Origin of the sequence: Saccharopolyspora sp. ID03-671, from assembly GCF_045278815.1 — a bacterium.
Classification (GTDB): domain Bacteria; phylum Actinomycetota; class Actinomycetes; order Mycobacteriales; family Pseudonocardiaceae; genus Saccharopolyspora; species Saccharopolyspora ipomoeae.
In genome coordinates this window covers 55,597-112,271 of the sequence record NZ_CP134054.1, presented here as the reverse complement: position 1 = coordinate 112,271, position 56,675 = coordinate 55,597, and the positions used below count along the sequence as shown (strand labels likewise).

The 56,675-nt window shown below is 70.7% G+C and carries 54 protein-coding genes and 1 pseudogene (2 of these 55 only partly in view); 33 read left to right on the top strand and 22 right to left on the bottom strand.

Annotated features, from left to right (window positions below; all coding sequences use genetic code 11):
• A protein-coding gene (locus REH65_RS00580; RefSeq protein WP_406690766.1) for an RNA polymerase sigma factor crosses the window boundary here: on the top strand, positions 1-216 show its 3' portion. Its footprint begins 345 nt before the window's first position; 216 of the gene's 561 nt are visible here — the last part of the coding sequence; its start codon lies beyond the left edge, outside the window; it ends in the stop codon at positions 214-216.
• A gap of 1 nt (position 217) precedes the next feature.
• On the opposite strand, the gene REH65_RS00575 is transcribed toward REH65_RS00580, so the two are convergent.
• The 4 genes from REH65_RS00575 to REH65_RS00560 all read right to left on the bottom strand — a co-directional run bounded on the left by REH65_RS00575 (position 218) and on the right by REH65_RS00560 (position 2,593).
• Entirely contained in the window at positions 218-1,138 is a 921-nt protein-coding gene (locus tag REH65_RS00575; protein WP_406690765.1) for a S1C family serine protease, read from the bottom strand.
• Between the two features lie 282 nt (positions 1,139-1,420).
• Positions 1,421-1,888, bottom strand: a complete 468-nt coding sequence (locus REH65_RS00570) for a carboxymuconolactone decarboxylase family protein (protein WP_406690764.1) — start codon at positions 1,886-1,888, stop codon at positions 1,421-1,423.
• 64 nt (positions 1,889-1,952) lie between these two features.
• Entirely contained in the window at positions 1,953-2,267 is a 315-nt protein-coding gene (locus REH65_RS00565; RefSeq protein ID WP_406690763.1) for a hypothetical protein, read from the bottom strand.
• The gene (locus REH65_RS00560; protein WP_406690762.1) at positions 2,264-2,593 is read right to left on the bottom strand and encodes a TetR/AcrR family transcriptional regulator; all 330 of its coding nucleotides are present in this window, start codon (positions 2,591-2,593) and stop codon (positions 2,264-2,266) included. Before REH65_RS00560 ends, REH65_RS00565 begins: the two co-directional genes overlap by 4 nt.
• Positions 2,594-2,696: 103 nt before the next feature.
• Between REH65_RS00560 and REH65_RS00555 the strand changes: the two genes are divergently transcribed.
• Positions 2,697-3,275 carry a VOC family protein gene (locus REH65_RS00555; protein ID WP_406690761.1) on the top strand — a complete coding sequence of 193 codons (579 nt, stop codon included), beginning with the start codon at positions 2,697-2,699 and terminating at the stop codon, positions 3,273-3,275.
• A complete protein-coding gene (locus REH65_RS00550) occupies positions 3,259-3,897 on the top strand; it encodes a carboxymuconolactone decarboxylase family protein (protein WP_406690760.1) in 639 nt (212 codons plus the stop codon). The genes REH65_RS00555 and REH65_RS00550 overlap by 17 nt, the downstream gene beginning before the upstream one ends.
• On the opposite strand, the gene REH65_RS00545 is transcribed toward REH65_RS00550, so the two are convergent.
• The gene (locus tag REH65_RS00545) at positions 3,884-5,209 is read right to left on the bottom strand and encodes a hypothetical protein (protein ID WP_406690759.1); all 1,326 of its coding nucleotides are present in this window, start codon (positions 5,207-5,209) and stop codon (positions 3,884-3,886) included. The two genes, REH65_RS00550 and REH65_RS00545, sit on opposite strands and share 14 nt — an antisense overlap.
• Before the next feature lie 64 nt (positions 5,210-5,273).
• Between REH65_RS00545 and REH65_RS00540 the strand changes: the two genes are divergently transcribed.
• Positions 5,274-5,867: a TetR/AcrR family transcriptional regulator gene (locus REH65_RS00540; protein ID WP_281454057.1), complete on the top strand. Its 594-nt coding sequence runs from the start codon at positions 5,274-5,276 to the stop codon at positions 5,865-5,867.
• 37 nt (positions 5,868-5,904) lie between these two features.
• On the opposite strand, the gene REH65_RS00535 is transcribed toward REH65_RS00540, so the two are convergent.
• Both REH65_RS00535 and REH65_RS00530 read right to left on the bottom strand, forming a co-directional pair.
• A complete protein-coding gene (locus REH65_RS00535; protein WP_406690758.1) occupies positions 5,905-7,158 on the bottom strand; it encodes an SLC13 family permease in 1,254 nt (417 codons plus the stop codon).
• Between the two features lie 30 nt (positions 7,159-7,188).
• Entirely contained in the window at positions 7,189-8,292 is a 1,104-nt protein-coding gene (locus REH65_RS00530; protein ID WP_406690757.1) for a PrpF domain-containing protein, read from the bottom strand.
• 119 nt (positions 8,293-8,411) lie between these two features.
• Here REH65_RS00530 and REH65_RS00525 point away from each other — a divergent pair, with 119 nt between their 5' ends.
• On the top strand, positions 8,412-9,365 hold the full coding sequence (locus REH65_RS00525; RefSeq protein WP_406690756.1) for a LysR family transcriptional regulator: 954 nt from the start codon (positions 8,412-8,414) through the stop codon (positions 9,363-9,365).
• Between the two features lie 5 nt (positions 9,366-9,370).
• Here the strand turns inward: REH65_RS00525 and REH65_RS00520 are convergent, their stop codons facing one another.
• The 4 genes from REH65_RS00520 to REH65_RS00505 form a co-directional block, all read right to left on the bottom strand.
• The gene (locus tag REH65_RS00520) at positions 9,371-10,153 is read right to left on the bottom strand and encodes a sulfite exporter TauE/SafE family protein (RefSeq protein ID WP_406690755.1); all 783 of its coding nucleotides are present in this window, start codon (positions 10,151-10,153) and stop codon (positions 9,371-9,373) included.
• Positions 10,154-10,164: 11 nt separating this feature from the next.
• Positions 10,165-10,737 (bottom strand): rhodanese-like domain-containing protein, encoded by a 573-nt coding sequence (locus REH65_RS00515; RefSeq protein ID WP_406690754.1) that lies wholly within the window; start codon positions 10,735-10,737, stop codon positions 10,165-10,167.
• 26 nt (positions 10,738-10,763) lie between these two features.
• Positions 10,764-12,173: a rhodanese-like domain-containing protein gene (locus REH65_RS00510; RefSeq protein ID WP_406690753.1), complete on the bottom strand. Its 1,410-nt coding sequence runs from the start codon at positions 12,171-12,173 to the stop codon at positions 10,764-10,766.
• Positions 12,174-12,247: 74 nt separating this feature from the next.
• Complete coding sequence (locus REH65_RS00505; RefSeq protein WP_343231358.1) at positions 12,248-12,511, bottom strand: metal-sensitive transcriptional regulator; 264 nt, start codon at positions 12,509-12,511, stop codon at positions 12,248-12,250.
• Between the two features lie 114 nt (positions 12,512-12,625).
• Between REH65_RS00505 and REH65_RS00500 the strand changes: the two genes are divergently transcribed.
• Together REH65_RS00500 and REH65_RS00495 are read left to right on the top strand one after the other, a co-directional pair.
• Complete coding sequence (locus REH65_RS00500) at positions 12,626-13,141, top strand: isochorismatase family protein (protein WP_406690752.1); 516 nt, start codon at positions 12,626-12,628, stop codon at positions 13,139-13,141.
• Positions 13,142-13,157: 16 nt separating this feature from the next.
• Positions 13,158-13,901, top strand: a complete 744-nt coding sequence (locus REH65_RS00495) for an enoyl-CoA hydratase-related protein (protein WP_406693293.1) — start codon at positions 13,158-13,160, stop codon at positions 13,899-13,901.
• 63 nt (positions 13,902-13,964) lie between these two features.
• Here the strand turns inward: REH65_RS00495 and REH65_RS00490 are convergent, their stop codons facing one another.
• On the bottom strand, positions 13,965-15,473 hold the full coding sequence (locus tag REH65_RS00490; protein WP_406690751.1) for an MFS transporter: 1,509 nt from the start codon (positions 15,471-15,473) through the stop codon (positions 13,965-13,967).
• A gap of 305 nt (positions 15,474-15,778) precedes the next feature.
• Between REH65_RS00490 and dapA the strand changes: the two genes are divergently transcribed.
• Positions 15,779-18,172 (top strand): 4-hydroxy-tetrahydrodipicolinate synthase, encoded by a 2,394-nt coding sequence (gene dapA, locus REH65_RS00485; RefSeq protein ID WP_406690750.1) that lies wholly within the window; start codon positions 15,779-15,781, stop codon positions 18,170-18,172.
• Between the two features lie 52 nt (positions 18,173-18,224).
• Here the strand turns inward: dapA and REH65_RS00480 are convergent, their stop codons facing one another.
• Genes REH65_RS00480 through ribA form a run of 4 tightly spaced genes read right to left on the bottom strand, consistent with a single transcriptional unit; the run spans position 18,225 to position 22,791 of the window.
• On the bottom strand, positions 18,225-19,346 hold the full coding sequence (locus tag REH65_RS00480) for a mandelate racemase/muconate lactonizing enzyme family protein (RefSeq protein ID WP_406690749.1): 1,122 nt from the start codon (positions 19,344-19,346) through the stop codon (positions 18,225-18,227).
• A 14-nt stretch (positions 19,347-19,360) separates the two neighbouring features.
• Positions 19,361-20,464 carry a mandelate racemase/muconate lactonizing enzyme family protein gene (locus REH65_RS00475; RefSeq protein ID WP_406690748.1) on the bottom strand — a complete coding sequence of 368 codons (1,104 nt, stop codon included), beginning with the start codon at positions 20,462-20,464 and terminating at the stop codon, positions 19,361-19,363.
• Positions 20,461-21,564 carry an alcohol dehydrogenase family protein gene (locus REH65_RS00470; RefSeq protein WP_406690747.1) on the bottom strand — a complete coding sequence of 368 codons (1,104 nt, stop codon included), beginning with the start codon at positions 21,562-21,564 and terminating at the stop codon, positions 20,461-20,463. The genes REH65_RS00475 and REH65_RS00470 overlap by 4 nt, the downstream gene beginning before the upstream one ends.
• 21 nt (positions 21,565-21,585) lie before the next feature.
• Positions 21,586-22,791: a GTP cyclohydrolase II gene (ribA, locus tag REH65_RS00465; RefSeq protein ID WP_281454043.1), complete on the bottom strand. Its 1,206-nt coding sequence runs from the start codon at positions 22,789-22,791 to the stop codon at positions 21,586-21,588.
• A 128-nt stretch (positions 22,792-22,919) separates the two neighbouring features.
• On the opposite strand from ribA, the gene REH65_RS00460 reads away from it, so the two are divergent.
• The 7 genes from REH65_RS00460 (at position 22,920) to REH65_RS00430 (ending at position 31,594) form a co-directional block, all read left to right on the top strand.
• Positions 22,920-24,443 carry an FAD-dependent oxidoreductase gene (locus tag REH65_RS00460; RefSeq protein ID WP_406690746.1) on the top strand — a complete coding sequence of 508 codons (1,524 nt, stop codon included), beginning with the start codon at positions 22,920-22,922 and terminating at the stop codon, positions 24,441-24,443.
• Between the two features lie 40 nt (positions 24,444-24,483).
• Entirely contained in the window at positions 24,484-24,987 is a 504-nt protein-coding gene (locus tag REH65_RS00455) for a flavin reductase family protein (RefSeq protein WP_406690745.1), read from the top strand.
• A 38-nt stretch (positions 24,988-25,025) separates the two neighbouring features.
• A complete protein-coding gene (locus REH65_RS00450) occupies positions 25,026-26,549 on the top strand; it encodes an aldehyde dehydrogenase (NADP(+)) (RefSeq protein ID WP_406690744.1) in 1,524 nt (507 codons plus the stop codon).
• 35 nt (positions 26,550-26,584) lie between these two features.
• Positions 26,585-27,976: an LLM class flavin-dependent oxidoreductase gene (locus tag REH65_RS00445; RefSeq protein WP_406690743.1), complete on the top strand. Its 1,392-nt coding sequence runs from the start codon at positions 26,585-26,587 to the stop codon at positions 27,974-27,976.
• A 25-nt stretch (positions 27,977-28,001) separates the two neighbouring features.
• A complete protein-coding gene (locus tag REH65_RS00440; protein WP_406690742.1) occupies positions 28,002-28,790 on the top strand; it encodes a 2-keto-4-pentenoate hydratase in 789 nt (262 codons plus the stop codon).
• Between the two features lie 290 nt (positions 28,791-29,080).
• Entirely contained in the window at positions 29,081-29,875 is a 795-nt protein-coding gene (locus tag REH65_RS00435) for an IclR family transcriptional regulator (protein WP_281454037.1), read from the top strand.
• A 117-nt stretch (positions 29,876-29,992) separates the two neighbouring features.
• A complete protein-coding gene (locus tag REH65_RS00430; RefSeq protein WP_406690741.1) occupies positions 29,993-31,594 on the top strand; it encodes a GMC family oxidoreductase in 1,602 nt (533 codons plus the stop codon).
• Here the strand turns inward: REH65_RS00430 and REH65_RS00425 are convergent.
• The 5 genes from REH65_RS00425 to benA form a co-directional block, all read right to left on the bottom strand.
• On the bottom strand, positions 31,582-34,245 hold the full coding sequence (locus REH65_RS00425) for a LuxR C-terminal-related transcriptional regulator (RefSeq protein ID WP_406690740.1): 2,664 nt from the start codon (positions 34,243-34,245) through the stop codon (positions 31,582-31,584). The two genes, REH65_RS00430 and REH65_RS00425, sit on opposite strands and share 13 nt — an antisense overlap.
• Before the next feature lie 58 nt (positions 34,246-34,303).
• Complete coding sequence (locus tag REH65_RS00420; protein ID WP_406690739.1) at positions 34,304-35,647, bottom strand: MFS transporter; 1,344 nt, start codon at positions 35,645-35,647, stop codon at positions 34,304-34,306.
• Positions 35,648-35,767: 120 nt separating this feature from the next.
• Positions 35,768-38,458 carry a benzoate 1,2-dioxygenase electron transfer component BenC gene (gene benC, locus REH65_RS00415; RefSeq protein WP_406690738.1) on the bottom strand — a complete coding sequence of 897 codons (2,691 nt, stop codon included), beginning with the start codon at positions 38,456-38,458 and terminating at the stop codon, positions 35,768-35,770.
• 11 nt (positions 38,459-38,469) lie between these two features.
• Positions 38,470-38,976, bottom strand: a complete 507-nt coding sequence (gene benB, locus REH65_RS00410; RefSeq protein ID WP_281456587.1) for a benzoate 1,2-dioxygenase small subunit — start codon at positions 38,974-38,976, stop codon at positions 38,470-38,472.
• A 26-nt stretch (positions 38,977-39,002) separates the two neighbouring features.
• Positions 39,003-40,361 carry a benzoate 1,2-dioxygenase large subunit gene (gene benA / locus REH65_RS00405; RefSeq protein WP_406690737.1) on the bottom strand — a complete coding sequence of 453 codons (1,359 nt, stop codon included), beginning with the start codon at positions 40,359-40,361 and terminating at the stop codon, positions 39,003-39,005.
• Positions 40,362-40,593: 232 nt separating this feature from the next.
• Here benA and REH65_RS00400 point away from each other — a divergent pair, with 232 nt between their 5' ends.
• The 7 genes from REH65_RS00400 (at position 40,594) to REH65_RS00370 (ending at position 46,482) form a co-directional block, all read left to right on the top strand.
• Entirely contained in the window at positions 40,594-41,499 is a 906-nt protein-coding gene (locus tag REH65_RS00400; RefSeq protein ID WP_406690736.1) for a LysR substrate-binding domain-containing protein, read from the top strand.
• On the top strand, positions 41,499-42,602 hold the full coding sequence (locus REH65_RS00395) for a mandelate racemase/muconate lactonizing enzyme family protein (RefSeq protein WP_406690735.1): 1,104 nt from the start codon (positions 41,499-41,501) through the stop codon (positions 42,600-42,602). Before REH65_RS00400 ends, REH65_RS00395 begins: the two co-directional genes overlap by 1 nt.
• Positions 42,603-42,633: 31 nt before the next feature.
• Positions 42,634-43,479: a catechol 1,2-dioxygenase gene (gene catA / locus REH65_RS00390; RefSeq protein WP_406690734.1), complete on the top strand. Its 846-nt coding sequence runs from the start codon at positions 42,634-42,636 to the stop codon at positions 43,477-43,479.
• 12 nt (positions 43,480-43,491) lie between these two features.
• Positions 43,492-43,773, top strand: a complete 282-nt coding sequence (catC, locus tag REH65_RS00385) for a muconolactone Delta-isomerase (RefSeq protein ID WP_281456582.1) — start codon at positions 43,492-43,494, stop codon at positions 43,771-43,773.
• A 300-nt stretch (positions 43,774-44,073) separates the two neighbouring features.
• On the top strand, positions 44,074-45,324 hold the full coding sequence (locus REH65_RS00380; protein ID WP_406690733.1) for a benzoate/H(+) symporter BenE family transporter: 1,251 nt from the start codon (positions 44,074-44,076) through the stop codon (positions 45,322-45,324).
• Positions 45,325-45,381: 57 nt separating this feature from the next.
• Entirely contained in the window at positions 45,382-45,939 is a 558-nt protein-coding gene (locus REH65_RS00375) for a hypothetical protein (protein WP_406690732.1), read from the top strand.
• A gap of 69 nt (positions 45,940-46,008) precedes the next feature.
• Positions 46,009-46,482: a GNAT family N-acetyltransferase gene (locus tag REH65_RS00370; protein WP_406690731.1), complete on the top strand. Its 474-nt coding sequence runs from the start codon at positions 46,009-46,011 to the stop codon at positions 46,480-46,482.
• Positions 46,483-46,560: 78 nt separating this feature from the next.
• Here REH65_RS00370 and REH65_RS00365 read toward each other — a convergent pair whose 3' ends face one another.
• Positions 46,561-47,538, bottom strand: coding sequence for a LacI family DNA-binding transcriptional regulator (locus tag REH65_RS00365; RefSeq protein ID WP_406690730.1), 978 nt, complete (start codon positions 47,536-47,538; stop codon positions 46,561-46,563).
• A gap of 118 nt (positions 47,539-47,656) precedes the next feature.
• Here REH65_RS00365 and REH65_RS00360 point away from each other — a divergent pair, with 118 nt between their 5' ends.
• The 11 genes and pseudogenes from REH65_RS00360 to REH65_RS00310 all read left to right on the top strand — a co-directional run.
• On the top strand, positions 47,657-48,568 hold the full coding sequence (locus REH65_RS00360) for a dihydrodipicolinate synthase family protein (RefSeq protein WP_406690729.1): 912 nt from the start codon (positions 47,657-47,659) through the stop codon (positions 48,566-48,568).
• A gap of 120 nt (positions 48,569-48,688) precedes the next feature.
• Positions 48,689-49,972, top strand: a complete 1,284-nt coding sequence (locus tag REH65_RS00355; RefSeq protein WP_406690728.1) for an Nramp family divalent metal transporter — start codon at positions 48,689-48,691, stop codon at positions 49,970-49,972.
• Positions 49,973-50,249: 277 nt separating this feature from the next.
• Complete coding sequence (locus REH65_RS00350) at positions 50,250-50,654, top strand: Hsp20/alpha crystallin family protein (protein ID WP_281456575.1); 405 nt, start codon at positions 50,250-50,252, stop codon at positions 50,652-50,654.
• A gap of 10 nt (positions 50,655-50,664) precedes the next feature.
• Positions 50,665-50,757 (top strand): annotated as a pseudogene (locus REH65_RS00345) (DUF1918 domain-containing protein); the annotation flags it as partial.
• An 87-nt stretch (positions 50,758-50,844) separates the two neighbouring features.
• Positions 50,845-51,117 (top strand): DUF3040 domain-containing protein, encoded by a 273-nt coding sequence (locus REH65_RS00340; RefSeq protein ID WP_406693292.1) that lies wholly within the window; start codon positions 50,845-50,847, stop codon positions 51,115-51,117.
• A 308-nt stretch (positions 51,118-51,425) separates the two neighbouring features.
• Positions 51,426-52,325, top strand: coding sequence for a universal stress protein (locus tag REH65_RS00335; protein ID WP_406690727.1), 900 nt, complete (start codon positions 51,426-51,428; stop codon positions 52,323-52,325).
• A 714-nt stretch (positions 52,326-53,039) separates the two neighbouring features.
• On the top strand, positions 53,040-53,786 hold the full coding sequence (locus tag REH65_RS00330; RefSeq protein WP_406690726.1) for a DUF2157 domain-containing protein: 747 nt from the start codon (positions 53,040-53,042) through the stop codon (positions 53,784-53,786).
• The gene (locus tag REH65_RS00325) at positions 53,783-54,019 is read left to right on the top strand and encodes a hypothetical protein (protein ID WP_406690725.1); all 237 of its coding nucleotides are present in this window, start codon (positions 53,783-53,785) and stop codon (positions 54,017-54,019) included. The genes REH65_RS00330 and REH65_RS00325 overlap by 4 nt, the downstream gene beginning before the upstream one ends.
• A gap of 48 nt (positions 54,020-54,067) precedes the next feature.
• A complete protein-coding gene (locus REH65_RS00320; RefSeq protein ID WP_406690724.1) occupies positions 54,068-54,445 on the top strand; it encodes a PucR family transcriptional regulator in 378 nt (125 codons plus the stop codon).
• Positions 54,446-54,757: 312 nt separating this feature from the next.
• Entirely contained in the window at positions 54,758-55,531 is a 774-nt protein-coding gene (locus tag REH65_RS00315) for an alpha/beta hydrolase fold domain-containing protein (RefSeq protein WP_406690723.1), read from the top strand.
• A 760-nt stretch (positions 55,532-56,291) separates the two neighbouring features.
• A protein-coding gene (locus REH65_RS00310; protein ID WP_406690722.1) for a hypothetical protein crosses the window boundary here: on the top strand, positions 56,292-56,675 show its beginning. 603 nt of this gene lie beyond the right edge of the window; 384 of the gene's 987 nt are visible here — the first part of the coding sequence; the start codon lies at positions 56,292-56,294; the stop codon falls past the right edge of the window.

Here is a 56,675-nt window from a genome sequence, read left to right as displayed (position 1 = left end):
TTCGACGACGCCGTCGAGCAGGCGCTGGGCGCGCTGCGCCAGCCGAACCGCAAGGTCGTCGACCTCGTCGACATCGAGGGCCTGTCCTACGCCGAAGCCGCGCTCGCACTCGACGTCCCGATCGGGACGGTCGTCAGCCGGCTGCACCGCGCCCGCAAGCAGATCCGCGAGCACCTCGCCGATCACGGGGTGCGCCCGCGCGGGCACGAGCGTTGACTCAGCGCGCGGGACCGTCGACGAGCCCGCGCGCCTGGTCGATCGGGACGGTGAAGCCGAGACCGGCCGCTTCGGAGCCGCCCTTGCCGCTGGCGACGGCGGTGTTGATCCCGACGACCTCGCCGTCCATGTTGACCAGCGGACCACCGGAGTTGCCGGGGTTGATCGCCGCGTCGGTCTGAATGGCATCGCCCAGTCCCGGGCCTTCGCCGGTCGGGACGCTGCGGTGCAGCGCGCTGACGATGCCGCTGGTGACGGTGCCGGACAGTCCCAGCGGTGAGCCGATCGCGATGACCTGCTGGCCGACCTCGACGTCGGAACCGTAGGCGAGCTTCGCGGGCGTCAGGTCCCGCACGCCCTCGGCCTGGACCACCGCCAGATCGCGTCCGGCGTCCTGCTGCAGGACGCGCGCCTGCGCCTTCCGGCCGTCGTTGAAGGTCACGGTCACGGGCGCGCCGCCCGACTTGGCCACCACGTGGTTGTTGGTGAGGATTCGCCCGCCCTCGTCGAGGACGACACCGCTGCCGGTGCTGCGCCCCTCCGGTCCCTTCAGCTCCAGCGACACGACGCTGGGCTGCACCGCCGCGGCGGTCGCCTGCGGGGAGGCGGCCGGCTGCGCGACGTGGGAGACGAGCCCGTAGGTGGCGGCGGCCGTGGCCCCGCTGCTCAGCAGGGCGGCGCCGAGGACCACGGCGGTCATGCCGCGCTTCTTGGCGGAGGGGCGAAGCAGCTTCTCGACCCCGCGCAGCGTGGGACGCGGGGCGGAGTCCTCGGGTGCCGCTGCGATCTTCTGCTCGGGTTCGCGCTCGCGCTCGGGTTCGCGTTCGGGGGCACCCCACGGGTTGTAGCTGAAGGGGTGGTCGTTGCGCGGACGCTCGTACTGGGCCGGGGTGTACGGAGTGTGAGTCGGTGCTTGCGACATGGCCCTGAGTCTCCGCATCGCACCCCGTGATCGCCAGACTCCACTACGTACCGTGCATCACTCCACGCCTGGACAGGGGCGAAATACCCGAAATCCGCCCCCTGTTCAGGTGAAGATCATCCGGCTTGTGAGTCCGCTTCCCAGCTCACCGCCCGCGAAACACCTGATTCCGGCGGTACATCCGGGTCAGGAGTGGCGAAAGTGACGCCTCCGCAACAGGACCCACGAACAACACCGCATGACGGGCATTTCCCAACACGGTACCCACCACGTCCGAGTTCGTCAGGAGTTCGCGCTGCGTCGGCGGACCGGATGACCGGAGAGGATCGAGACGCGGTTGAACGCGTTGATCGTGATCGCGGCCCAGGTGATCACCGAGACCTCGTCGTCCGACAGGACCGCGCGGACCTGGTCGCTGGTGTCCTGGCCGGGCCGCTGCGCGGCGACCAGCGTCACGGCCTCGGCGAGCTCCAGAGCGGCCCGCTCCTTGTCGGTGAACAGCTCGGTCTCGCGCCAGGCCGGCAGCACGCCCAGCCGCTCCGGTGTGTCACCCGCCTCCAGGGCGAGGCGGGTGTGCCGATCGAGGCAGAACGCGCAGCCGTTGAGCTGGGACGCGCGGATGTTGACCAGTTCCAGCAGCACCCGGTCCAGGCCGATCTCACGCGCGCGCGATCGGATCTCCGTCGCCGTCGCGGACAGCGCCTTGAACGCCGAAGGGGTCTGCTTGTCGAGGAAGATCCGGTCCGCCATCGGTGACTCCGCTCCGTTCCCACAGCTCGCTCGGCGCGATCTCGCGCCGAACCGTCGCCGCAAGCTACCCGAGCGCCCCTCCCCCGGTCTCGGGCGGGAGACCGAGGGCACGGTGGGTGAGCAGGTCGAGGGTGTCCAGGAGGCGCTCGGTGCCAGTCGGGTCGTCGCCCTGGACGATCCCGAGGTACAGCGAGTGGTCGATCATGGCCGCCAGGGCCCGGGCGGTGAGCTCCGGGTCCAGGTCGCCGGGGATCAAGCCGTCCCGCTGCCAGCGGCGCAGCGCGCGGGCCGTGCGGGTGATCGACTGGGCGCGGTGCTTGCGCCGCAGCTCCTGGAACTCCTCGTCGAGCGTGGCGACCTGCTCGACGATGGCCATCATCCGCGCGTGCGCAGGTAGGCCTCGTAGTAGGCGCGGTTGGCCCGCCGGATCCGCGCCGCCGGGGACCGGCCCGCGGGCAGCGCGCGCCGGTCGGTCATCTCCGCGAACAACCGGTCCGCCAGCTCCAGGAAGACCGCCTGCTTGGACGGGAAGTAGGTGTAGAACGAGCCGTAGGCGACTCCGGCGCGCTCGGCGATGTGGGCGATCCGGGTGTCCGGGAAACCCCGCTCCTCGAACACCTCCCGGGCCGCGGCCAGCAGCTTCTCGCGGGTCCGGGCACCGCGCTCGGTCAGCGGCTGGACGGGTGAATCCTCGCTGCTGGACACGATTTTCCCCTCCCCGCGAACCTTGACAAGCCGGAGCGGCCCGACTCACGATCACAGGGTCTGAAAAGTTGATATGACTGTCAAGTCAACAACGGAGGCGTCCATGCCGACGACCAATCCGGAGTTCGAGCTCGGTGGCATCAACCACCTGGCGCTCGTCTCGTCCGACATGCAGCGCACCATCGACTTCTACAGCGGCGTGCTCGGCATGCCGCTGATCAAGACCATCGACCTGCCCGGCGGCTCCGGCCAGCACTTCTTCTTCGACTGCGGCGGCGGGGACTGCGTGGCGTTCTTCTGGTTCCCGGACGCTCCCGACTCCGCCCCCGGCATCTCGGCACCGGCCTCGCGCCCCGGCGAGGGCGAGCTGCTCAGCGCCGTCGGGTCGATGAACCACGTGGCCTTCCACGTGCCGGTCGCGAAGTTCGAGGAGTACCGGGAACGGTTGCGGGACAAGGGCGTTGAGGTCAGCCCGATCCTGAACCACGACGACAGCCCGTCGACGGTGGCCCGCGAGATGCACGACGGCGTTTTCGTGCGGTCGTTCTACTTCCAGGACCCGGACGGCGTCCTGCTCGAATTCGCCTGCTGGACCAGGGAGTTCACCGACGCCGACGTTTCCCACGCGCCCAAGACCGCCGCCGACCGGACGGTGGTGGAGCACCATGCCGCGCCTGCGTGAGGTCCCGCGCGCCGAGGTCACCGATGAGCGGATCCTGTTCTTCTACGACCGGCTCTTCGGCCCCGACCGGGACCCGGCCGTCGAGCACGGCACGGCGACCGGCTCGCCCGGTGACTGGTGGACGGTGTTCGCCCAGTCCCCCGAGGTGTTCCGGCACGCGGTGCGGGGCTTCGCGCTCTACCGGGAGTCCGCGTTGGACCCGTTGCTCCGCGAGCTCGGCCAGTGCCGGGCGGGCTGGGCGCGCGGGAGCCGATTCGTGTTCTCCCAGCACTGCAAGCAGATGCGGGCCCTGGGCGCGGCCGAGGACAAGATCGCCGCGCTGCCGTCCTGGCAGGTCGCCGACTGCTACTCGCCGGCGGAGCGCGCCGTGCTGGCCTACACCGACGCGCTGGTGCTCGACGGCGGCCGCGTCCCGGACGCGGTGTTCGACCTGCTGCGGGAGCACCTCACCGAGCCGGAGATCCTGCAGCTGACCTACATCACCTGCATGTACGAGATGCACGCGACGATCGCCAAGGCGCTGCGGCTGGAGTTCGACGACCGCCCCGAACCCGTCACCGAGGTCGCGGCACCCGACGGGTACGGGGCGAGGGACGTCGCCGCCGACCTCACCGGGTCGTGACCTCCCGGCGGTAGGTGGCGGCGTGGGTCGTGTACTCGGCGTTGCCGTACTCGGCGAGGCGCTGCTTGACGACCCGGGTGGTGTAGCCGTCGGCGATCCGGCGCAGCAGCGGCTGCTCGGCGGCGATCGCCATCGTCACGAACCGGCCCAGCACGAACGGGGCCGTGGTGGCCACGCAGGCGGCGTCGAGCAGTCCGAAGGGGACGTTCATCTGCTCGGCCCGCTTGCGGTTGCCGCCGCAGATCCCGAGGAAGAACGCCCGGCTCCAGCTGCGCTCCACCGTCTCGGCCGCCTGGTCCAGCAACGACTTCCCGGGGCGGAGATCGGCGGCCATCGTGGACCGGACCAGCTCACCGCAGGTGGCGTCGTCGAACCCGCGGCGCAGGGTGGCCGCGCGGGCGTGGAAGACCTCGACGATGCCTGAGGCCGTGGTGGGCAGCAGTTCCTCGGGCAGCCCCAGCAGGAAGCAGCGGTAGCGGCTGACCTCCAGCATCGCCCGCTCGCGCGCGGTGAACTCGGTGCGCCCGGCACCGGTGGCCATCATCGCGGCCAGGTACATGTTGATCAGCCCGGCCGGCATCTGGTCGGCCTGCGGCACCGGCACCCCGTAGACCGCGGGGTCCCAGCCCTCGGGGCTGCTCAGCGCGTTGCAGCGCACCACCGAGTGCATCAGCCGCACCATCGCCGCGGCCTCGAAACCCTCGCCGTAGCGGCCCAGCGCGCCGGGCAGGGTGGTGACGGTGAAGAAGTTGGCGGTCTCGTTGACCCGCCGGGCCGCGCGGCGACCGGTCAGCGCGCCGGTGAGCGCCATCGGCAGCGCGGCGTAGGTGTTGATGAAGGTCGCCAGGAACGCGCCCCGGGTGATGTAGGGCGACAGGAACGCGGCTCCGATGCGCAGCTGGCGCGCGCCTTCCTCGACCAGGTCCATGTCGAGCCAGTCGGGGGTGTCCTCCATCGCGGCGATGAGCGCCCGGAGTTCCTCGGGCGCGTCGGGCACGGTGTCCACACCGGACCGGCAGGCCTGCTGCAGCATCCGGATCAGGGGGTTCACGCCGCGTTCCCGGGACAGGGCGGCGTAGGCGTCGGCCACGACGTCGCCGAGCATCGTGGTGGTGCGGATGAGCTCCACGGCGGGCTCGTCGGCGAGGATGGTCTCGCGATCGCCCACCCAGCCGGGGAGGTCGGACTTCACCTGCGGGTCGGTGGTGAACCGGTGCGGGGTGCTGTCGAAGTCGATCGATCCGTAGAGATCCGGGAGCCGTTCCCGCTGCGCGCGGGCTCTTTCGGCGAGTTCAGGGTAGTGGAGCGCCATCGGTGACACCTCAACTTTCAACCTGTTATTTAGAGGTTGACGGGTGTCGGTTAGAGTGTCAAGGGTGACCGGCTCCCCCAACGCGCGCAGGCGGATGAGCGCGGTCGACCGCCGCGAGCAGATCCTCGACGTGACCCACGAGATCGTGGACGCCGACGGCTTCCACGCGGCGACCCCGAACCGCATCGCCGAGGCCGCCGGCATCACCCGCCCGGTGCTCTACCAGCTCTTCGGCGACCTGCCGGGCCTGTTCGTCGCGCTCGTCGACCGCGAGTCCGAGCGGGCGAGCGCCCAGTTCGCCCGCGCCACCGCGCACCAGGTCGACGAGGACCGGTTGATCAGCACCTTCTGCGGGATGCTCGACGCCGTCGACGAGCACCCGGCGACCTGGCGGCTGTTCCTGTTCCCGCCGCAGGGCGCACCCCCGCAGCTGCACCGGCGCCTGGCCGAGTCCGAGGAGCTCGTGCTGCGCTTCCTGCAGCAGGAGATCGAGAAGGCCGTGCCCGGCATCCCCGATCCCGAGTACACCGCGCGGATGGTGCACGCCTCCGGCCGGGAGCTGCTGCAGCGCCGCCTGGTCGATCCCTCCCGCGCCACGACCGACCGGCTCATCGCCCTGGTCCGCCACGTCCGGACGTGGGTGCTGCCCGCGCGCTGATGCCGGCCGCGCGTGCGCGACCGGCATCAGCGGCGGTTCACAGCGAGGCGGGCAGGACCAGGAAGCCCCACGCCAGCACCGGCCCGATGCCGACGATTCCCGCCGTGTAGCCGATGATCCGCTTGTAGAAGCGCTCCCGGTCCACGCCGCGCGCGTTGCTGAGCACCAGCGCACCGTTGGTGGAGAACGGCGAGGTGTCCACGATGGTCGTCGAGATGGCCAGCGCGGCCACCAGCCCCACCGCGCTGAGGTGGCTGGCCAGCAGCAGCGGCACCGCGATCGGGATGATGGCGGTCAGGATCGCCGTCGACGAGGCGAACGCCGACACCACAGCGACGACCAGGCACAGCAGCAGCGCCACGAACAGCGGGGCGCCCATCCCGGCGGCGCCGTGCGAGATCGTCTCGATCGTGCCCGCCTTCTCCAGGATTCCCACGTAGGTCACCATGCCCGCGACCAGCAGGATCGTGTGCCAGCTGATGCCCTCGACGGCCTTGGACTGGTTCTTCATGTCCACCAGCGCGAGCACCGCACCGGCCGCGAGCGCGAGGAACCCGATCTCCAGGTGGAAGCCCAGCGCCCCGATCACCAGCACCGCCAGCGCCACCAGGGTCAGGCCCTGCCGCCACGTCACCCGCGCGGCGCCGGACTCCTCGGCCTCCTCGGCGACCTGCTCGGGCGCGGCCTCCGGGTTGGTGCGGCGCAGCATCAGGAACGTCAGCGCCGAGAGCAGGGCGTTGAAGGCGAAGCTGGCCAGGAACAGCGCGAGCGGCGACACCGCCAGCGGCGTGCTGTCGACCATGCCGAGCACGAGCGCGCCCGACACGGCGATCGGCGAGAACGCACCGGCGTGCGCGCCGCTGATGACCATCATGCCGACCATGAGCTGGCTGATGCCGTAGCGGTAGGCGAAGTTCATGCCGACCGGCACCAGCAGCGCCACCGCGGCCGGGGTGAACGTGCCGAAGGCGGTGAGCACCGCCGCGACACCGAACAGCACCCAGGGCACCAGTGCGGCCTTGCCGCGCACCAGCCTGATCCCGACCCGCACCAGCAGGTCGATCGTGCCGTTGCGCTGCGCCACCGAGAAGAGGTAGGTGACGCCGACGATGGTGACGAACAGCGAGACGGGGAATCCCTCGAAGATCTCGTCCTCGCTCAGCCCGAGGGAGGCGGTGCCGACGACGAACGCGCCGATGAAGGCGAGGATCCCGATGTTGATGGGTAAGAGGGTCGCGACGACGAACATCACGCCGAGCGCGCCGATGGAGATCAGCTCAGGAGACATCATTGTCCTTGGGGGATGGGAATCAGCGGAATGCTAAGCGGGAATCGGCTCGGGGACCACGATGTCGGCCGCGCACAGGATGCGGGCCGCGCGGCGGACGGTGACCCGCCCGGGTCCTGACGTGGTGATATCACCGCTGGTGACGGCGATGACACCGGCTGGAGTCGCGATCCGCAGCTCACCGCGGCCGGGCGAAGCGGAGGCCGCGTGCACCACGGAACCGTCGAGGAGGTTGGCCGCGGCCACGCCGACGGCCGAGGTGAGGCCGATCGCGGGGTGCGGGGCGGTCATCGACAGCATCCGCACCGACACGTCGTGCTCGGCGGCCGAGACCTCGTCGCCGAGCGTGGTCCGGTAGTCCCGCGGCGGGCCGACCAGACCGACCTTGGGCACCGCGTCGGTGATCGGATCACCGGGCGCGGTCAGGCCCATGCGCAACGCCGCGCGGTGGCGGAACCGCCGCAGCGGCTCCACGAGCTCACCCACCTCGCGGAGGTTCTCGGCCCCGGTGAGGCCGTCGGCGCGCAGCAGCACCATCGGCGCACCGGCGTCGATCATGGTGACCCGGGCGCGCAGGCCCTCGATCTCCCAGTCCTCGACGACCTCGCCACCGGGCAGCAACGCGCCCGTGGTGCCGCCGGCCGGGTCCAGGAACGTCAGCCCGACCGCCACTCCCCCGGCTCGCGTGCCGGGCACGGTCTGGGTGCCGAACTCGGGCACCTGACCGCCGGGGGTGTCGACCTCGGCCTCCAGGACCGCGCCGGTGTTGGTGTTGCGCATGACCACCCGCGTCCGGTCGCCGGTGGCCGCGACCAGTCCGCGCGCCACCGACCACAGGGCGATCGCGGTGGCGCAGTTGCCGCAGTTGCTGCCCCACTCCACCCGGCCGGTCCCGATGCCGACCTGCGCGAACAGGTAGTCCACGTGCGCGCCGGGCGTGCCGGAGGGACGCACCACGGCGGCCTTGGACGTGGTCGGGGTGGCCCCGCCGATGCCGTCGAGCTGGACCGGATCGGCGGCGCCGTAGGCGTTGACCAGCAACGCCTCGATGTCGCCCACCGGCGTGGGCAGCTCGGCCTCGTCGAACAACCAACACTTGCTGGTGCCGCCGCGGACCAGCGTTGCCGGAACGTGCACGCCAACCTTCTTCCTCGCTCCGAATCGTTGGCGCTCACCCTGACAAGACCCCTGACTTCAGTACAATGTTCGAATCCTTACCCATCCTTAAGCTGAACTAACACCTCTAGGGAGCGCCCGTGCTCGACGTCCGCAGAGTGTTGCTGCTGGTGGAGGCGGCGGAGCTCGGATCCCTGACCGCCGCGGCCGACGTCCTGGCGATCACGCCCTCGGCCGCCTCGCAGCAGATGTCCCGGCTTGAAGCGGAGGTCGGCCAGCCGCTCCTGCACCGGTTGCCGCGCGGCGTCCGGCTCACCGACGCGGGCGCCGCCCTGGCCGAGCGGGGGCGGGCGATCCGGCGCGAATTGCGGGGCGCGCAAGCGGATTTGGAGTCGCTGGCCCAGCTCGACCGGGGCACGCTGCGGCTCGGTTCGTTCCCCACGGCCAGCGCGTCGCTGCTGCCGCTGGCGCTGACCCGCTTCTCCCGCAAGCACCCGGGTCTGCGCACCTCGGTCCGCTCGGCGCTGTTCGACGACCTGCTGGACCTGCTCGACACCGGCGAGATCGAGCTGGCGCTGCTGTGGGACTACGAGTGGAACCGCACCGACGAGCAGTCGCTGCAGGTGGAGCACCTGCTCGACGATCCGACGGTGCTGGTGGTCCCGGCGAACTCGGAGCTGCTGGAGGAACCGCGCATCAGCCTCGCCGACCTGGCCGGGCAGGAGTGGATCATCCGCGCCGACAACCACCCGGTCGCCGAGGTGCTGCGGCGCAGCTGCCGCCTGGCGGGTTTCGAACCCCGGATCTCCTACGAGTCCCACGACTACCAGGAAGCCCAGGCGATGGTGGCCGCCGGGCTGGGCATCGCGATCGCCCCGCGCCTGGCCCTGACCAACCGCAGGCACGACGTCCGACTGGTCCACTTCGCCGACGACGTTCCGGCCCCGACCCGCCGAATCCTGCTGTCCCGCACCGCGAACCGCCCGCCGACCCCGGCGGCCTCGGCGATGACCGACATCATGCGCGCCGTCGCCCAGCGCTTCACCGACTCCAACCTCAACCGCACCCAACTCGGCACGGTGCGCACCGGCTGAGCGGCTCAGCCGAGCGCCGCCGGATCGACGACGGCGGCTGCGGCGACGAAGACGGCGACCGCGAGGACGACCACGGCGAACCCCCGGCGCACCGCGGCGGGGTCGAGCCTGCTCGACGCGCGGGCGCTGACGGCCGAAACCCCTGCTGCGGCACCGGCGAACGCGAGCAGGACCCCGTAGTCGACCTGGTCGGCGGCACCGGTGTGGGCGGCGAGCCCGGCGATCGAGTTGATCAGGACGACGACCAGCGAGGTGGCCACGGCTTCCTGCGCTCCCAGCCCGAGCAGCAGGGCGAGCGCGGGCACGATCACGAATCCACCGCCCACGCCGAACAAACCGGTGAGGACACCGACCGCCGCACCGGCCAGCAGGGATTTCGGCAGGCAGCTGCGCCAGCGCACGCCGCCGTCGCGGGTGCGGCAGGCGCCGACGCGCTCGTCACCGCCGCGCAGCATCCGCACGGCCACGACGAGCATGAGCGCGGCGAAGGCCAGCAGCAGCCAGCGCTGCGGTATTCCCCGTCCGAGCGCGGCACCGGCGAAGGCGGCCGGGATGCCGGCCGCGCCGAAGACCAGCGCGACCGGCCACCGCACCGCGCTGCGGCGTTGCCGGGGGATCAGCCCGCCCACCGCCGACAGCGCCACGACGGCCAGGGACGTGGGGATCGCGGTCTGCAGGGGTTGCCCGACGCCGTAGACCAGTGCGGGGATGGCGAGGATCGACCCGCCCGCGCCGAGCAACCCGAGCATCAGGCCGATGACCGCACCGAAGACCGCTGCCAGCACCAACGGAGCTCACCTCATCCGTTGGTCAGCGCAGCCAGTTGCGCCCGCGGGTTCGAGCGGGGCGCGCGGTTGTGCGGCAGCAGCGACAGCGCCCTGGCCATCGCGCAGGTGTCGGTGACGGCGGCGAAGGTCAGGCCACCACCGACGAATCCGGCCAGCCACTTGGCCTTCTCGTAGCGGGTGCCGGCCAGCACGCCGGTGAGCACGAGCAGCCCCGCCGCCAATCGCACCTGCCGTTCCATCGCCCACGTGCCGCGACCGCGGTGGACTTCGCCGTCGTCGTCCTCCCAGGCCGCGATCCCGCCGCGCAGGACGCTGATCCGGCGCCACCCGGCGCTGTCGAGCACCGCCCGGGCCTGCTCGGCTCGGTTGCCGGAGGCGCAGACCAGCACCACGTCGTCGTCGTGATGCGCGGTGAGCTCGTGGTGGTGCTCCCGCAGCAGGTCCAGGGGAACGTTGTGCGAACCGGGGATGCGCGCGGCGGCGAACTCACCGGGCGTGCGGACGTCGATCAGACGAATTCGGTTGTCACCGAGCAGTTCTCGCAGTCGCGCGGGATCGACCGGGGTCGACGCGGAGGGGGTCATGCCGTGGGATTCCTCTCGTTGGTTTGTCAGCTGCTCATCGGGACGCCGGCCTCGGCGGCCGTGCCGAAGTGGTCGTCGACGAGGACGACCGCGCGTCCGGCGGCCTCCAGCACCGAAGCCGCGGCCGTGGCGCGATAGCCGCTGCCGCAGTGCACCCACACGACACCGGCGGGCACCTCGTCGACTCGCTGCGCCAGTTCGTAGAGCGGGATGTGCACGGCGTCGACGAAATGGGAAGCGGCGAACTCGTTGTGGGTCCGCACGTCCAGCACCACGTCCGGAGCGGGCAGCTCGCCGGGTTCGCCGCGCAGCGCGGCAGCCAGGTCGGCGAAGCTCGCGGTCCGGGTGCTGCGCACCTGACCCGGGTCCGCGGCCAGCTCGTCGGGTGTGCCGACCGCCGCTCCGGCGAACTCGTCGATGCCGATGCGCGCGAGCTCGCGCTGCGCCTCGACGACCTGCTCGCGGGATTCGCCGAGCAGCGTGATCGGCGCACCCCACTCGATCATCCATCCCAGCCAGGTCGCCATCGGACCGTCCAGGCCGAGGCTGACCGCGCCCGCCAGGTGCGAGACCACGAACGCCTTGCGGGAACGCAGGTCCACGACCCATTCGCCCGCGTCCAGCCGCTGCCGCAGCGCGTCCGGTTCCGCCCGGGAGGGCGCGCGCAGGTCCAGCGGCTCCGGGCCTGCGCTGTTGCGGACGCCCATGTGCGCGTAGTAGGCCGGGTAGGCGTCCAGGCCGGACAGCGTCTGCCGGACGAAGTCGCCCTCCCCCAGCGTCAGCGCCGGGTTGCTGAGCTTCTGCTCCCCGACCGTCGCCGAATCACCCGAGGCCTGCGTGGCCGAGCAGAAGCTCCCGAACCCGTGGGTGGGCCAGATCTGCGCCCCGTCGGGAAGCAGTTCGGCGAGCCTGCGCGCGGAGCTGTGCTGGTGACGGGCCAGCTCCTCGCTGTGCTCGGCGCCCAGCAGGTCGGTGCGGCCGGTCGTGCCGAACAGCAGCGAACCCCCGGTGAACACCCCGACCGGGCCGTCGGCGGATTCCAGCACGTAGGAGAGGTGGTGGAAGGTGTGGCCGGGCGTGGCCACCACGCGCAGCCGCATCCGGGCGGACAGCTCCACGACGTCACCGTCGGCCAGGCCGCGGCCCGCGAAGGGCAGCTCGTCGGCCGCGGCCACCCCGTACTCCGCGCCGGTGAGCCGGGCCAGTTCCAGACCCCCGGAGACGTAGTCGTTGTGCACGTGCGTCTCGACGACCAGGGCGATGCGGGCACCGACCCGACCGGCCGCGGCGAGCACCCGGTCCACGTCGCGCTGCGGGTCCACCACCACCGCGACCTCGCCGTCGGAGGCCAGGTAGCTGCGGTCGCCCAGCGACGACGTCTCGATCACCTCGACGGTCGGCCCGCCGAGCCGTTCTCCCTCGTCCAGCGACGTCACGATCACTCACTCCTCCCTATACCCCCTGGGGTATGAACTAGACGCACTTCTCCCTGGATCCACTGCGCGCTCGCTCAGGCGAGCGCGAGGAACAGCCGCTCCAGCTCCTGCTCGGTCATCGGCGGCTCGTCGCCGTCCTCCCTGGCCTGCTGGCAGTGCCGCATCCCGCTGGCCACGATCTTGAACCCGGCCCGATCCAGCGCACGGGAAACCGCCGCGAGCTGGGTGAGCACCTCGGCGCAGTCGCGCCCTTCCTCGATCGCCTCGATCACGCCGCCCAGCTGACCGCGTGCCCGCTTCAGCCTCGTCAGCGCATCGCCGACCATCTCCGGCTTCATCTCCACGGTGACTCCCTTCGCTCACACCAACGTAGCAAACCCCCGGGGGTATTCCTCGGCCGCCGTCGAGTGTTCCGCGCGACACCGCGGAGCGAAGTTGTCTAGGGTCGTGCCATGCCCGTGCTGCGCGCCAACTCGTCCGTCCTGCTGGTCGTGGACCTGCAGGAACGGCTCATGCCCGCCATCGCCGAGGGCCCCGCGGTGCTGGCCAACGCGGCTCGCCTGATCCGCGCGGCCGGGCTGCTGGGGGTGGACGTGCGGGCGACCGAGCAGAACCCCCGGGGACTGGGTCCGACGGTCGGCGAGATCGCCGAGCTGCTGCCGCGACCGGCTCAGCCGAAGACGTCCTTCACCGCCGGGATCGACCCCGGCCCCGGGGCGGTCGTGGTGGCCGGGTGCGAGGCGCACGTGTGCGTCCAGCAGACGGTCCTGGACCTGCGCGAGCGCGGGCGGGACGTCGCCGTGGTGGCCGACGCGGTGGCCAGCCGGGTCGGATCGAACCGCGACCGCGCGCTGGAGCGGATGCGCGACCACGGCGTCGACGTGGTCACCACCGAGATGGTCGTGTTCGAATGGCTGCACGACAGCGAGCACCCCGCCTTCCGCGAGGTGCTCGACCTGATCAGGTGAGGAGGCGGCGTTGACCGTGCGAGTGGAGGGCACCGGCCCGGTGCGCACCATCACGATGGACCGGCCGGAGAAGCGCAACGCCTTCGACGGGGAGATGACCCGGGCACTGGACGCCGCGCTCAACGCGTTCGAGGACGACGACGCCGCCCGGGTCGCGGTGCTCACCGGCGGCGAGGACTTCTTCTCGGCGGGAACCGACATCCGCGCGTGGGCAGGTGAACCCACCGAGCGCGGCGGGCCCTACGGCATCGCCGGGCGCGCGCTGACCAAACCGGTGATCGCGGCTGTGGAAGGCGCCGCAGCGGGCGGCGGGTTCGAGATCGCGCTGTCGGCAACCATGATCGTCGCCTCGACGTCCGCGCACTTCTCCTTCCCCGAGGTCGGCCTCGGCCTCATCGCCGAGTGCGGCGGCCTGTTCCGAGCCCCGCGCGCCCTGCCGCTCAACATCGCCCGCGAACTCCTGCTCACCGGCGAACGACTCCCGGCCCAGCGCGCCCACGACCTCGGTCTCGTCAACCGCCTCACCGAACCGGGACGGGCGCTGGCGGAATCCCTGTCGATGGCCGAGCGCATCGCCGCCCAGGCCCCGATCGCGATCCGCGAAACCCTGCGCGCCGTCGAGTCCGCCCACCCCGCCGACGACGAAGCGGACTGGGCCCGAACCACTCTCGCCAAGACGCGCGCCCGCGACTCCGCCGACGCCACCGAAGGCGTCGACGCCTTCCTCACCAAACGAGAACCCCGCTGGACCGGAGCGTAGGCCCGACCCGAAGGAGCACGCGGTGTGAGGGCGCCGATCCGGCACCCTCACACCGCGGGTGGTTCAGACGCGGTCGTCGACCTTGGGCAGAGGCGCGAGGAGCATCGTCGAGGTGTCCAGGCGCTCGTCGCGGTCCTGGCCTTCGACGAGTTCCCGGGCTTCCCCGGCGGTGGACACCACCGGCACCGAGCCGCGCAGCGGGCGGGAGGCGGTCTCCCGCATGAACAGCGCGGCGCCCAGCGCGATGAGCGAGAAGAACATGACGTAGAAGGCAGGCGCGTAGGTGTTGCCCGTCAGCTCCACCAGGAGCTGGGACACCAGCGGGACGGTGCCGCCGAACAGCGACGTCGCGATGTTCTGCACGAAACCGACCGCGCAGTACCGCGACGCGGTCGGGTACAGCTCGGCCATCACCGCGGCGTTCATGCACAGGAACAGCGTCGAGGGGATCATCACCAGCCCCAGCGCGACGTAGAGCGCCCACGTGCTGCCGAAGTTCATCAGCGCGAACGCGGGCACCAGCAGCACCAGGTTCCCTACCGCGGCCATCAGGTAGACCGGCCTGCGCCCGAGCTTGTCCGACATCCGCGCGAACACCGGCAGCAGCAGGGCCTGCAGGATGAGGATGACGACGGTGGCGACCGCGGTGTGCACCGAGGCGATGCCGACCTGGGTCTCCAGGTAGGTGGGCATGTAGCTGGTCAGCGTGTAGGACGAGGCTCCGTCGGATCCGATGAGGGCGATGCCGATGAGCACCTGCGGCCAGTAGTGCTTGAGCACGCCGGGCAGCTTGTGGCGGGTGAACATCGGGTTGGCCGCCTGCTCGACGGTCTTCTGCTGGGCGGCCTCGAAGCTCGGGGACTCGTCGACCCGGTTGCGCAGCAGGATGGCGATGATGCCGAGCACGAAGGCCAGCAGGAACGGCACCCGCCAGCCACCGCTGATCATGGCGTCCGGTCCCCAGAAGTGGGTGGCGATCCCGCTGGTCAACGCGACCACACCGGCACCGGCCGCGAAGCCGAGCTGCGAACCGCTGTTGAGCAGCGAGGTCCAGAACCCGCGGGTCCGGTCCGGGGAGAACTCCGCGACGTAGGTCGCCGCTCCGGCGTACTCACCACCCGTGGAGAAGCCCTGCGCCATGCGCATCAGGTACAGCAGGACGACGGCCCACACGCCGATCTGCCCCGCGCCCGGCAGCACGCCGATCACGGTGGTGGCCACGGCCATCAGCCCGATGGTGAAGAGCATGACCTTGCGGCGACCGATCTTGTCGCCGAGCGGGCCCAGGATGATCCCGCCGAGCGGGCGGACCAGGAACGACACGGCGAAGCCGAGCAGCGTCACCAGCAGCCCGACCTTCTCGTCCATGCCCTCGGTGAACACCTTGCTCAGCGTGACGGCGAGATAGCCGTAGACGCCGACGTCGTACCACTCGATGAAGTTGCCGACTCCGGCGCCGATCTGCGCCCGGATCAGGGCCGGCTTGTCGACGACGATGCAGTCCTCCTCGCGGAGGCTGCGCGCGCCGTTCGACCCTCCGATGTGGTCGTCCCTGCTACCTGGATCGGACATCTTCGTCCTTTCGTCGCTGACAGCGAAGGCGGGCCGGTTCTCACGTCACCACGGAGACCCACCCTCCATATGTGTTCATATTCCGAACGTAGTGACCGAAAACATTGACAGGGATCGCGCAGGCAAGTCAAGGAGTTCCGCGACCTTGACTCCCGCAGCGCGCCAACCGTAGGTTCCTCTGCGAACGTATTGTTCATTTTTCGAACACCTGTAGGTGTCGGAGCTCGACGTGCGGGAGCACCACCGCGCGGTCGGGCGCGCCGGATTCGATCCGAAACGCTGACGAACCGAGGAGCTTTCGAAGGATGTCGCCGCAACTGGGCGGAATTCTCACCGCCCTGCCCACCCCGTTCGCCCCGGACGGGAAGATCGACGTGGACGCCCTGTCGCGGGTGGTCGAGCGCAACATCGACGGGGGTGTCGACGGTCTCGTCGCCTGCGGCTCGACCGGCGAGTTCGCCGTGCTCAGCGAGCAGGAGCGCATGCAGGTCGTCGAGACCGTCGTCGCCCAGGCCGCCGGGCGGGTCCCGGTCGTGGCCCAGACCGGTGCGGTGAGCACCGCCGAGGCCATCCGGCTGTCCCGCCACGCGCAGCAGGTCGGCGCGTCGGTGGTCATGCTGGTCACGCCCTACTACGAGCCGCTCAGCGAGGCCGAGACCGCGCACTACCTGCGCACGGTCGCCCAGAGCGTCGAGATCCCGGTGATGCTCTACAACCTGCCCGGCGTCACCGGCGTGGACCTCGCCCCCGAGACGATCGGCGAGCTGGCCCGCGAGGTCGACAACATCCGCTACGTCAAGGACACCAACGCCGACATGTCGCGGGTGCGGCAGCTGATCCACCGCTACGGCGACGTGATCAGCACCTTCGGCGGCTGGGACACCCTGATCCTGGCCACGCTCACCGAAGGCGCGGCCGGGGTGGTGGCCGGCAGCGCGAACATCGTTCCGGCCGAGCTGGTTTCGATCCACCGCGCGTTGCAGGCCGGGGAGCTGGACCGGGCGCGCGCCGAGTGGTCCCGGCTCTACCCGCTGATGGAATCCCTGATGACGGTGCCGTTCATCTCCGCGGTCAAGTCGATCCTGGGCTCGCTGGGCCTGCCGGTGGGAGTCCCGCGCAGCCCGCTGATGGAGCTCGACGCCGACACCGCCGACCGGGTCGCCGCCGAGGCCGCCGGAGCGCTCGGAGCACCGGCACCGGTCCGCGCGACGCCCGGGTCGGTGCGGCGCACGAGCGATGCGCGTCCGCTGGTGTCGCAGGCGGATCTGGCGCCGTCGCGGCACTTCGTCGACGGCGGGTACGTCGACTCCACCTCCGGGCGGGTGCTCGACGTCGTCGACCCGTGCTCCGAGCAGGTGCTCTGCCGCACCCCGGACGGCACCGCCGAGGACGTCGACCGGGCGGTCGCCGCGGCCGTGGCCGCGAAGGCGTCCTGGGCGCGGCGCGTCCCCAAGGACCGCTCGGACGTGCTGCACGCCGTGGCCGACCGGGTCCAGGAGCACGCCGACCTGCTGGCGAGGCTGGAATCGGCCAACACCGGCAAACCCCTCGCGGTTTCCCACGACGACATCGTCGGCACCATCGACACGTTCCGGTTCATGGGAGGCGCCGTGCGGGCCGGCACCTCGATGGCCGCCGACGACTACCTCGACGACCACCTGTCGGTCATCCGCCGCGAACCGGTCGGCGTGGTGGGCGTGGTGACGCCGTGGAACTACCCGCTGATGATGGCGGCGTGGAAGATCGCGCCGATCCTGGCCGCGGGCAACACGTGCGTGCTCAAGCCTTCCGAGCAGACGCCCGTGACCACGCTGAAGTTCGCGGAGCTGGTCGCCGACCTGATCCCGCCGGGCGTGCTCAACGTCGTGACCGGGCGCGGTGACGTCGTCGGCGCGCGGTTGTCCTCGCACCCGGACGTGGACCTGGTGGCGCTGACCGGATCGGTCAGCAGCGGCCGTGCCGTGGCGCGCGCAGCGGCCGAAGGGCTCAAGCGGGTGCACCTGGAGCTCGGCGGCAAGGCGCCCGTGGTGATCTTCGAAGACGCCGACCTCGCGCTCGCCGCCTCCACCCTGCGCACCGCGGCGTTCTGGAACTCCGGGCAGGAGTGCGGCGCGGCGTGCCGGGTCCTGGTGCACGAGTCCGTGGCCGACCGGTTCGTCGACCTGCTGGTCCGCGAGGCGGCCACGCTGACCGCCGGTGAGCCGACCGTCGACGGCGTCGAGATCGGCCCCGTCGTGTCCCGGGCGCACTTCGACCGGGTGCGCGGCTACCTCGAACGCGCTCAGCGCGACGGCGCCCGCGCGGTGCTCGGCGGTGGCGCGCTGGAAGGCCCCGGCTACTACATCGCGCCGACGGTGCTCGTGGACGTGCCCGAGGGCGCCGAGATCGCCCGGGAGGAGGTCTTCGGTCCGGTGGTCACGGTGGAGACCTTCCGCGACGAGGACGAGGCGATCCGCCGCGCAAACGACGTGCCCTACGGCCTGTCGGCGTCGGTGTGGACCGACGACGCCCGCCGTTCCCACGACCTCCCGGCCAGGCTGGACGCGGGAACGGTCTGGGTGAACTCGCACCTGGCGCTCGCCAACGAGGTCCCCTGGGGCGGGTTCAAGGGATCCGGGTACGGCCGCGACCTGTCGATCTACGCCCTCGACGACTACTCCCGCACCAAGCACGTCATGCACCACCACGCGCGGTCCTGAACGCGCGAAGAGGGGCGGTGGTTCCGGAGAACCACCGCCCCTCTCGTCGTTCCTAGCTCCAGACCTCGACCGGCTCGCCCAGCTCCTCGACGTGCACGTCGATGCCCAGACCGGGGCGGTCCGGGACGAGCACGCCGCCTTCGGCGATCGGGGCGTCGAACGCGGCGGTCTCGACGCTGACCATGTCGCGGCTGTCGAGGACGCAGCGCAGCGCGTGCTCCGGCACGGTGGCGGCCAGGTGGGCCACTGCCGCGAAGGCGATGGTGGAACCCACGGTGTCCTGCACGCTGACCGTCACCCCGGACGCCAGGGCGATGTCGCGGTGCCGGCGCCCCCGGGTGAGCCCGCCGACCTTGGAGACCTTCAGCCCCATCCCGTCGGCCGCGTCGTGGGTGATCATCGTGATCAGGTCGTCCTCGTGCTGCACCAGCTCGTCGAGCACGATCGGGACCGGGCAGCGCTGCCGCAGCGAGAGGGTCTCCCGCCAGGTGCGGCACGGTGCTTCCAGGACGAAGTCCAGGCCGTCCGGCAGCATCCGCAGCATCCGCAGCGCGGTCTCGGGGGTGAGCCCGCCGTTGGCGTCGGCCAGGAAGAACTCGCCCGGCCTGCGGTCGGCCAGGCAGGCGGCGATCCGCTCCGCGTCCAGCGCGGGCCCGCCCTCGGCGTCCAGCGCCCCGATCTTGATCGAGTGGCCGAGGTAGCCCTGCTCGCGGTGCTGGGCCACGCGTTCGCGCATCTCGGCCGGGGTTCCCGCGTAGATCGAGGAGATCATCGGCAGCCGATCTCCCGTGGAACCGCCGAGCAGCTCGCAGACCGGCAGCCCGACCGACTTGCCGAAGACGTCCCAGCAGGCCAGGTCGATCGCGGACTTGGCGTGGTTGTGCCCGACCAGCGCGGCGTCCATCGCCTCGTTGACCCGGTCCACCTGGCGCGGGTCGCGGCCCAGCAGCCACGGCGCGATCTCGGCGATGCCCGACCGCGCGCCGAGCCCGTGCGCGGCGATGTAGGTGGAGCCGAAAGGCGTGCTCTCGCCCCAGCCCTCGATCCCGTCGTCAGTGACCACCCGGACGAACGAGCCGTCGAAGCTCCGGTACTCCCGGCCTCCCGACAGCCGGTACACCCCGCCCGGGTAGGGCAGGTCCCGCTGGTACAACTCGATCTTCTCGATCTTCACCGAACAACCGCCTCTCAGAAGGACGCCACCGGGGCGCCGAAGACCGTCTCGTCCGGGCTGATTCCCAGACCTGCCCCCTGGGGGCGCTTGATGTGCCCGTTGTCGGCGACCATGCCGTTCTCCGGGTCGTAGTGGCCGTCGATGTGGTCGGCCGCGAGCCACACCCCTTCCAGCAGCTCGGGGGCGACCGTGGCCCCGAGGTGGGTGCAGGCTGCGGCGATGATGTCGCCGCCCCACGAGTCGTCGCAGGTGTGCGGCAGGTTCCGCGCCGAGCACAGGTCCCGGAAGGCGCGCATCGGGTACAGCCCGCCGAGCCGGGTGATCTTCATGCCGAACCCGTCGACGAGCCCGGTCCCGGCCGCGCTGATCGCGGCGTCCAGGCTCGTGCCGTTCTCGTCCAGGTAGAGGGCGTGAGCGAGCTGCGGGCGGATCTTGCGCAGGTCTTCGACGGTGTTGCAGGGCTGTTCCATGACGAGGGGAACGTCCGGGCATTCCCGGCTGATGCGCAGCGCGTCGCCCGTGGTCAGGCTGCGGTTCCCGTCGACCGCCAGGCGCACGCCCGAACCTCGCAGGACCTCCCAGACCTTGCGGATGGTCTCGACGTCCTGCTCCACCGGCCGCCCGCCGACCTTCACCTGCAACCGCGGATAGCCCTGGTCGCGCTTCTCCGCGGCGAGGCGTGCGGTCTCGTCCGGATCGCCGACGATGGTCGAGTAGTAGGACGGGACGCTGTCGGCGAGCGCTCCGCCGAGCAGATCGGCGACGCTGACCCCGAGGTGCTTGCCCAGCAGGTCGTGAGCGGCGATGTCGATCGCGGCCTTGGCGTAGTTGTGCCCGTGCAGCAACCCGTTCATCCGCCGGTGCAGCGGAACCGGGAGCACCTCGCCGCCCAGCAGGCCGGGTGCCATCTCCGAGATCGCGGCGACGGCACCCGCCGCGTGGGACTCGGCGTAGGTGGGGCCGACCGGGCAGGTCTCGCCCCAGCCCACCAGGCCGTTGTCGGCGACGAGCTTGACCAGCGTGGTCCTCAACGCCCAGACCTCGGCGTGGGCCATCCGGTACGGACCGTCGTGGACGGGCAGGTCGTGGCTGAAGGCGTGGACTTCGGCGATCCTCAAACGTCTGCCTCCGGCATCGTGAGCACGAGCTTGCCCATGTGCTTCTTGCTCAGGAACTCCTCCTGAGCGGTCCCGATCTCGTGGAGCGGGAACACCTTCGCCACGTGCGGCCGGAACTCGTCGGCCTCGACGTAGGACAGGAGGTTCGCGAACACCTCGTCCTCCTGGAACGTGCAGCCGGCCAGCGTCAAGTCCTTGAGGTAGAGGGTGCGCAGGTCGATCTCGGCGATCGGCCCGGCGATCGCGCCCGCGGTGGCGTAGCGGCCGCCCTTGCGCAGCACGTCGAGGAACGCAGGCCACTGCTCGCCGCCGACCAGGTCGACCACGACGTCGACCGATTCCGTCCCGAGCTCGGCGACCAGGTCGGCGCTGCGGTCGACGACCCGGTCGGCCCCGAACGCGCGCACCTCGTCGGCCTTGGCGGACGAGCACAGCGCGATCACCGTCGCCCCGCGCCGCTTCGCCAGCTGCACCGCCGCCGAGCCCACACCACCGGACGCACCGGTGATCACCACGGTTTCCGCGCCGAGACCGACGCGGTGCAGCATGTTCTCGGCCGTGGAGTAGGCGCACGGCACCGCCGCGAGCTCCACGTCAGACCAATCGCAGTTCACCGCGTGCGTCTCACGCGCGGGCGCGACCGCGAACTGCGCGAAACCACCGTCGCACTCGCTGCCGAACGTCCAGCACTCGTAGGGCCGGTAATCGACGTAGCTGCGCAGCATGTTCCGCACCAGCACCCGCTCCCCGATCCGCGCCCGGTCCACGCCCTCGCCCACCGCGGCGATGCGACCGCAGCAGTCGGCTCCCTGGATCCGGGGGAACTCCAGTGGTTTCCCCGACCAGGACGCGTCGGCGTCGTCGACGGAGTCGAACCCGCCCGCTCCCCCGGTCCCGGTGGACCGCGCGACCGATTTCGAGTACCAGCCGATCCGGGTGTTGATGTCGGTGTTGTTCACCCCGGCCGCCGAGACCCGGATCAGGACCTCCCCGGGCCCGGGTTCGGGCACGGCGACATCGGTCCGGTAGTCGAGCCGGTCGATCCCGCCGTGGCCGGTGAGCTGCACCGCGTGCATGGTGCGTGGAAGGGAATCCGCCATTCGTGCTCTCCTGGATCGTCGTCAGACCGGAAGTCCGAGCAGGTGCCCCATCCGGTCCCGCTTGGTGGTCAGGTAGCGCCTGTTGTGCTCGTTGGGCTCGGCCTCCAGCGGCAATCGTTCGCTGATGGTGATGCCCCGGTCGGCCAGCGCCCGGCACTTGTCGGGGTTGTTGGTCAGCAGCCGCACCGATTCGACGCCGAGCTCGGTGAGGATCAGCGCGGCCGGGTCGTAGTCGCGGCTGTCGACCGGTAGCCCCAGCGCCCGGTTGGCCTCCAAGGTGTCCATCCCCTGGTGCTGCTGCAGCTCGTAGGCGCGCAGCTTGTGCCCGAGACCGATCCCGCGGCCCTCGTGCCCGCGCATGTAGACGATCACGCCGCTCCCGGCCGCGGCGACCGACTCCATCGCGGTGCGCAGCTGGGACCCGCAGTCGCAGCGCAGCGAGCCGAGCAGGTCGCCGGTGAGGCATTCGCTGTGCAACCGCACGAGCACGTCCTCGCCGTCGACATCGCCCATCACCAGCGCGAGGTGTTCGACACCGTCCGCGGTCTCGTAGCTCAGCGCGCGGAAGTGGCCGAGCTCCGTCGGCAGTTCGGCCTGCCCGGTGCGGCGGACTCCGCCGTGCTCGCGCATCCAGTCGACCAGGGAGGCGATCGAGATCATCGGGATGCCGTGCTCGGCGGCGAAGCGGTCCAGCTCCGGCCGGCGCATCATGTCCTTGCGGTCGGGCGTGACGATCTCGCACAGCAGGGCCGCACCGCTGAGCCCGGCCGCGCGGCACAGGTCCACCCCGGCCTCGGTGTGGCCGGTGCGCTCCAGCACCCCGCCCGGCTTGGCCCGCAGCGGCATCACATGGCCGGGGCGCGCCAGTTCGCCGGGCGCGAGCGTCGGGTCGGCCAGCGCGCGGATGGTGGCGGCGCGGTCACCTGCGCTGATGCCGGTGCTGGTGCCGTGGCGGTAATCGACGCTGACCAGGAACGCGGTCTGGTGGCTCTCGGTGTTGGCGGTGACCATCAGGTCGAGTTCGAGCTCGGCTGCCCGGCGCTCGTCGATCGACACGCACAGGAATCCCGAGGTGTGCTCCAGGAAGAACGCGACCTGATCGGTGGTGGCGTGTTCGGCGGCCATGATCAGGTCGCCCTCGTTCTCCCGGTCCTCGTCGTCGACGACGAGGACCATCCCGCCTGCGGCGAGTGTCGCGACGGCTTCGGCAATGCTCGACGTGGGCATCGATCTCTCCTGCACGCGTGTCTCGGTTCGGCCGCCGGTGGCGCCGAGTGATGGCCGGGTGGTGCGCGTTGCGCTGTCCGGAGGACGCACTGCATCTTACGTTCAATTACTGAACGCTACGTTCACGGATGGTGGCATCCCGACTCAGCGGCGTCAAGCGAGAATCCCCGCCTGACCTTGCAAGTCCCCATCCATCGAGACTATTGACGAGCACGGCGAGCGGGGTCACAATATCGCCATCGCGTTCGCATATTGAACGTTCTGTTCGTAACTTTCTTCTTGGTTCTCCCGCACGTCGAGCGCGCCGCGGGGCGGACCGAACGACCCCGAGTGCGAGGGAGTGCTGTCACGTGACCGAGGAAGCTGACGTCGTCGTGGTCGGCGGCGGGATCGCCGGGCTCATCACCGCCCGCGAGCTCGGCCGCAAGGGCCTGCGGGTCACCGTGCTGGAAGCCCGCGACCGCCTCGGCGGGCGGGTGTGGACCGATCACCGGCTGGGCCGCGACCTGGAGATCGGCGGGACCTGGCTGCACTGGACCCAGCCGCACGCCTGGTCCGAGGTCACCCGCTACGGCCTGGACATCACTCGCGGTCCGCGTCCCGAGGAGGCCTACTGGCTGGCCGGCGACGAGGTCCGCACCGGCACCCTCGACGGGTTCATGGAGCTCATCGACCCGGGCATGCGCCGGTTGCTGCACGAGACCATGCAGCGCATCCCCCGCCCGCACGACCCGCTGTCCGAACCCGGGCTGAAGGACGTCGACGGCGCCAACCTGCGGGACAAGCTCGACGAGCTCGACCTGCCCGTCGAGGAGTACCGCGCCAACGAAGCGGCCTGGGTCGGGCACTTCAACGCCCCGCTGGAGGACGGCGCCTACACCAGCGCGCTGCGCTGGACCGCCGCCACCGCCGGCTCCTGGCACCTGATGCACGAAGCCTCGGCGGTGTTCCGGCTCGCCGGGGGCACCCGCTCGCTGGTCGAGTCCATCGTGGCCGACACCGACGCCGACATCCGCACCTCCACCGAGGTCGCGCACGTCGAGCACGACGCCGACGGCGCCGTCGTGACCACCACGACCGGCGAGCGGATCACCGCGCGGCGCGTCGTGCTGACCCTGCCGCAGAACGTCCTCGGCGGACTGCCCGTCTCCCCCGCGCTGTGCGCGGAGAAGCAGGCCGCCACCGAGGAAGGCACCGCCTCCAAGGGGGTGAAGGTCTGGATCCGGGTGCGCGGGCCGATCACGCCGTTCTTCGCCTACTCCTCGGCCTCGCACCCGCTCTCGGTGGTGCGCACCGAGTTCGTCGGTGACGACGACGCGGTGCTGGTGTCCTTCGGCGCCGACGCCCGCCGCATCTCCCCGAACGACCTCGACGCCGTCCGCGAGGCGCTCCGGGTGTGGCGCGACGACCTGGAGGTCCTGGAGGTGACCGGGCACGACTGGGTGGCCGACCCGCTCTCCCGCGAGACCTGGCTGATCCAGCAGCCGAACCAGCTCACCCGCTACTTCGCCGCGCAGCAGCGCGCCGAAGGCGTCCTGCACTTCGCGGGCAGCGACTACGCCAACCTCTGGGCCGGATTCATCGACGGCGCCATCGAGAGCGGCCACCGGGTGGCCCGCGAGGTCACCGCCGGACTGACCGAAACCGCCTGACCGCACCGCATTTCGGCACCGACTGGAAGGAAAAGCGATCATGACGCTGTCGACTCCGACGATTGAACCCCGCTACTTCCGCGACGTCATCGGCCACCTGCCCACCGGCGTGACCGTCGTGGCCGGGCGCGATTCCGAGACCGGTGCCCCCGCCGGTCTCGTCGTGGGCACCTTCCAATCCCTGTCGCTGGACCCGCCGCTGGTGACCTTCAGCGTCGCCACCACCTCCAGCAGCTGGCCGAAGGTCCGCACCGGCGGCTTCTTCAGCGCCAGCGTCCTGGCCGACGGCCAGCACCACGTCTGCCAGGCCATGTCCAGCAAGCAGGGCGACAAGTTCGCCCAGCTCGACTGGCACGAATCCGCCGAGGGCACCCCGCAGATCGCCGGTGCGCACGCCTGGATCGACTGCAAGACCGTGCAGGAGCTCGAAGGCGGCGACCACGTGATCGTCGTCGCCGAGGTCCTGCGCCTGCAGGCGGGCGGCGGCCGGCCGCTGATCTTCCACCGCGGCCGCCTCGGCGGCTACTGCGAGCCCAACCCGTGACAACCCGCCCGCACGACGAAGTGAGAGCAGACGAGCACATGAGCACCACACCGAACCCCACCGAAACCGAGGAAGCGCAGGAGCAGCTCGACCGCGTCCTGTCCGCCGCGGCCGACTGCACCTGGTCCCAGACCTCCCCGCACACCAGGGCCGACGCCCTGGCCGCGGTCGCCGACGCCCTGGACGCCCGCTCCGACGCCCTCGTCCGTGAAGCCCTGCGGGAGACCGGCCTGCCCGAGGCCCGGCTCACCGGCGAGCTCACCCGCACCACCGTTCAGCTGCGCATGTTCGCCGAGGAACTGCGCGACGGTTCCTACCTGCGCATCGCGCTGGACCGCGCCGACCCGGACTTCGCCCTGGGCGCGCGCCCCGACCTGCGCCGCTGGCTGATCCCGGTCGGCCCGGTCCTGGTCTACGCGGCGAGCAACTTCCCGTTCGCGTTCTCCGTCGCCGGTGGCGACACCGCCTCGGCGCTCGCGGCCGGGTGCCCCGTGGTGCTCAAGGCCCACCCCGGACATCCCGAGACCTCCCGCCTCACCGCCGAGACCGTGCTCACGGCGCTGCGTGAATCCGGTGCCCCGGAGGGCACGTTCGCGCTGATCACCGGCAGGCAGGCCGGGGTCTCGGCGTTGCGCGACCCGCGCGTCGCCGCCGGTGCGTTCACCGGCTCGGTCACCGGGGGCCGCGCCCTGTTCGACATCGCCTCCTCCCGGCCGGATCCGATCCCGTTCTTCGGCGAGCTCGGCAGCATCAACCCCGCCGTGGTCACCGCCGGAGCCGAGCGCGAGAGCGCCGAGCAGATCGCCGCCGGGTTCGTCGGCTCGTTCACGCTAGGGGCCGGCCAGTTCTGCACCAAACCCGGAATCCTGCTGCTGCCCAGCGGTTCCGAGCTGCCCAAGCGGATCGCCGAACTCGCCCGGGACGTCCCCGCAGCCCGGATGCTCACCTCGGCCATCGCCGAGCGCTACCGGGAGACCACCGCGCAGCTCTGCGAGCTCGACGGCGTCGAGGTGCTGGTGCGCGGCACCGAGGAACCCGATCCGTCCGGCGTCGCCCGGGTCAGCCCGACCGTGCTGCACGCGGGTGGCGCGAGCGAGCTGCTGACCGAAACCGCGCTGCTGGAGGAGAACTTCGGCCCGTTCGCGGTGATCGCCGAGTACTCCTCCGACGAGGAGCTGCGCTCCGTCCTCGCCGCCGTGCCGGGCTCGTTGACGGTGACCGTCCACGCCGCCGACGACCCGGGCCCCGACGAGCGGCGGAGCCTGCGCGACCTCGTGGCGCTCGCAGCGGCCGGGTCCGGCCGGATCGTGTTCGGGCAGTGGCCCACCGGCGTCGCGGTCACCCCCGCCCAGCAGCACGGCGGCCCGTACCCGGCCACCACCGCCGCGTCGACCACGTCGGTGGGCACCGCGGCCATCGACCGGTTCCTGCGCCCGGTGACCTACCAGAACGCCCCCGAGTTCCTGCTGCCCGAAGCGCTCCGCGAGTCCAACCCGCTGGGCCTGCCCCGCAGCACCCACCAGCCCGGCGCTTCGCAGCGGTGGACCGCGCCGCAGCAGTAGATCCCCCTTCTTCGAGTCTGAACAGGAGTAGAAAGATGCTGTCTCGTCGCATGCGGCTGTTCGCCTTCGAGTTCCAGGGCCCGGCGCACCTCTCCGCGGGGTTGTGGCGGCACGAGAACGACCAGGGCCACCGCTACAAGGACGTCCGCTACTGGACCGAGTACGCGAAACTGCTCGAAGAGGGCCGGTTCGACGGCGTGTTCTTCGCCGACAACGCCGGTTACCGACACGACGTCTACCAGGGCAGCGCCGCCGGCGCGCTGGCCGACGGCGCACAGCTGCCCGCCAACGACCCGGCGCTGGTGATCTCGGCGATGGCGGCGGCCACCGAGAACCTGGGATTCGGGTTGACCGGCTCGACGACCTACGAGCACCCGTACTCGCTGGCCCGCAAGTTCAGCACGCTGGACCACCTCACCGACGGCCGCATCGGCTGGAACCTGGTGACCTCCTACGCCGAGAGCGCCGCCCGCAACGTCGGCAACGGCCTGCTGCCCGCGCACGACGAGCGCTACGAGGTCGCCGCCGAGCACCTGGAGGTCTGCTACAAGCTGTGGGAGGGCTCCTGGGACGACGACGCCGTGGTCCGCGACGTCGAGCGCTGCCTCTACGCCGATCCGAAGCGCGTGCACGACATCAACCACCAGGGCAAGTACTTCAACGTCCCCGGCTTCGCGCTGTGCGAGCCGTCGCCGCAGCGCACGCCGGTGATCTTTCAAGCGGGCGGGTCGTCGAAGGGCCGCGCGCTGGCCGCAGCGCACGCCGAGGGGGTGTTCGTCAACGCGGTGTCGAAGAAGGCGCTGCGCCGCCAGGTCGACGCGCTGCGGCTGCAGGCCGCCGAGTCCGGCCGTGACCCGCGTTCGCTGCGGGTGCTGCAGATGCTCAACGTCGTGGTCGCCGAGACCGACGAGCTCGCGCAGGCCAAGTACGAGCAGTACCGCAAGCTGGTCAGCTACTCCGGCGCGATGGCCCGCTACAGCGGCTGGACCGCGCTGGACATGTCCCAGTTCGACCCGGACGTGCCGCTGCGGCACGTCAAGACCGACGCCGGGCAGACCATGGTGGACCTGTTCTCCAAGATGGACCCCGACAAGGAGTGGACCCCGCGCGACATCGCCGAGTTCATCGGCATCGGCGGCAGCGGCCCCACCATCGTCGGATCGCCGCAGACCGTCGCCGACGAGCTGATCTCGTGGGTCGAGGACTGCGACATCGACGGGTTCAACCTCGGCAACGCCGTGAAGTACCAGGACATCGCCGACTTCATCGAGCTCGTCGTGCCCGAGCTGCAGCGCCGCGAGGCGGTCTGGACCGAGTACGCCGGCAGCACGCTGCGCGAGAAGCTCCACGGTCCGGGCACCACCAGGCTCGCCGAGGACCACCCCGGCCACAAGTACGCCCACGCCGCCCTGGCCGCGGGCCACTGACCCCTCGACGAAGAGGACGACCCCGATGCAGACAGCGCACCTCCACGAGATCGCCGCGACCTTGCGCCAGGCGCGGCTCAGCCGCACGCCGGTGACCGCGCCGAGCAAGACCTGGCAGCAGCTCGACGCCGACGACGCGTTCGAGGTCCAGCGGCTCACCGTCGAGATGGCCGTGGCCGACGGCGATCGCGTCATCGGCTACAAGCTCGGCAACATCGCCAAGGCCATGCAGGCCGCGTTCGGCCTCGACCAGCCCGACTACGGCTTCCTGCTGGCGAGCACGGTGGCCTACGAGGGCACGGCCATCGACCCGGGTCGGTTCATCGCACCGTTCGTCGAGCTGGAACCCGCGTTCCTGCTCAAGCGACCGTTGCGGGGCCCGAACCTCACCGTCGCCGACGTCATCGACGCCGTGGAGTACGCGGTGCCGGCGATCGAGATCATCGACTCGCGGGTGCGGGACTGGGCGATCGACCTGCCGGACACCTTGTCCGACAACGGTTCCACCGGAGCGGTGATCTTCGGCGGCACGCCCCGCCGGATCACCGATCTGCGGCTCAGCGACACGCGGGGAACGCTGCGGTTCAACGGTGAGCCGGTGATGTCGGGCAACACCAAGAACATCCTCGGGAACCCGCTGTCGGCCACGGCGTGGCTGTGCAACCGGCTGGCGGCCTACGGCGTGGAGTTCGAGCCGGGCCAGGTCATCCTCCCCGGCAGCTGCCTGGAGGCGGTGCGGATGAGCACCGCGGGCACCTGGAGCGGCGAGTTCGCCGACTGGGGCTCGGTGGAGTTCGACGTCACACCCACCTGACCAGCCCAACACCCGCACGAGCACCGCCCGTGTCGAAAACCCCGGTTTTCACGCAACGAGAACCGGGGTTTTTGACGCGTGAAAACCGGGGTTTTCGACACGGCCAGGCGTGTCAGGATCCCGGACGGGTGAACGTTGTGTTCGGGGAGCGAACCCGACGGGTGGTGAGCCCTGGGGAGGGTGGTGGTTCCGTCCGTTTCGCTCCGTCGCGTCCACTAAGTGAACGCGCCTGTTAGGGTGGTCGCACGGCTGGGAGACCCCAGCCGGGTGCGATCGGGAGGCGAGAGGCGATGGGCGAGGAGCCCGAGCAGTCCGACTTGGCCAACAAGTCGGTCACCAAGGCCGTGCGACTGCTCCGCGAACTGGCCGCTCAACCTCGCACCGGCGCGACCGTCACGACGCTGGCCAAGGCCGCGGGCCTGAGCCGCCCGACCGCGTTCCGGCTGCTCTACAGCCTGGAGCAGGGTGGCCTGGTCGACCGCATCGACACCAACTACGTCCTCGGCTGGGAGCTCGCCCGCCTGGGCAGGCAGGCCGATCCCTACGCGGGTCTGGTCGCCCACGCCCAGCCGCTGCTGCAGGAGCTGGCCGACGAGTTCAACGAGTCGGTGACCCTGTCGATCCCCAACGCCCAGGACGGCCTCGACCTGGTCGCCGAAGCCGCCGGTTCGCACGTGGTCGGCATCGTCTCGCGCAACATGGTCGGCGAGCGCTACCCGATGCACGCCAGCTCCACCGGCAAGGTGCTGCTGGCCGAGCAGCCGGTGGAGAAACTGCGCAGAACGCTGCCCGACGAGCTCGAAGCCTTCACCCCGTACACGATCACCGACCACGACGCGCTGTTCAAGGAGCTGGAGCAGGTCCGCGAGCAGGGCTTCGCCATCATCGACAACGAGCTCGAACCGGAGCTGCTGTCGCTGTCCCGGCCGATCCGCGACAGCGCGGGGACGATGGTGGCGATCCTGACCCTCAACGGTCCCCGCACGCGCTTCGGCCGCGACCGCATCCCGGAAGCCCTCCAGCAGATGCAGATCACGGTCGAGCGCCTCGTCGAACTCTTCTGGCGCGACTCCGCCAACTACTGACCCCCGGCCCGACGGCCTCGCCCCCACCCGCCTCAGCGTTTCCCTCCTGAAATTCGGTTTCGCACCGTCCGGTTCCGGTGGGACCCTCGCCGGTGCGAGCGGTTGCGGAGGTGGGAGATGCGCGTCGACGTCGTGATCGTCGGGGCGGGCTCCGCGGGGTGCGTGCTGGCGAATCGGCTCTCGGCCGATCCGGACCTGTCCGTGCTGCTGCTGGAGGCCGGTCCTCGGGATCGTCATCCGCTGCTGCGGGTTCCCAAGGGTTTCGGGAAGTTGATCGCCGATCCCCGGTTCGCCTGGCACTTCCCCACCGAACCGGTGGGGTCGGCGCGGCGCGCTGAGAAGTGGGTGCGCGGCCGGGTGCTCGGCGGGTCCAGCGCGATCAACGGGCTCGTCTACAACCGGGGTCACCGGGAGGACTACGACGAGCTCGTGCGACTCGGCAACCCCGGCTGGGGCTGGGAAGAGATGCTGCCGGTCTTCCGGGCGATCGAGGACCACGCGCTGGGCGGGTCCGCGTCCCGAGGCGCGGGCGGGCCGCAGCCGGTGGACGTTCCCGCGGCCGAGGACCCGCTGTGCGAGGACATGATCACCTCCGGAGCGCAGCTGGGTCTGGACGCCGTCGAGGACGTCAACGACTCCGATGCCGAGCGCATCGGGCCGTCGCCGATGACCGCTCGCGGCGGTCGTCGGGTCAGCGCGGCGCACGCGTTCCTGCACCCGGTGCGCCGGCGCCCCAACCTGCGGGTGCGCACCGGGGTGACCGTCGATTCCGTGGTCTTCGAGGGCGACCGGGCCGTCGGCGTGCGGGGACGCGCGCGGGGCCGGCCGGTGGAGATCCGCTGCGCGCGGGAGGTGGTGCTGTGCGCGGGGAGCATCGGCAGCCCGAAACTGCTCCAGCTCTCCGGCATAGGCCCCGGCGAGGTGCTGCGGCCGCTCGGCATCACCGCCCGGGTCGAGTCCCCGCAGGTCGGGGCGCGGATGCGGGAGCACCGCGCGGTCCCGCTGCAATTCCGCCTCAACGACGACCTCGGTTACAACCGGCACCTGAGCTCACCGGGAGCGCAGGCGCGTTCGGCGCTGCGCTACCTGACGACTCGCGGCGGACCGCTGGCCGCAGCCTCGTTCGACGTCCTCGGGTTCCTCAAGACCGACCCGGACCTGCCGCGTCCGGACGCCCAGATCCTGCTGGCCCCGTTCTCGCTGCGCCCGCACGACGCGGGCGGCGAAGCGAAGCTGGAGCGCGAGCCCGGTGTGCAGGCCATCGGCTACGCCCTGCGCCCCACCAGCGAAGGCCGCCTGGCAGTGACCTCGGCGGACCCCGACGCCGACCTCGCCATCGACCCGGGTTTCCTCACCACCGCCCACGACCGCCGCACCACGGCGGGCACCCTGCGGCGGATGCGCGAGCTGTTCGCCCAGGAGCCCCTCGCCCGCCACCTCGTCGAGGAGACGCTGCCCGGAACCGACGTCGTTGACGAGGACGAGATCGCCGACGCCGCCCTCAACCGGGGCCACTGCGGCTATCACGCGATGGGCACCTGCGCGATGGGCCCGGCCGACGACGACGTCCTCGACCCCCGGATGCAGGTCCGGGGTGTTTCCGGCCTGCGCGTCGTGGACTCCTCGTCCCTGCCCGCGATGGTCTCCGGCAACCTCAACGCACCCGTCATGGCCACCGCCTGGCGCGCGGCCGAATTCGTGCTCGATCAGTCCTCGTGAACGCGGGCCGCGAGTTCTGCTCTGGAGCGGATTCCGAGCTTGGCGTAGACGCGGGTGAGGTGGTACTGGACGGTCTTGCTGGAGAGGAAGAGTTCCGCTGCCACTTCCTTGTTGGAGAGCCCTCGGGCCACCAGGCGGGTGACCGATTCCTCCTGCGGGGTCAGGGTGTTCGGTGTCTGCTCCGGTCGGATTCGGTGCACGCCACCGGCTTTGAGCTCGCGGTCGCAGCGCTCGACGTAGGTGGTGGCGCCCATCGCGGCGAAGCCGTCGCGGGCGGCGCTGAGCACGACGTCCGCGCGGGCCCGGCGGCGCAGGCGTCGCAGGGTCTGGCCGTAGGCGAAGTTGATGCGGGCCTGGTCGTAGCGCAGCGGGAGCGCGCTGATCAGCTCCAGCGCCTCGTCGAACGACGCCGACGCCGACGCGACGTCGCCCCGGGCGCCGTGCAGGCGCCCCCGAGCGGCGGCGAGCCGGGCGCGCATCGAGGCGTGTCCGCGCTGGTCGGCGAGCTTCTCGTGCGGGGTCAGGAACTCGTCGGCCTCGTCGAGGCGGCCGAGCAGGATCAGGGCGTGGGCGTGCATGTCCTGCCACGGCCAGTGGCCCGGGGCGTCCGCGCTGGAGCTCGGTGACGGCCTGGTCAGCGGATGCAGGGCGCGCAGGACCCCGTCGGAATCGGCGCGGGCCTCCGCCGCGTGCGCTCGGGCGAGCAGGCTCGGCACGCGCATGATCTGGTAGTCGCCCGCCCCGGTGGCGCTCTGCAGCAGCACCGCCTCGGTCGCCTCGGCATCGCCGCGCAGCGCGTGGATCGCGGCGGCCGTCCACAGCAGTATCGGGCCCGTGACAAGGATTCCGGTGCGCTCCTGCATCTCCATCGCCTCGCGGACGGTGGTCAGCGCCTCGTTCCACTCTCCGGTGAGGAACTGGACCCGCGCCAGCCACGCGCGCGCCCACAGCGAGATCCGCGCCGAACCGCCGAGATGTGCTGTCGGGAGGGCGCTTTCGAAGTCGACGCGGGCGTCGTCGATGCGGTCCCCGATGAGGTTGATCCAGCCCCTGGCCATCGTGGCGCGCTGCCACTGGGCGCCGTGGCGCAGGCGGGTGATGAGCCGGTCGTAGTCGCGCAGGGCCTGCGCGGCGCTGCCGGTGGCGGCCAGGCCGATGCCGCGGATCGCTTCGGCTTCGATCGCCATCGGCGTGTCGGGCCCGGCGAGCTCGATGGCGCGGTCGGCCCAGAGCACGAGATCGCGGCCGTCGTAGCGGCACAGCGCGTCGAGGACGTAGCGCTGGCAGATCAGCGCGGCGGTCTCGGGTTCGCGGGTGGTGTTGACGATGGCCCAGGCGCGGCGCAGCCGGTTCCCCGCCTCGGCAGCGCGGCCGCGCACCAGCGCGAGGTAGCCGAGAACCGCGTCCCGCAGCGGGGTTTCGCGGATGCTCTCCACCTCCGGGATCAGGGCGGTGGCGCGGAAGACGTCGCCCGCGCCGATCAGGGCGTCGACGGCGCGGGTGATCAGGGCCTGCTGGTGCTGGGGGTCGTCGGTGAGCCTGCTCGCGTCGCTGAGCAGCGTGGCGGCGGTGCCCCAGGCGCCTTCGGCGGCGCGTTCGCGGGCCAGCTCGTCGAGCCGGGCGGCGACCTCGGCGTCCGGGACCGGACTGGCGGCCACCAGCAGCCGCAGCGACCGGACCGGGTCGTCGACGAGCCCGGCGGCACGTCGTTGCAGCTCAGCGCGCCGGCAGGGGCCGAGTTCGGTGAGGACCGCGGCGCGGACCATCGGGTCGGGCGAGCTGACGTGGGTGAGACCGCGCGGGGGCAGGGCGACCAGTCCGGCGGCGCTGGTCTCATCGACCAGCGGCAGCGGTGGCGCGTCGAGCTCGGCCAGGGACATGACGTGGCGGACCGGGGCGTCGGTGCCGAGCACGGCCGCGGCCTCGGCGAACCGGCGCGCGTCCGGGCTGCACGCGGCCAGGTCCTCGCGGACGCGGGCCTGCACGGCGGCCGGTGCCGGCAGGGCGGGTTCGAACTGCGACCAGGTGGCGCGCGGCAGTTCGGCGAGCAGCTGCACGGCCGGGCGCGGTCTGCCCCGGGTGTGGCGGCGGAGGCGTTCGGCCATCGTCGGGTGCAGCGCGACCCCGTGCGCGGCGGCCAGCTCGCTGATCTCCCCCGCGTCCAGCGGCGGTATGCGGGGTGAGTCGGTGGCGATCCGGGGCAGCAGGTCCAGGGTCTCGGCGGGCGCGCGCCGGTCACCGGTGGTCGCCGTCGCCACCACCCTGAGCGCGGCTTCCGGGTGGTGGCGCTGGAACGAGGCGAGGGTGCGCAGCGAGGCGACGTCGCCGAACTGGGCGTCGTGGACGACCAGCACCGTCGAGGGTTCCAGCCGGGCGACGAGTTCGGCGGCCGTGCCCAGCGGGCCGGACGTCGGCAGGTCCGGGAAGAGCTGCGACAACAGGGAGTAGGGGTGATCGGCCTCCCACTCCGAGGCCGTGGCCCGCAGCACCGGACCGTCCTGGCGGCGGGCGAGGTGCTCGGCCAGCGTCGAGCTGCCGATCCCGGGCGGTCCGCTGAGCAGCACGAAGCGGCTCTGGCCGGTCCGGAGGATCTGCGCCAGACCTGCCAGGAGCTCCGCCCGCCCGATCAGCGGCTGCGCTGGTCGTGTCACGTCCACCTCGTCGTGGGTCGGCGCCCGTCCGACGCGTCGTCGACGGGCGCCGACCAGCTTAAACGGCGTTCGCGCTGCCGGCCGTCGGCACGGCCACCGGCGGTTCGCCCGCCGCCTCCTCGTGCGAACGCGGCACCAGCAACGTCACCAACGCCGCACTCGCCGCGATACCGGCGAACAGGTAGAACGCGGTGGTGCCGCCCAGCCCCGCGCCGACGAGCACGCCGCCGACCACGGGGCCCACGATGCCGCCGATCCGGCCGAATCCCGCGCACCAGGCGACACCGGCCGCCCGAGCCCTGGTCGGGTAGTAGTTCGACACGAGACCGTAGACGAGCACCTGCGTGCCGATCGTGCCGGTCCCCGCGACCGCGACCGCCGACAGCAGCACGAGCAGCGGGAGTTTCAGCGGCAGCAGCACGAGAGTGGCCGCTGCGAGGACGAAGGTCGTGGCGACCACGCGCTTGGCCCCGACCCGGTCCGCCCACAGCGACGCGAGCACACCGCCCACGATGGCGCCGACGTTGAGCACCAGCAGGAACGCCAGCGAGTCGCTCTTGCCGAAGCCGTTGTTGGCCATGATCTGCGGCAACCAGGTGTTGAGCCCGTAGGTCAGCAGCAGTCCCGCGAAGCTCATCAGGCCCAGCAGCGCCGTCGGCCACGCCAGCTCCTTCGACGCCAGCGCCGGAAATCCGGCGCGGGCGGTGCCCGATGCCCGCACCGGTTCGGCGCGCAGCGCGATCCCGGTGCGCTCGGCGAGCTCGGTCGCCCGCTCGACCTCACCGCGCGAAGCGAGCCACTTCGGCGATTCCGGCAGCTTGACCGCCGCGAGCGGCAGCACGAGCACCAGCGGCAGGGCACCGATCCAGAACAGCCCGCGCCACCCGACCAGATCGTCGAGCACGAGCGCGAGCAGCGCCGCCAGGACTCCACCGGCGGGCACACCGCTGTACACGATGGCGTTGAGCCGGTTCCGCCGACCGGGGTCGGCGAACTCCGCCACCAGCGGCCCGACCGTCGCCACCAGCGCGCCGACCCCGATGCCGGTGAAGAACCGGCCGATGCCGAAGGCGGTGACGCTCTGGGTGAGCGCTGTCGCACCCATCCCGATCGAGAACCAGGCGAGGTTGATCAGCATGATCCGGCGCCGGCCGATCAGGTCGCCGAAGGTGCCGGCGGCCAGGGCTCCCACGAGGACGCCGATCAGCGCGTAGCTGCCGAGCGTGCCCGCCTGGCCCGGCGTGATCGCTCCGAGCTGGGACGGGTCCTTGAGCAGGGTGGGCAGGACGGTTCCGTAGACGACGAGGTCGTAGCCGTCGAAGATGAGCACGATGGTCGACAGCGCGACCACCCAGGACACGGTGCGTTGGCGCCGACGCGTCGTTGAGTCGGTTTCGGACATGAGGGGCTCCCGGAAGTGGGTGTGGGGAGGGAGTTCGGCCTGATCAGGCCGGACCGGCGGCGCGCGGCCGCACGACTGGGATGAGGGACGGGGGTGCTTCGACCCCCGTCCCGGGCGGCATCAACCGAGGTCGCCGCCTGCGACCGGCAGGACGGTGCCGGTGATGTAGGACGCCTCGTCGGAGGCCAGGAAGGTGATCGCGGCGGCCTGTTCGTCCAGCGTGCCGTAGCGCTTCATCAGCGACGTGCTCACGGTCTGGTCGATGTGGGCCTGGAACCAGGCCTTCTCCTGCTCGGTTTCGAGCGCCGAGCCCCCGCGGGAGATCCGTCGCGGCGGTGCTTCGGTTCCGCCGGGGGCGGTGGCGACCACGCGGATGCCGGAGTCCGCGCACTCCAGGGCGAGCGAGGCGGTGACCGCGTTGATCCCGCCCTTCGCAGCCGAGTACGGGATGCGGTGGACGCCCCGGGTGGCTGCGGACGAGACGTTGACGATCACCCCGCTGCCGCGCTCGCTCATCGACGGCAGCGCGGCCCGGGAGGTGAACAGCGTGGTCATCAGCGACCGGCGCAGTTCGGTCTCGATCTGCTGCGGGGTGAACTCGGTGAACGGCTTGAACCAGATCGCCCCGCCGACGTTGTTGATCAGCACGTCGATGCGGCCGTGCCGGGACAGCGCCGCGTCGACCACGGCCTGCGCGCCCTCCCAGGTCTCCAGGTCGGCCACCACGGGCTCGCCCGCGAGCTCCTCGGCCAGACCTTCGACCAGCGATGATCGGTCGGCCAGCACGAGGTCGCCGCCTTCGGCGGCGATCCGGCGGGCGGTCTGCTCGCCGATGCCCTGGGCTGCTCCGGTGACCACGACGACCTTGCCGTCGAAGCGGCCCGGGGTGACGAACCGCGGTCGCTTGGCGGCCTCGGCGTCGGCCATCGCGCGCCGGGTGGTGACCTTCGAGCGCTCGGCGTGCTCGGCGACGAGCCGCCGGGCCGCGGTGCGGTCACCGGACTCGAAGGCCTCGACGATGTCGAGGTGGTCCTGGGTGCAGCGGGGATCGCACCAGGTGGCGTTGCGCAGCGTGGTCTCCATGTGGCCCTTCACGCCGAGCGCGCGGTAGGCCTGCAGGAGGTGCTCGTTGCCGGTGAGGGTGAACAGGTAGTCGTGGAACGCCGCGTTGGCCTCGGTGTAGGCGGCGGCGTCGACGAACCGGTCCCCCTCGACGTAGGGCACGGCGGACTCGGCGAGCAGCCGGTACCCGGCGAGCTGCTGCGAGCTGAGCCGGCCGATGGTCAGCTCCAGCGCACCCAGCTCCAGGGCCTGCCGCGCCTCGAACACGGCGTCCGACTCGTGCACCGACGGGTGCTCCTCGCCGATCTCGTACCCGCCCGGAGCGGGCGGCACCACCGGTTCGAAGGACCGCGCGGCCAGCACCTCCTGGCCGGCGACGCACCGGGCCTCGACGTTCTCCCGCAAGACCCCGCCACCGTCGAGCTCCCGGACACCGCTCCCAGAGCCGTCCCAAATGCGTTGTCCGGCAATGGAACTCGCCGCGGCGATCTCCTCAGCTACCGAACGCACAACCCCACCACCCGATGCGGTAACGGAACACTCCGGGAAGATGCTCTGACCGGCCAACTTCCGGCCCCAGTCGGGGTTTTCCTCCAGTTCAGACGGGGTTCCCAACTCCGCACCACTCTCCGTGACCGGGTCGGGTTGGGTGGTGGGGGTGGGGAAGTTTTCATGAAAACTTCCCTCATCCTCGAGACCAGCCGCCGGTTCGAGAGCCACCGGTTCCGGGGCCGGTTCCGGGGTCGCGGCGAGGGCGAACTTCTCGTAGTAGAAACCGGTCGGCTCGACGCCGCCGTCGGCGAAGTGCGTGCGCACGGCCTCCACCATCGGCGGTGGACCGCAGAGGTACACCGCCACGTCCCCGCCGTGCAGGTGCTCGTCGCGGAGGAACTTGGTGACGTAGCCCTTGTTCGGCGCCGAGCTGGCGGGATCGGCGACGCAGTAGTCCCAGGTCAGGTTCGCGATACCGGAGGCCAGCTCGGCCACGGTGTCGAGCTCGACGAGGTCGTCGTCGGTGGTCACCCCGTAGATCAGGTGCGCGGGACGGGTCGATCCGGCCGCGCGCATGGTGCGCAGGATCGACAGGATCGGGGCGAGACCGGTGCCGCCGGCCAGCAGCAGCACCGGCCGGTCGGTCTCGCGCAGGAAGAAGCTGCCGTGCGGTCCGGTGAACGTCAGCTCGTCGCCGGGCTTCGCGCGCTCGGTGAGGTAATCCGACATCACCCCGCCCGGGGTGAGCTTGACCAGGAAGCTCAGGTGCTCGTCGTCGGGCGCGCTGCTGAACGAGTACGACCGCGTCTCCTCGGTCCCGGGCACCGAGATGTTGACGTACTGGCCGGGCAGGAACGCCAGGCCGTCCCGCTCCGGGGTCTTCAGCGTCACCGACACCGTGGTCGGCGAGAGCCGTTCCAGCGCGGTCAACGTCGCCGGGAACGTCGCCGCCTGCGTCTTGGCCACCGCCGACGTGCTGGCGATCCGCAGCACCAGGTCGGACTTGGGCGTCATGCTGCACGGCAGCACGTAGCCGCGGTCGGCCTCGTCCGCGGTGAGCGCGTCGTCGATGTAGGTGCCGCCGTCGTAGTCGCCGGACTCGCAGAACGCCTTGCACGTCCCGCACGCGCCGTCGCGGCAGTCCAGCGGGATGTTGATCCGCTGCCGGTAGGACGCGTCGGCCACGGTCTGATCCGGCGAGCACTCGATGAAGCGGGTGACACCGTCCTCGAAGGAGAGCGCTACTTGGTGATTCACAGCGGCCCCGCTCAGATGTGGTACACGTCGACGACGTGGTGGATGTAGTCGTTCTTGAGCACCACGGTCTTCCGGCGGATCAGCGGCGACGGCCCGGAGAAGTCGATGGTGTAGAACGACGTCCCGTAGTAGGGGTCCACGGTCTTGTACCGGAAGTACATGGTGTGCCAGTTGAACCGCACGTCCACGATGTCGCCGCGCCGCTCGATGAGCTCCACGTTGCTGATGTTGTGACTGGTGCGCGGCTCGGGGATGGAGGTGGCGCTGGAGCGCTCGGTGCGGATCCGGAACACCCGGTCCTCCAGCCCGCCCTTGTTCGGGTAGTAGATGAGCGAGATGTCGGTCTGCGGGTCCTCGGTGAGCAGGTCGTCGTCGCCCCACGAGGGCATCCAGTAGACGACGTCGTCGGCGTAGCACTCCAGCCACTTCTCGAACTCGCGGTCGTCGAGGTAGCGGGCCTCGCGGTAGAGGAACTGCTCGATGTCCTGCTGGGTGATCTGCTGGGTGGCGGTCGTCATCGGGACTCTCCTGGTTGTCGAGGCGGTCACTGGCCGGCGCGTTCGGCGGCGATGGCGGCGCGCATGGTCTCCTGCCAGTAGCCGTGCTGCACCGGGTACAGGCCCTCGTCCTCGTTCTTCTGACCGGCCGAGATGACGCCGTGCATGTCCAGCGCCTCGGCGACCTCGTCGGGCCCGGTGAGCCAGTGCTCGGCGCCGCGGCTCATGTCGTTCCAGGGCGCGGCGGTGGCGCGGAAGGTCAGCTGGCAGGACCGGAACTCCTCCAGGTCGTCGGGGGTGGCCATGCCGGAGGCGTTGAAGAAGTCCTCGTACTGGCGGATCCGCCACGCCCGCGCCTCGGCGCTCTCGCCCTTGGGGGCGATGCAGTAGATGGTGACCTCGGTCTTGTCCGGCGCGATCGGCCGGAAGTGCCGGATCTGCGTGGAGAACTGGTCCATCAGGTAGACGTTCGGGTACAGGCACAGGTTGCGGGAGCCGCGCACCATGAACTCGCCCTTGGCGTCGCCGAACTCCTCCTTGAGCTCGTCCATCCGCGGCCACAGCGGGCGGTCCTGCGGGTTGCCCGCCCACGTCCACAGGCACAGGTGCCCGTTGGGGTAGGACCAGTAGCCGCCGCCGGACTTGCCCCAGCTGCCCGCGTCGAGGGTCTTGGTGCTGTTCTTGGACTCGCCGGTGTTGCGGCGGGCGGTGGTGGCCGCGTAGTTCCAGTGCGTGGCGGTGACGTGGTAGCCGTCGGCGCCGTTCTCGGCCTGCACCTTCCAGTTCCCGTCGAAGGTGTAGGTGGAGGCGCCGCGCAGCACCTCCAGCCCCTCCGGGGACTGGTCGACGAGCATGTCGATGACCTTGGTGGTGTCGCCCAGGTGCTCGGCCAGCGGCGCCACGTCGGGGTTGAGGCTGCCGAACAGGAACCCGCGGTAGGAGTCGAAGCGGGCGACCTTGGTCATGTCGTGCGAGCCGTCGCGGTCGAAGGTCTCCGGGTAGCCGGCGCCGTCCGGGTCCTTGACCTTGAGCAGCTTGCCGTCGTTGCGGAACGTCCAGCCGTGGAACGGGCAGGTCAGCGTGGTGCGGTTGTCGGCCTTGCGGCGGCAGATCATCGCTCCGCGGTGGGCGCAGGCGTTGATCAGGCAGTGCAGCTCGCCGTCCTTGGCGCGGGTGATCACGACCGGCTGGCGACCGATGTAGGTGGTGAAGTAATCCCCGGGGTTCGGCAGCTGGCTCTCGTGGGCGAGGTAGATCCAGTTGCCCTCGAAGATGTGCTTCATCTCGAGCTCGAAGATCTCCTCGTCGGTGAAGATCCGCCGGTTGGCCCGGTAGACCCCGGCCTCGCGGTCCTCGACGACGGCGTCCGCGACGACGGCGGCGGCGTGGTTCAGCATCTCGGTCATGGATCCTCCAGCCGGATCGACTCTGATCGCGGCGACCCGGGGCCGCCGTGGCGTTGACCCAGGACGATGACAGTCCGTGGTTCCGGTCACACCGGACAAAGACCTAGACCTGACCTAGGGTGCTATTCATCGATGCCGCTTATCAATCACGCGAAACCAGGTCTTTGTCTTCGATCAGCGCGGTGCCTACCGTGAGAGAAATCGGCGACGAGGACGTGGGAGGAGGACCGTCGTGGAAATTCGACACCTGCGCTACTTCGCCACCGTCGCCGAGACGTGCCACTTCGGCCGGGCCGCCGAGCAGCTGCACATCGCCCAGCCCGCCCTGTCGCACACCGTCCGGCAGCTGGAGGACGAGCTCGGGGTGGCGCTGCTGGAGCGCACGACCAGGCAGGTGCGGGTGACCCCGGCGGGCGAGTTCTTCCTGGGCGAGGCCCAGCGGGTGCTGGCCGCCGTGGACGCCGGGGTGCGCGGGGTGCAGCGCATCGGCGAGGGCCGGTCGGGACTGGTGCGCGTCGGGTTCACCGGCACCGCCGCCTTCTCCCACCTGCCGCACCTGGCGCGGGCGCTGGCCCAGCGGGTGCCGCAGGTCGAGCTGGAGGTGCGGGCCGAGCTGCTCACCGCCGACCAGTGCGCGCAGCTGCGCGACGGCTCGCTGGGCGTCGGCGTGCTGCGGCCACCGGTAACCGCCGACGACATCGACTACCGGGTCATCGAGGTCGAACCGCTGATCCTGGCGGTTCCGGCCGATCACCGGCTGGCGGTGGAGCCCGTCGTCTCCACCGCCGACCTGCGCACCGAACCGCTGGTGACCTACGACGGCCGCCACTCCGTGGTGCACGACGCGGTGCTGCGCAGCTGCCGCGACGCCGGGTTCACCCCCGTCCAGCAGCACCAGGCCCCGGGCACCGCCGCGCTGCTGGCGCTGGTCGCCGGCGGGTTGGGCGTCGGGGTGGTTCCCGCGTCGGCGCGGGCGCTGCCGCTGGCCGGGGTCGTGTTCCGCGACCTGTCCGGGGCGGCGTCGGTGGAGCTGGCCGTGGCCTGGCACCGCGACACGAGCTCTCCCCTGGTCAACACCGTCCTCACCGAGCTGGAGGACGTCTTCCCGTCCGCACGACCCGCCGCGGAGGCCGGCTGATGAAGATCACCCAGGTGGACGCGATCCCGTTCGCCATCCCCTACCGCAAGCCGCTGCGCTTCGCCTCCGGCGAGGTCCACGCGGCCGAGCACGTGCTGGTGCGGGTGCACACCGACGACGGGGTCGTCGGCGTCGCCGAAGCACCGCCGCGGCCGTTCACCTACGGCGAGACCCAGGCCGGGATCGTCGCCGTCATCGAATCGGTCTTCGCACCGCAGGTCACAGGTCTGAGCCTGCTGGAGCGCGAGGTCGCCCACGCCCGGATGGCGCGCACGGTCGGCAACCCGACCGCGAAGTCGGCTGTGGACATGGCGATGTGGGACGCCCTGGGGCGCAGCCTCGACGTGTCGGTGACCGAGCTGCTCGGCGGCTACACCGACCGGATGCGCGTCTCGCACATGCTCGGCTTCGACGAGCCGGCCGCGATGGTCGCCGAGGCCGAGAAGATGCGCGACACCTGCGGGATCACCACCTTCAAGGTCAAGGTCGGGCGCCGCCCGGTCTCCCTGGACACCGCCGTGGTCCGCGCGCTGCGCGAGGGGCTCGGCGACGCCGTGGAGCTCTACGTCGACGGCAACCGCGGCTGGACGGCCGCCGAGTCGGCGCGGGCCATGAAGGAGATGGCCGACCTCGACCTGCTCTTCGCCGAGGAGCTGTGCCCGGCCGACGACGTGCTGGGGCGGCGCTGGCTGGTGCAGCAGCTCGACGTGCCGTTCATCGCCGACGAATCCGCCGTCACCCCGGCCGACGTCACCCGCGAGATCCTCGGCGGCTCGGCCACGGCGGTGAGCATCAAGACCGCCCGCACCGGCTTCACCCGGTCCCAGCGCACCCACCACCTCGCCGAAGGACTCGGCCTGGAGGTCGTGATGGGCAACCAGATCGACGGCCAGATCGGGACGCTGGGCACCGTGGCCTTCGGCGCCGCGCACGCGCTGACCTCCCACCGGGCGGGCGAGCTGTCGAACTTCCTGGACATGAGCGACGACCTGCTGACCGAACCGCTGACGATCAGCGACGGCGAGCTAGCCGTCCGCCCCGGCGCCGGGCTCGGCGCCGAGATCGATCCCGACAAGCTCCGGCACTACCGCCAGGACCGCTGACACCACCCACCGCGAATCAAGGAGGATTCCCATGACCACGGCACACGACGAGGCCACCGCCGCCGCCTCCGGCGCGAGCGCCACCGAGCGGTTCAAGAGCGACAAGTTCCTCGGCGTCGAGGGCACGCCGCCCGAGCGGGTCAGCACCCTGGCCCGCGAGGTGATCGAGGCCGTGCACAGCACGATCCGCAAGCACAAGGTCACCTACGACGAGTACAACGCGCTCAAGGCGTGGCTGATCAGCGTCGGCGAGGACGGCGAGTGGCCGCTGTTCCTCGACGTCTGGGTCGAGCACGTCGTCGAAGAGGTCGCCACCGAACACCGCGAGGGCAACAAGGGCACCATCGAGGGCCCCTACTACGTGCCCGACGCCCCCGAGCAGGGCTCCAGCGGCTCGGTCCCGATGCGCGACGACGAGCCGGGCACGCCGCTGACCTGGACCGGGAAGGTCACCTCCACCAACGGGTCCGCGCTCGCGGGCGCGAAGGTGGAGCTGTGGCATGCCGACGCCGACGGCTTCTACTCGCAGTTCGCGCCGAACCTGCCGGAGTGGAACCTGCGCGCGTCGTTCACCACCGACGCCGAGGGCAACTTCGAGATCCGCACGGTTCGCCCGGCCCCGTACCAGATCCCCACCGACGGGGCGTGCGGCAAGCTCATCGCTGCGGCCGGGTGGCACGCGTGGCGGCCGGCGCACCTGCACGTCAAGGTCTCGGCCCCGGGCCACGAGCTGCTGACCGCGCAGCTGTACTTCCCCGGCGACGAGCACAACGACGACGACATCGCCTCGGCGGTCAAGCCGGAGCTGATGCTGGACCCGAAGCCGGTGGCCGGTGGCGAGGCCATCGAGTACGGCTTCGTCCTCGACCCCGCCTGATCAGGAGGTTTCGTGCTCTACCACATCCGGATGGACGTGAACCTGCCCGCGGACATGGATCCGGAGGTGCGCGCCGATCTGCTGGCGCGCGAGCGGGCCTACAGCCAGAAGGCGCAGCGCGAGGGCCGGTGGCCGCACCTGTGGCGGGTCGCCGGTGAGTTCGCGAACGTCTCGGTCGTCGACGTCGCCGACCACGACGAGCTGCACGCGCTGCTGTCCGGGCTTCCGCTGTTCGCCTACATGGACATCGAGGTCACGCCGCTGGCGGTGCATCCCAACAAGATCGACCAGTAGGACTCCGCGAACGCCGGGTGTCCACACCGGACACCCGGCGTTCTCCTGCACTCATCGGTGGGAGGAAAGTTCTCATGAAAACCTCCCTCCCACTACGTAGACGAAGTTTTCATGAAAACTTCCCTCCCCCACCACCGAACGGGACCCTGGGAGATCCCGGCAGGGGTTTACGAATTGGTGGTTTCACCAGGACTTTTGGATTCTGAGGGGGTTGGTGGTGGGGAAGTTTTCATGAAAACCTTCTGTTCGTGGTGTGGGGGAAGTTTTCATGAAAACTTCCCCCACCACCGAGGGGAGATCGTGACCAGTACTCTCACCACCGAAACCGAAAGTCCGTCTCACCGCGACCGCTTCGAACGCCCGTCACCTGCGCGCCCGCGCCAGGTGCTGCGGGATCTGAGCGGGTCCTCGGTCGCCGGTGGCGTGGTGGGCCTGGTGTTCTCCGCGACCGGCCCGATCGCCGTGATCCTGAGCGCCGGGACCCACGGAGGCCTGAGCTCCGGTCAGCTGGCGTCGTGGGTGTTCGGGGTGTTCTTCCTCAACGGCATCCTCACCGCGATCGCCTCGTGGGTGTACCGGCAGCCGCTGGCGTTCTTCTGGACGATCCCCGGCACGGTCGTCGTCGGGGCGTCGCTCGACCACCTGAGCTGGCCGGAGGTGCTGGGCGCGTTCGTGGTGACCGCGCTGCTGATCCTCGCGATCGGCCTCACCGGCTGGGTGCGGACGATCATGGCGGCGCTGCCGATGCCGATCGTGATGGCGATGGTGGCGGGGGTGTTCCTGCGCTTCGGCCTCGACCTCGTCACCGCCACCGGCTCGGACGCCCTGGTCGCCGTACCCATGATCGCGGTGTTCGTGCTGCTCAGCGCCTTCCCAGGAGCAGGTCGTGCGGTGCCGCCGATCCTCGGCGCGCTGGTCGCCGGAGCGATCGCGGTCGCCGCCTCGGGCCGCTTCGCGGTGGCCGGGTCCGGATGGCTGGCCGAGCCGATGCTGCAGGTGCCGGAGTTCTCGTGGCGAGCGATCACCGAGCTGGTCGTGCCGCTGGCGATCACGGTGCTGGTGGTCCAGAACGGCCAGGGCACAGCGGTTCTCAAGCAGGCCGGTCACCGGCCGCCGACGAACGTGGCGGCAGTGCTGTGCGGGCTGTGGTCGTTGCCGGCGGCCGCCGTGGGCGCGGTGTCGACGTGCTTGACGGGGCCGACCAACGCCCTGCTGGTCGCCTCCACCGAGCGCTCGCGCCAGTACACGGCGGGCATCGTCTGCGGCGCGGGCGCGGTCCTCGTCGGTCTGTTCGCCCCCGCGTTCGTCCGGTTCATGCTGGCCACTCCCCCGGCGTTCATCGCCGTCCTCGGCGGCCTCGCCATGCTCAGAGCGCTGCAGGGCGCGTTCGTCACCGCCTTCCAGACGACCTACACCCTCGGGGCGCTCGTGGCCTTCCTCGTCACCGTCTCCGGCGTTCACCCGCTCAACATCAACTCGGCCTTCTGGGGTCTGCTGGCAGGAGTCCTCACCTCCCTCGCCCTGGAAAGCCGCCGCCATCGCACCGGCTGAGGTCACGTTCTGGATGAAAGCCCGGATTTGCGGCGGGAATCGACTACGCTGCCCGTCATGTCCGAACAAGCGTGGTCCCCTGCCCCCGGGACTCCGGTCATCGAATACCGCTCCGGCCGGACGTTGTGCATCCTCGGGCTGGCCATGTTCGTGTTCTTCGGCCTCGCCGCCCTCTTCCCGGACGTCGGGAACCCGTCCCACACGGCGCGCGGCGACATTCCCGACAGCTTCGCCATGTTCCTCTTCGGCGCGCTCGCGCTAGGCGGCCTGCTGCTGATGCTCAACACGTTCCCCCGCACCCACCGCTTCGCGGTCGACGAGCGAGGACTCCGGTGGCAGGCCGGCCGCAAGTCCGACCTGATCGCGTGGGAGGAGGTGCGCGCCATCCGCGGCCAGGAAGCGCGCCCGCCGGTCAAGGACGACCCGAACTCCAAAGCCCTGCCGCCGGCCCTGGTGTTCACGCCGGTCGACCGCCGCTTCGTCACCCGCCACCAAGCGCTGCTGAACCAGCTGCCCACAGCCGATCCGGAAGTCCGGTTGCGACTGCCGAACAGCACCACCGTCCGGCAACTCGCCCAGGAGATCGCCCGGGTCCGACCCGACCTGATCGGCTGAGGGACGGTCGCAGCTGCGGGCAGCCGAAAAGAGTTTGACGATCGGTGCTGACCGCGCGATCGTCAGGACGTGTTCGCCGTCCGCCCGGGAGAACCCCGCGATGCCGGGGATTGTGCTGCGATCGTGCGGGAACTTCCCGATTACTTCACCGATGACGTCCCCGAGAAGGTCGTGACCGATCTGTCGGCCCATCCGGCGTGGGTCGCCACGAACAGCGGTGTCCTCGTCGGGTTCGCGATCGTGGACCACCGGTCGGCGCGTGCTGCGGAGATTCTGTGGATGGCTGTCGCGCCGCAGCTGCGCGGCAGGGGCGTGGGCACGCTGCTGCTGGATCGCGTGGTGCGCGATCTGACCGAGAGCGGCCGTGCGGTGGTCGAAGTGAAGACGCTCGACGCTGGTGCGGGGTACGAGCCGTACCTGGCCACGCGTGCCTTCTGGGAACGCCGCGGTTTCGTTCAGATCGACATGATCGACCCCTTGCCGGGCTGGCAACCGGGAAACCCCGCAGCGATATACGTCGCCGCTCTCACCGCTACGCGGTAGGCATCCGCATCGCACGGCCTGGGCGCGGTGCCGGGCACGCCGGTCCAGACCCCGGACGAAGCCCGGGGTAGCGCACCATCAACGCGGCGGTGCCGTGGATGCTCGTGGGATGAGAGTCGGGGCGCTCACCGCGGTTTCACCCCTCGCCGCCCCGTCGTCGAGGACGAGGCGCAACGCGTCGGCGGCGATCTGCCGGAACGGCACCCGCACGGTGGTCAGCGGCACCGGCAGCCTGCTGACCACCGGGATGTCGTTGTAGCCGACGATCGACACGTCCCTCGGCACCTCCAGGCCCAGCGCGTGCGCGGCGGCGAGCACACCGATCGCCGTGTTGTCGTTGACGGCGAACACCGCGCTCGGCCGGTCCGGGCGATCCAGCAGTGCACGCCCCGCGGTCTCACCGGCCTCGATCGAGAACGCGTCACCGGCGACCAACGCCGGGTCGAACCCGATCCCGCCGCTTTCCAGCGCTTCCCGGTAGCCCTCCGCGCGCCCACGTGCGCTCGACGCGTACGCGGGTCCGCCGACCAGGCCGATCCTGCGGTGCCCCAGGTCGACGAGGTGCCGGGTGGCCAGTTGCGCTCCGAGGCGGTCGTCGCCGATGGCGGCCGGTCCGGCTCCGTCGGTGCGCAGGGCGAGCGCGTAGGGGGTCCCGCCGAGGTCGACGGGCTCGCCGACGCGCGCCGTGGTGAGGATGAGCCCGTCGACCCGGCGCCTCCGCAGCGACTCCACGGCCTTGTCCTGCGCCTCCGGCAGGTCCTCGGTGGTGGCCACGACCGTGAACAGGTCGCGTCCGGCCGCGACCTCGGTGATCGCCTCGTAGAGCATCGCCATGACCGTGTCGGTGAGCCTGGGGACGATCACCCCCACCGTGCTGGTCCCGGAGCGGCGCAGCCCGGAAGCGAGCGGGTCGCGGACGTAGCCGAGTTCGGCCGCGACCTCGCGCACGCGCTCCGCGGTCGCGTTGGTGGAGCGCGGAAGGCGTTCGTCGAGCACGCGGGAGACCGTGGACTTGCTGACCCCGGCCGCCCGGGCCACATCGAGAATCGTCACCACACCCCGGAGCCTACCGGAAGTTGGGAACGTTCCCGGGATCGGTCTTGACACCCGGCGAGTCGTGGCGCATCGTTCTGGGAACGTTCCCGCGACCGTTCCCAGAAATGGAGTCCCAGGCATGTCTCTCGATCTCCGCGGCCTCAACCCCGCCCCGGTCACCCCGTTCACGCCGGACGGCGAGGTCGACCACCAGGCGATGGCCAAGCTCGGCCAGTGGCTGGCCGGCCACGACGGCGTCAAGAGCCTCGTGGTGCTCGGCCACGCCGGCGAGGGGACCTTCCTGACCCAGGACGAGCAGGTCGCCACCATCGCCCAGCTGGTCGAGGCCGTCGACGTCCCGGTCATCGCCGGGATCACCGGCGAAGGCACGCACGTGGCCGTCGAGGAGGCCAAGCGCGCGGTCGCCGCAGGCGCCCAGGCGGCGCTGGTGTACCCCTCGCACGGCTGGCTGCGGTTCGGCTACCAGCAGGGCGCCCCGCAGGAGCGCTACCGAGCGATCTACGAGGAGGCGGGCCTGCCCTGCATCCTCTTCCAGTACCCGGACGTCACCAAGGCGAACTACGACCTCGACACCCAGCTCGAGATCGCCGCCCAGCCGGGCGTGTTCGCCACCAAGAACGGCGTGCGCAACATGCGCCGCTGGGACACCGAGATCCCCGTCCTGCGGCGGGAGAACCCCGATCTGCAGATCCTGTCGTGCCACGACGAGTACCTGCTGCACACCATGTTCGACGTGGACGGCCTGCTGGTCGGGTACGGCAACATCGCCCCCGCACCGCTGCTCGAACTGATCGCCGCAGGCAAGGCCCGGGACTACGCGGCGGCCCGCGCGGTGCACGACCGCCTGCTGCCGGTCACCAAGGCCGTCTACCACCGCGGCTCGCACATGGAGGGCACGGTGGCCCTCAAGCTGGCGCTCAAGGCGCTCGGCGTGCTGGAGAACGCGACCGTGCGCTCTCCCCTGCTCGACCTCTCCGCCGAGGCCGAGCAGGAGATCGTCCAGGCGCTGCGCAGCGCGCAGCTCGTCTGAGCCGACCAGCGGGCCGGGTACGCGAGCGCATCCGGCCCTTGCCGGCCACCCGGCCGGTCCGGTGACAATGCCGTCCCCGAACGACCCCGCGACAATGCCGCGCGGGGGTGAGGAAGCACGATGTCCGATGCAGCACCCGCCCGGATGAACAACGGGCCCAGCGACACCTCCGGTTCCGCTCCGGTCGGCCGTGGACGCCGAATCCTGCGGATGCTGGCCCTGATGGGGCCGGCCTTCATCGTCGGCGCCTGGCAGTTCGGGCCCGGCAACCTCACCTCGGCGGTGCAGGCCGGGAGCCGATTCGGGTACTCCCTGATCTGGGTCATCGCCGTCTCGACCGCGCTGATGCTCATCTACGCCGACATGAGCATCCGCATCGCGCTCGTCTCGAAGGGCTCGGTCGTCCAGACGATCAAGGAGCACCTGGGCCGCCGGGTCGGTGGCCTGGCCGGGTTCGGCGTCTTCGCCATCACCCTGATGTTCTCCGTCGGCAACGCCGTCGGCTCGGGACTGGGCCTGTCGCTGGTGTTCGGCGGCTCGCCCATGTGGTGGACGCTGGCCTGCACGGCCGTGGTGGTCGGGATCCTCTTCGCGCGACGGCTCTACACGCTCATCGAGAAGCTCGTACTCGTCATCGTCGCGATCATGGCCGCGTCGTTCGTCGCCACCGCGATCGTGACCCGGCCCGACTGGGGCGCCGCCGCCGTCGGGTCCGTGGTCCCGGTCGTTCCCTCCGGAGTGGGGCTGCTGATCGTCGCCCTGGTGGGCACCAACTTCTCGGTCAACGCCGCCTTCTACGCCGGCTACGCCTCGCGCGAGCGCGGGCTCCGCCGCGAGCAGTACCGCGAGACGACCCTCGCCGACACCATCCCCGGCATCGTCGCTCCCGGGATCATGACCGCGCTGGTCATCATGGCCGCCGCCGCGGTCCTGCCCGGGGTCGGTGGCGAGGAGGGCGCCACGCTCAAGCAGTTCTCGGCCGTGCTCACCCCGATCGCCGGAGAAGCCGGGCGGACCATCTTCTCGCTGGGCTTCACCGGAGCCGCGATCTCGGCGATGATCGCCAACGCCACCGCGGGCGGCACCCTGCTCTCCGACGGCCTCGGCTTCGGCAACAGGCTCGCCTCGTGGCGGGTCCGCGCCGGGATCCTGGGCGTTCTCGGCTTCGGCGCCCTCGTCACCGTCCTGGCGCGCGGGCAATCACCGGTCCAGCTGATCATCGCGGCACAGGCGTTGACGGTCGTCGTCGCTCCCGTCCTGGCCGTACTGCTCGTCGTCCTGGCCAACCGGCCCGGCCTGATGGGCGACCTGCGCAACAAGTGGTGGCAGAACGCGCTGGCCGCCATCGGGCTGGTCGCCATCGCCGCGGTCTGCTACCAGCTGGCGGTCACCAGCTTCTCCTGACCGCCACCGGCACGTCCGCCGCCAACACCGCAACCCGGGACTGCCCGGCTTCAGAAGAAGCCGGGCAGTCCCGCTGAACAACGTCCCGCTCAGGAGCAGGCTTGGCGTCACCACAGAGGGTGACCGGCGAACGCGACCCCATTTGCGCGTTCGGTCAGAGAGGGAGCCTCGAACCCACGTCCCCTCGTCTGGTGTCACCGAGGACTTCTCGACCCTGCCGGAGCTCGGTGTTTGTCCCATGCTGGACGGGGAAGCCGTCATCGCTAGGAGGGACACCATGAGCAGCTTGCTTCCTCGGCCGAACAGGGGACTGCCGGATCTCTTGCGCATGTTGGAGAGCGAATGGCCGTTCGGCGAGCGGCACTCGATGCGGATCGAAGCGTTCACCGAAGAAGGCAGCTTCGTGGTTCGCTGCGAGCTTCCCGGCGTCGACCCAGACGACATCCACATCAACGTCGAGGGCGACCAGCTCAGGATCGACGCCGAGCGCAGGCAGGAAGATCGAGCTGAGGCGCACAGCGAGTTCTACTACGGCTCCTACAGCCGCACGATGCTGCTGCCCTCGGGCTGCGACGTCGACAACATCAAGGCCGACTACGACAACGGCATCTTGACCATCCACATGCCTCAGAAGGAGGCGCCAGAAGCCAAGGAAATCCCCGTCGCGCGCAAGGGCAAGTAGGTTCCGTCACAAGGGACAGATCATCGAGGTGCGCGGCTCGGACCGCGAGCCGCCCCACCTCGTGCGGTGGCTCGAGAACGACCACCTGAGCGTGGTCTACCCGGGACCGGACGCCGACTGCGAGCACAGCCTCCCGCACCACCTGAAGCTCGGTGTTGCGCCCCAGCACCACGCAGACCAGGGGGAAGTCATGTCCCGCGGCCGCGAACGCCGTCGCCTCAAGAAGATCGAACGCCAGCTCAGTTCCGATGATCCCGAATTCGCCCACAGGATGACGACACCTCGACCGATCACGAAGGTCATGAGGTGGATGACCATGTGGCGAGCGCTGGGGCTGTTGGCGGCGCTGTTCGCCGTCCTGAGCTTGATCCTCGGCCAGGGGGCGGAGTTCTTCGTCGCTTCCCTCACCTCCGCCGCGCTTCTGACCTACGCTTGGTGGCACGAGCACAATCGCCGAACGTGAGACCCGCTACCGGCCCCGTCGTCGGACGCGTCGGCAGGAGGCCGCGATCGGATCCGGGCAGCGTCTGCCACTGCCTGCAACGCACCCCCAGTTGCACCGCACCCCGTAAACCGCGACGCGCCAGCGCGGGCCGCACCGGTGCCGCGGGGGCCGTCATCGCAGCTTTCCGCCCGCGGCCCGCGGGGCTGTCGATTCATACCTCTCGTTCTCCACACCAGGTGAAGCCCTCACCCCATGCGGTCGGCGGGCTGCGGAGCAGCACCGATTGAGCGACGCTTGCGGGAGTCCGAGCACGGAGGTTGATCGCGATGTCGACGGTCCACGACGACGGGGTCGTCGTCGGATTCGATGCTTCTGCGGAATCCCGGACGGCGGTGCGGTGGGCGGCGCTCGAAGCCACGACACGTGGGCGACCGCTGGAGGTCGTTCACGCCATACCCATCCCGCTGGAGGAGCTGACGCGGATACACCTGCCTAGCGAGACCGTTTCGTTCGAACCGCTGCGCAGTTCCGCGCAACGAGCGCTGGCGGACATCGCCGCCGAATGCCGCCGTGAACACCCCGGACTGGACGTGCGGACGCGGGCACGCATGGGCGACCCGGCGAGCATCCTGCGCGACGCCGCCGCCCGCGCGTGCGTTCTCGTGCTCGGCCCGCCCAGGACTGGCCGGGTGCATCAGCTCCTGCTCGGCTCGACCGCAGGCGAACTGGTGCGCTCAGCGCCCGCTCCGGTCGTCATCGTGCGCGGCCGGCGCTGGTCCGGCTCCACCGAACCGGCCGCGGGGATCGAGCGCGTCATCGTGGGCGTCGATGGCTCCGCGTGCAGCGCGCGGGCGGCGGACTTCGCCTACGACGTCGCGTTCCGCCACCACGCGGAGCTCACCGCGCTGCTGGCCATCGCCGAGCACGCACCGGACCCGCTGCCACCGAACCGCGGATGGACCCTCGACTCCGATGTCATCGACGCTCACCGCCGCCTCTTGGCCGAGTCCGTAGCCGGATGCGCCGAGCAGTACCCGGACGTCGTCGCGCACCACGATGTGATCACCACCGAAGGCCCGACCGATGCACTGCTCACCGCCGCCGTCGATGCCGATCTCCTCGTCGTCGGCACCCGCGGGCGCGGCGTCATCCGCTCGGCCTTGCTCGGCTCGGTCAGCCACGCCGTCGTGCACTACGCAGCCTGCCCCGTAGCCGTCGTCCGGTGAACCGCTGTAATCGGACGCCCGCTATCCACCCCGATGCCCTGACCAGTCGGCGAGTTCTCGCCGGTACTCGGGCCGCTGGCACAGCTCCGAATTCGGCTGCTCGGGGAGAACGATCCGGGTAGAGGTGCACCGACGGCGCCCGACACGCCAGCGCCAACGCCGCGCGCACCGTCACCTGCGACGGACCTCATCTAGCCATCGCATTCACCTGCGGAATGCAGCGCGTCGCCGACAACATCACCCCTGCACCGCGCTGTTATTCGGCCGGTGACCGAACGACGACGACCGGGCACGACGCGTGGGTGACGCAATGCTGACTGACCGGCCACCGCTGCCGTTCGTGGTGCGGGAGAAGAAGCTGTGATCGAGCCTGTCCGCTGACCGGCCTGCGCGGGCTGCGATCCCACTGACCGCCCTTCTGCACGTACGTGCGGGCGGGCGTCGTCGGGCTGCGCCGCAAACCGGGATCCTGGCCTTGACCAGCACGAGGAGGCCCCTCCTCCCGCGGGGGCCACCTCGTGGCGGGATCGTGCGCACATCGGGACTCACTCACCACGACGCGGACCCGCCCACTTGAGCGTCGCCCGCTCGTGCTTCGGAAATCCGGCTCACAACCATGCCCGCGGTCCGATGGCCGCTCAGCCCGGTCGAGGGCGGGGTCTTGAGTAGAAGCACCTAGGGACTTGTGGCTGCGGTGATGCTGTAATTCCGTCGATGAGCAACTCGCAGCGGCTTTCCTCGGAGCAACGCGCACGTCTGGAGCGGTTGGGCGAACGGGGCGTGCTCTCCCGTGAGCAGGTCGCAGCCGTCCTCGACGAGCTCGACCGCGAGCGGGGTGCGACCAGGGGCTCGCGCACCGCTGCGTGGGAGGTGCTCGGCTACATCGGCGGTGCGCTGGTCCTCGGTGGTGCCGTTCTGCTGGTGGGGATGTACTGGGAAGACCTCGCGGTGCCCACGCGGGTCGGCCTGCTGGTCGCCGCGACCCTCACCCTGGTCGGCGCCGGGCTGGTCGTGGTCGGCGGGCCGCGTGCGCTGCGCGCGTTCGGCGAAGCGGAACCGCCGGCGCGCAGCCGGATCGTGTCCGCCCTGATCGCCTTGGCTTCCTGCACGGCTGCGCTCGCCACCGCGAGCGGGGTTGACGTGCTCGAGTCGCTGGCGGCCTCGGTCACCGGATTGCTCGTCGCCCTGCTCGGATACGTCGTGGTGGGCGGACTCCCCGTACTGCTGGCGGCCGTCGGGTTCAGCGTCGGCGTGGTGACGACCGCGGTTGCCGAGTGGTTCGAAAGCTCGTCACCGGCCCACACGATCGGCTTGATGGCGCTGGGCGCCGCGTGGACCGCACTCGCTGTTGCCGGCGTGGTGCGCCACCGCCGTCCGGTCCTCGGGGCCGGCGTGCTGATCTCTCTGGCCGGGGCGCAGTACGCGGTGTACCTGGGCCCGTCGTGGGTGGTTACGGGTTGACCCTGGTGATCGGGTTGGTGTGCTTCGGCGGCTACCTGGTCGAGCAGGCCGCGGTGCTCCTGGCGCTGGGCGTGCTCTCCGTGACGGTGGCGCTGCCCGAGCTGGTCTGGGACTGGACCGGTGGCGCGCTCGGCGGGCCGGTCGTGGTGCTGCTGGTGGGCGCGGTGTTCCTCGCCGCCTCGGCGCTGGGGCTTCGCCTGCGGAGACGAGCACCCGCATCTGATCAGCGCTGAATCAGGCCACATGCGCGGGCACCTGCTGCGTTCATGTGGCAGGACCACATGAGTCCCGTGCGCGCGCTGCTGGCGCTCGGCCGCCACGACGCCGCGATAAGCGACCTCGGGTTCATCGGGATGGTGGTCGGCGAAAAAGCCGACGCCCGCAGCTACATCCGGTCGGTTCTCGGGCCCGTCCACGACTACGACGCGCTTCGCCGAACCGAGCTGACCGAGACGTTGGAGGCCTACTTCGCCTCGCACATGAACCTCGACCGCACCAAGGAACGTCTGCAGATCCACGTCAACACCGTCTCGCAGCGCCTGGAGCGCATCGGGACGCTCCTCGGTGACGGTTGGCAGGCACCCGACACTGCGCTGGAGATTCAACTCGCCCTGCGCCTCAACAAGATCATCGACGATGCCCCCGCCGACCGCGGCTGAAAGCACCGATCGACGAGGTCGCGGCCGATCCGCACAGCAAACCCTGCTGGAATGCCGTCCGGCGGATACGTTCATCGATCGTCCGACCTCAAGCCGCGAACCCCACGTCCCGACCGCTGTAGCCGATTCCGATGCGCCTCCCCGAAGACGGGTAATCCCGCTGTACCTCCGTCTCGCCGGCAGGAATCGCGTGTTCCGCTCCCCCGGACGTGCACTCGCCCACATCGACCGCCTCGCGCTGCGGCCCCACTCTTACGCACCACCGCGTCGGCTCGGGTCTCCGGTGACCATCGATGTCTCGCGCCGCGACGCATGGCCGGTCTACCGCGACGCCCCGCCGACGCCCAACCCCAGGGAACCGTGGTGTACGTCCACGGCGGGGGCTGGGTCAATGAGATCTCCGCGGCGCACTGGCGGCTGGTGGCCCAGATCGCCGCCGAGGCCCGGACCACGGTGGTGGTGCCGATCTACCCGCTGGTCCCGTTCGGCACGGCGGAAGCCGTGGTCACCGCCGTCGTGGACCTCGTCCGGGAGGCGGGCGAGCTGCACGGGGAGGCGCGGCTCGCCGGGGACTCCGACGGGGGCCAGGTCGCCCTGTCCGCCGCGATGGTCCTGCGCGACCAGCACGGCGGCACCCTGCCGAGGACCCTGCTCATCTCACCGGCGCTGGATCTCTCCTGGTCCAATCCGCGGATCCCGCAGGTCCAACCCAGCGATCCCTGGTTGGCGGTGCCCGGCGGCCGCACCCTCTCCGACCGCTGGCGCGGAGAGCTGCCCACCGAAGACCCCCGCGTGAGCCCCCTGGCCGGGGCCTGGCGGAGCTCGGCCCGCTCACCGTCTTCAGCGGCACCCGCGACATCCTCAACCCGGACGCACACCTGCTGCGAGACCGCGCGAAAAGCAGCAGGCGTCGACATCGAGTTCCACGAAGGCCCGGGCCTCGTGCACGTCTACCCGCTACTACCGACGCGAACCGGCGAAGCCGCACGCTCGATCATCACCAAACGCCTCACGGCCAGACCATCCTCCAACGGACCAGCAGACAACGAGCGCGCGACAAGGCCGGCGAGCAACCGGATGCCTTAGTGCCCGCAACACGCACCCAGACCACCGGGCAGCACCCACTCCCCCGCCGAGGCCTTCTACCTCGTAGCTGACCCCGGTATCCCGCCCCTACTCATGACGGGCGCCGCGAAGCGCTGCAGGTTTCTCGTCAGTACACCGGGTCGGGCAAGTCTCCGCCACCAGCTATGCCCTGCACATCTCTGACTGGCCTTCGCGACCCCCTTCGCTGCCGGATCTACCGACTCCTCCGAAGAGCCGCCTTAAACTAGACAATTGGATAGCGACATGATCATCCGATCGGCCCTAACCACTTCCAGGATTCCGAGATTTCGCAAGTTCATCACTCGTTACGCGGAAGCGTGCTGGCAATCAGGAACGTAGCGTTGCGTCTCGATGTCGATCACTTGAAGGCCAGGCGCCGTTGATCTGGCGAGCAAGGGGGAATGGTGCCTCAGACGGTAGCTGAGATTTTGGACAACCTGGCGCAACACTCGAAAATCTCACACCACTCGAGTTCCAGGATGGTCGGCGCTGTGGAGTCCGCTGCAAAGAAGAAGGACGCGGAGCGCAAAGAGAAGCAGTCTGATCCGTTGCGGCGAAAGCCCGAGCTCCAGCCCTTACCCGGGTGGGGGGAGCAGCCGTCGGGCAAACGCCGTGGGACGTACTTCACGCGCTGGCTCGAGCGACCGCACTGACGAGACGCGGAGCCGCTCGCGGACTCGCCGAACACTGGGGAGCGCTGAAGTACAGTCAGGCACTGACCGACGACGCCGCCTCACTCATGACTCTCTCCGAAGAAGGCAAGGTGATCGCGGAACACTACAAAATCCTCCAGTCCGGGGAGCTCGGGATCGGCTTCGCGCTGATGGCGGCGCAGCGGTATCTGAGCCGACAGCACCCCGACCGGATGGTCTCGATCGCACCCGCGGACATAGTCCTGAGCGCCGGCTGGCGCGCGCGAGGGCAGTACCGACCGCAGTACTTCGCAGAGCTGTGGAAGCCCGGCAAACCGTCTCTGGTTCTCCCGATCGCGTGCAAGGGTAACCACAGCAATGCCGCGTATTCCTACGGTCAACTCGCGGCTGCGTCTGCGCACGTGGAAGCCATGCACATCGGACCTTACGACGAAACTCCGGCTCTGGTCTTCAGCACTGCGCTGCCCAAG

What these genes read in the sequence shown, in the direction of transcription:
- REH65_RS00490 (WP_406690751.1), bottom strand. Translation starts at nt 15,473, where the DNA reads ATGTCCGATCCAGGTAGCAGGGACGACCACATCGGAGGGTCGAACGGC.
- REH65_RS00535 (WP_406690758.1), bottom strand. Translation starts at nt 7,158, where the DNA reads ATGATGTCTCCTGAGCTGATCTCCATCGGCGCGCTCGGCGTGATGTTC.
- REH65_RS00340 (WP_406693292.1), top strand. Translation starts at nt 50,845, where the DNA reads ATGTCCCGCGGCCGCGAACGCCGTCGCCTCAAGAAGATCGAACGCCAG.
- REH65_RS00375 (WP_406690732.1), top strand. Translation starts at nt 45,382, where the DNA reads ATGTCCGAACAAGCGTGGTCCCCTGCCCCCGGGACTCCGGTCATCGAA.
- REH65_RS00570 (WP_406690764.1), bottom strand. Translation starts at nt 1,888, where the DNA reads ATGGCGGACCGGATCTTCCTCGACAAGCAGACCCCTTCGGCGTTCAAG.
- REH65_RS00545 (WP_406690759.1), bottom strand. Translation starts at nt 5,209, where the DNA reads ATGGCGCTCCACTACCCTGAACTCGCCGAAAGAGCCCGCGCGCAGCGG.
- REH65_RS00430 (WP_406690741.1), top strand. Translation starts at nt 29,993, where the DNA reads ATGCGCGTCGACGTCGTGATCGTCGGGGCGGGCTCCGCGGGGTGCGTG.
- REH65_RS00460 (WP_406690746.1), top strand. Translation starts at nt 22,920, where the DNA reads ATGGTGGCATCCCGACTCAGCGGCGTCAAGCGAGAATCCCCGCCTGAC.
- REH65_RS00575 (WP_406690765.1), bottom strand. Translation starts at nt 1,138, where the DNA reads ATGTCGCAAGCACCGACTCACACTCCGTACACCCCGGCCCAGTACGAG.
- REH65_RS00355 (WP_406690728.1), top strand. Translation starts at nt 48,689, where the DNA reads ATGTCCGATGCAGCACCCGCCCGGATGAACAACGGGCCCAGCGACACC.
- REH65_RS00420 (WP_406690739.1), bottom strand. Translation starts at nt 35,647, where the DNA reads ATGTCCGAAACCGACTCAACGACGCGTCGGCGCCAACGCACCGTGTCC.
- REH65_RS00550 (WP_406690760.1), top strand. Translation starts at nt 3,259, where the DNA reads ATGCCGCGCCTGCGTGAGGTCCCGCGCGCCGAGGTCACCGATGAGCGG.
- REH65_RS00450 (WP_406690744.1), top strand. Translation starts at nt 25,026, where the DNA reads ATGAGCACCACACCGAACCCCACCGAAACCGAGGAAGCGCAGGAGCAG.
- REH65_RS00395 (WP_406690735.1), top strand. Translation starts at nt 41,499, where the DNA reads ATGAAGATCACCCAGGTGGACGCGATCCCGTTCGCCATCCCCTACCGC.
- REH65_RS00440 (WP_406690742.1), top strand. Translation starts at nt 28,002, where the DNA reads ATGCAGACAGCGCACCTCCACGAGATCGCCGCGACCTTGCGCCAGGCG.
- REH65_RS00500 (WP_406690752.1), top strand. Translation starts at nt 12,626, where the DNA reads ATGCCCGTGCTGCGCGCCAACTCGTCCGTCCTGCTGGTCGTGGACCTG.
- REH65_RS00435 (WP_281454037.1), top strand. Translation starts at nt 29,081, where the DNA reads ATGGGCGAGGAGCCCGAGCAGTCCGACTTGGCCAACAAGTCGGTCACC.
- REH65_RS00470 (WP_406690747.1), bottom strand. Translation starts at nt 21,564, where the DNA reads ATGGCGGATTCCCTTCCACGCACCATGCACGCGGTGCAGCTCACCGGC.
- REH65_RS00335 (WP_406690727.1), top strand. Translation starts at nt 51,426, where the DNA reads ATGTCGACGGTCCACGACGACGGGGTCGTCGTCGGATTCGATGCTTCT.
- REH65_RS00555 (WP_406690761.1), top strand. Translation starts at nt 2,697, where the DNA reads ATGCCGACGACCAATCCGGAGTTCGAGCTCGGTGGCATCAACCACCTG.
- REH65_RS00315 (WP_406690723.1), top strand. Translation starts at nt 54,758, where the DNA reads ATGGCCGGTCTACCGCGACGCCCCGCCGACGCCCAACCCCAGGGAACC.
- REH65_RS00565 (WP_406690763.1), bottom strand. Translation starts at nt 2,267, where the DNA reads ATGATGGCCATCGTCGAGCAGGTCGCCACGCTCGACGAGGAGTTCCAG.
- benA (WP_406690737.1), bottom strand. Translation starts at nt 40,361, where the DNA reads ATGACCGAGATGCTGAACCACGCCGCCGCCGTCGTCGCGGACGCCGTC.
- dapA (WP_406690750.1), top strand. Translation starts at nt 15,779, where the DNA reads ATGTCGCCGCAACTGGGCGGAATTCTCACCGCCCTGCCCACCCCGTTC.
- REH65_RS00330 (WP_406690726.1), top strand. Translation starts at nt 53,040, where the DNA reads ATGAGCAACTCGCAGCGGCTTTCCTCGGAGCAACGCGCACGTCTGGAG.
- REH65_RS00455 (WP_406690745.1), top strand. Translation starts at nt 24,484, where the DNA reads ATGACGCTGTCGACTCCGACGATTGAACCCCGCTACTTCCGCGACGTC.
- benB (WP_281456587.1), bottom strand. Translation starts at nt 38,976, where the DNA reads ATGACGACCGCCACCCAGCAGATCACCCAGCAGGACATCGAGCAGTTC.
- REH65_RS00445 (WP_406690743.1), top strand. Translation starts at nt 26,585, where the DNA reads ATGCTGTCTCGTCGCATGCGGCTGTTCGCCTTCGAGTTCCAGGGCCCG.
- catA (WP_406690734.1), top strand. Translation starts at nt 42,634, where the DNA reads ATGACCACGGCACACGACGAGGCCACCGCCGCCGCCTCCGGCGCGAGC.
- REH65_RS00350 (WP_281456575.1), top strand. Translation starts at nt 50,250, where the DNA reads ATGAGCAGCTTGCTTCCTCGGCCGAACAGGGGACTGCCGGATCTCTTG.
- REH65_RS00320 (WP_406690724.1), top strand. Translation starts at nt 54,068, where the DNA reads ATGAGTCCCGTGCGCGCGCTGCTGGCGCTCGGCCGCCACGACGCCGCG.
- REH65_RS00505 (WP_343231358.1), bottom strand. Translation starts at nt 12,511, where the DNA reads ATGAAGCCGGAGATGGTCGGCGATGCGCTGACGAGGCTGAAGCGGGCA.
- REH65_RS00360 (WP_406690729.1), top strand. Translation starts at nt 47,657, where the DNA reads ATGTCTCTCGATCTCCGCGGCCTCAACCCCGCCCCGGTCACCCCGTTC.
- ribA (WP_281454043.1), bottom strand. Translation starts at nt 22,791, where the DNA reads ATGCCCACGTCGAGCATTGCCGAAGCCGTCGCGACACTCGCCGCAGGC.
- REH65_RS00515 (WP_406690754.1), bottom strand. Translation starts at nt 10,737, where the DNA reads ATGACCCCCTCCGCGTCGACCCCGGTCGATCCCGCGCGACTGCGAGAA.